Source organism: Rhodococcus sp. HNM0563 (assembly GCF_012726195.1).
Classification (GTDB): Bacteria; Actinomycetota; Actinomycetes; order Mycobacteriales; family Mycobacteriaceae; genus Rhodococcus.
In genome coordinates, this window is record NZ_JAASAF010000006.1 from 57672 (window position 1) to 115342 (window position 57671).

Consider the following 57671-nt stretch of genomic DNA (forward strand, 5'->3'; position numbering starts at 1 on the left):
CATGCAGCTGCTTCGCCAGCTGGAAGTGCCTGCCAACTACGCCTTTTGGTGCGCCCGTCGTGCCCGAAGTGAAGATGACGTACGCATCATCGTCCGGCGCGACGGCGACGGGCACCGAATTGTTGGCCGTCGCCGTGACGGCCTCCGCGATCGGCAGGACGTCCATGACCGACGTCGGGTCGACTAGATCGGGAGTCGAAGCGAGGATCGTCCGAATACCGGACGTAACGACGATGTGGCGGACCCGCTCAATTGGGTTTCGGATGTCAATCGGCACGTACACCAGGCCCGCCGCGAACACGCCCAGCATGGCCGCAGTTGCCTCGATCGAACGATCGACCACAACGCCGACCCGTTCCGGCGAACGCAGCCCACGGTTGCGCAGTGCGGCAGCAATCGCCAAGGACTGGCGCGCCAACTCTCCATATGTAAATGTGCGATCACCGTGTGTGATGGCAGGCATCTGTGGCGAGCGCTCAGCGGCTTGGAAGAAGGCGTCGAAGACCGGTCGGTATTCGAAGTTAACGAGGGGACCGCCGTACGTGCCGGCGGCCGTGATCAACGGCTCTGCGGTCGATGTCACGCGTTGGCACCTTCCGAGAATGATGTATGCATGGTTGCGCTCTTCATGGTCCGGATGGAATCTGCTAGGACTTCCCCCAAGCGTTCACGATCGCCGAGGTGCGCGGCAACCAAGCTTACGATTGCCGAGCCGACGATGACACCGGCGAATCCGGCGTCAACGGCCTGGTTGACCTGTTCGGGACTGGAGATCCCGAACCCGAGAACCGGCGGGGCGGATTCGCGCTCCCGCAGGCCGGGCAGATGCATGCCGATGTGTTCGGACACGGTCGCCGAAGCCCCCGTCACACCGGCCCGGCTGGTGACGTAGACGTAGCCCTCGCTTCGCGAAGCCACCGCATCGATCACTTGCTGGTCCGCATTGGGCGGCAAGATATAGACCCGCCGGATACCATCGGCCTCGGCTGCAGGAAGGTGCTCTTCGAGCGGAGCGTCGGGAACCAGGAGCGAGTCGACGCCGGCGTCGACACAGCGCTGGGCGAATCCAGGGATGTTCTCCACGATGTTGGCGTAAACAAGCAACCCGATCGGCAGGTCGGGATGCGCGCGGCGGACCGCGGACACAAGATCAAGCGAATCCTCGGCAGTGACCCCGGAGGCTAGGACTCGACCCGCTGCCGCCTGGATTGTCGGGCCGTCGGCAAGAGGGTCCGAGAAGGCGATTCCGAGCTCTAATGCATCGGCTCCGCTACGAACTGCGATATCGACGAGCTCGAGGAAGCGCTCGGGCGATGGATCGCCGACGACGAAGTAGGGAATCAGTGCTGCTTCCCGTGCCGTCTCCAGCCTCGAGAACATGGCGCCGTAGCGGTCGGTCACGAGCCCGACACCTCCGATTGATCGTTTTCGGCGAGATAACCCATGACCGTCGAGAGGTCCTTGTCACCGCGCCCCGACAGATTGACGACGATGTTCGCACCGCGATAGGCGGTTTTCGCCAGCTCGAACGCGTGGGCTAGAGCGTGGGACGACTCCAGCGCCGGAATGATGCCCTCGCTCCGCGACAGCTTGACGAACGCATCGACTGCCTGCTGATTGGTCGCAGCCGCGTATCGTACGCGTCCGATGTCTCGCAGATAGGTGTGCTCGGGACCCACCGCGGGGTAGTCGAGACCGGCAGAGATGGAGTGAGACTCCTGGATCTGCCCGTGATCGTCCTGCATCACAAAGGTCTTCGTGCCGTGCAGAATGCCCACGGTTCCCTTCGACAGCGTTGCGCCGTGACGTGGCGTGTCGAGTCCGTCGCCGCCGGCCTCCACGCCGATCAGATCGACGCCCGGCTCATCGATGAATTCCGCGAAGATTCCGATCGCGTTGGAACCACCGCCGACGCAGGCGATGACCACGTCCGGAAGCTTGCCCATTGCCCGCTTCGCTTGTTCCTTCGCCTCGGCACCGATCACGCGGTGGAACTCCTTGACTATGCGCGGGTAAGGGTGGGGTCCGGCCGCCGTGCCGAGCAAGTAGTGGGTGTCCTCATAGCTGCCCGACCACTGGCGGACGGCCTCGTTGCACGCCTCTTTCAGAGTTTGCGCTCCCGCGGTCACCGGGACGACCTCGGCACCGAGCAGGCGCATGCGGTCGACGTTCGGCTTCTGCCGAGCGCAGTCCTCCGCGCCCATATAGACCCGCACGTTCAACCCAAGCAGTGCACCCGCGATCGCGGTGGCGACCCCGTGTTGCCCGGCGCCCGTTTCCGCGATGATGTTGGTCTTGCCCATGCGCTTGGCCAGAAGGGCCTGTCCCAGAACCTGGTTCGTTTTGTGGGCGCCACCGTGGACGAGATCTTCCCGCTTGAGATAGATCTGCGCGCCGTACTCCGCGGACAGGTTCCGGCAGAATGTCAGCGGGGTGGGACGTCCGGCGAACTCATTTAGCAAGCCGTGGAACTCGGACATGAAATCACTGTCGACCAGACACTTCTCGAAAGCATCCTCGAGCTCGTTCAGCGCTGGAATGAGAATCTGCGGGACGAACCTGCCCCCGTACTCCCCGTAGTAACTAGTTGAGGTCATGAGTGTCACTTTCCGATCGTTGTCCCGAGTGCGCTGCCGAGTCTTTCCAATCGAGCAAGCACACTATCCATGAACGCGCGGGTGGTACCGGAGCCGCCCAGATCAGGAGTCGTCAGCGTGGTTTCCATCGACTCCCGCAGGCAGGTTTCGAGCGCCGTGGCTGCATCGGTCCGCCCCATGTGGTCAAGTAACAGCACAAGCGACCTTGCTGCGCCTACCGGGTTTGCGATGCCCAATCCAGCAATGTCCGGCGCGCTGCCATGCACGGGTTCGAACAGTCCGAACCGCGACTCGGGACAGATGCTCGCGCTCGGCGCGGTGCCGAGGCCGCCCATCAGTGCCGCCCCGACGTCGCTGGCGATGTCACCGAACAAATTCGGTGCGAGTACGACTTCAAATGTGCCCGGATCGCGGACCAGCTTGTAACAGAAGGCGTCTACGTACTCCTCATTTGCCTCGATCTGTGGAAACTGTGCCAGTTCCGTTCGGAAGACGTCCTGCCACAACGCCCCCGTATTGGGGACAGCATTCGCCTTGTGGACGAGCGTCACCTTGGTTCGTCCCCTGGCGGTGGCGTCCGCGAGACCGTACCGCACGAACTTCGTCACGATATCGCGGGTGTACACGCATTCGTCGATGGCGACCGTCGCAACTCCCGCGTTCTCGACCCGGCCTCCGATGCCGACATACAGTCCCTGCGTGTTCTCGCGATAGAGGTCGATCGTGTGGCCCGGCAGTAGCAGCGGGCGATAATTGACATACAGCGACAGCCCGCGCCGCAACCCCAGCAGGATCTCCCGGCCGTGGGCTGTCGTCGGGATCCGCGGATCGCCGAGCGCACCGAAGAAGATCGCATCGAAGTCCTTCTGCAACATCGTGATTGCGCCCTCCGGGAGTCCAACTCCGTCGGCGAGCCACCTATCGGCACCCCAGTTGAACGTCGTGAATTCGATGTCGAGTCCGAACAAGTCGTCGAGCACCGGAACCACTTGTATGACGGAATTGACGACTTCGGGTCCAATTCCGTCGCCCGGTATCACTGCGACACGCACGTGGTCTCCACTTCGCCGTTGAATAGCTCCATCGGGGTGCACAGCCGGCCCGCTACGGCGGTCGCAGCAACCACATACGGCGACGCCAGATACACCGAACCAGGACCAGAGCGACCAGGAAAATTGCGGTTCTGTGCGCTGACAGTGATTTCTTCCGTGGACTCGGACACACCTGGCCCAGCATTGATGCAGGCACCGCATGACGGGGGGAGTACATTCACTCCGATCGACTCGAACAAGCTGACGTAGCCGCGCTCGCTCGCGTAGGCGAGAACTGTTGAGCTGCCCATTTGGATGTAGGCGTCTATGTGGTCGGGAACCTTCAGCCCGCGTGCGTGGGCTTCCGAGAGGACCGCTGCATACATGTCCATATCGTGAGCTTTCCCGCCCGTGCAGGAACCGCCGTAAACCTTGTTCACTGCGAAGTCACGTGGGACCGTCGTAATCGGAACCGAGTTCGTTGGGTCGCCGGGGAGGGAAACCATCGGTTCCACACGGTCGAGGTCCAACGTGACAGTAACCGCATAGGTCGCCGCCGGGTCTGAGGGCAAGGTGACGAAAGGCCTATTCGGACAGCGTTGTTCGAGAAAATCGCGCGTGATTTCGTCGGGCTCGAAATAGGCCGTTACCCCGCGCGCTTCCACCGCCATGTTGCACAGAGTCGCCCGCTCGTCGATCCCGATGGTGGCGCATCCCGCTCCGGTGAACGCTAACACCCGACCGCGTGTCTTCCCGGACTGGACGACTGGGTGGGCAAGCAGCGTAAGCATGATGTCCTTCGCGCATGTGCCGGAGCGCAACTGCCCCACCAGGCGTACCTGCACGACCTCGGGGACCTTCGTGAGGATCTCGCGGTTGTACCAGGAGTTGGCGATGTCAGTTGCGCCGACACCGAATGCGAATGCACCGACAGCGCCCGCTGTGCACGTGTGACTATCGGTCCCGATGATGAGCTGAGACGGCGCAGCTACGTTCTCGAGAATGTAGTTGTGGCAGATCGCCTCACTGCCGCCTCCGGGCAACGTGCCTACGAATGTTCCGCCCTTAGCCGCGGCGAATTCACGCTGACGCTCGTGGAGGTTGCGAACCCGGCCCACCAGCGTCGGTCCGTCTGGCCGCCGCTCGAGAACCGCGCCGGCCAGGGACAGGTGGTCTTGGAAGAAGTAGCACGAATCCGGGTCCGCCAACGGTGCCTCGTCACCGAATTGATGACTGAACATTTCCGCCGCCATCGGGGTGACGTATTCGTGTGAGAAGCGGACGTCAGTGTTGACGAAATACGACTCGCCTACGACGATAGATGCGTTCGGCGGACAGGGATTCGTCGCAGACAGATTCCTCTGGATGATCTTCTCGATGCTGTTCAGCGGACGACTCGCGCCGAAGCGCCCTCCCGAGGCCTTGCCGGCGTCGACTGCAGGCCGCTGCCGATTGAAGCCGAACAGACCGCCCGAATCGATGATCGTACGCTCAACGTCGTTGAATCGCCGATTAAAATCGGTCAGCGGGAGTTCCGCGCCCTCTAGAAGGGCGTTGAGTATCCCGAAGTCATCACACGTGATGATCCCCACATTGCGGCAGTTCTGCTCGTAGATCTTCTCGAACGACCTCGCGAACACAATCTCGATACCGGCATATCGTTCCGCGTAGACCGCGTGCTCGCGGGAGGATCCACAGCCCTTCGACATCCCACTGACCACGATCTGGGGGCGGAGTTTACGTACGGCGGTCTCGTCGAAAACGTCGTCGCGCAAACCGAGATAGGCGAAATCGCCGAGTTTTTCGTCGTACCAGTAGCAACACCAGCCCGGGATAATCTCGTCGGTCGAGATGTTGTCGAGCAGCGGCGCGGCAAGATAGTCGGCGTAGCGGGATGGGTCCTGGTCAACCAACTGCCGACGGCGTAGGTCCGGATCTTCGGTGAGGAACAGTGCCGGACCGGTCATCCGAATGGTGCGCGGTGACGCAGTTGTTGGCAAGTCAGTGTTTCTGAGCAACGATCCGTCCGATCTGTTCGTCGGTCAACGGGCGGTCAGCGGCTTTCGCCAACGTCAGAACGTCACGGATGACGTCATCGGAAGCCGAGTAGCCATTGACTGAGAGCCAGTACTGGACGTTGCTGGCGCCTGACGCACGGTCGATCAGCACTTCCTGATGGCGCCCGAGGAGGCTCGCCGGCACGCTTGAGTACACGTTGTCCATCAGCACCCGTTTGCCCTTGTTCGCTGCTTTCAGAATGGCGGAGGCGTGCACGCCGGCGCTGGTCTTGAAGACGTCGTTTCCCAGAGCTGGATAGTTGGCCGGAATCTCGATGCCTAGCATGGTGGCTACGCATTCGCCGTACGTCCGAACGGCCTCCAAATCGAACTGCTCACCGTGCTGTAGGGACCGGTTGACGATCAGTTGATCGATCGCGGTGTTACCGGCGCGTTCTCCGATGCCCAGCGCGGTTCCGTGCACGCGATCGCATCCCGCTTCCAATGCAACCAGCGCGTTGATCAGAGCCAGCCCACGATCATTGTGGCCATGCCAGTCGAATTGCGCTCGGCAAGAACGAGATTCAAAGAATTCGATGGACCAGCGGACCAGCGCCCGGGTGGACGCCGGCGACGCCGCGCCGACCGTGTCGCACACAGTGATGCGGTCGACTCCCAAGTCGGCGGCCGCCGCATAGATTTCGCCGAGCACCTCGGGTGTGCATCGGGTCGTGTCTTCGAGCACCAGGACGAAGGCCACATTGGCCCTTCGGCACTGGAGGGCGGAATCGCGGAGTCGCTCGACGACCGAGTCGACAGACCAATCTTCGACGTGCTGCCGGATCGGGCTGACACCGACGAACGCGTAGGCCTCGACCGCGGCTTGGGCCTCGTGCGCGACGTCGCAGATCGCCGCGATATCGGTTGGGTGGGTACGCCCGGCGAAGGCCGTGATCAGATGGTGTCCACTGTCGCGGACATACCGCATGATCTCGATGCACTCTTGTTTCGCAGCAGGACTCGCGCCGGGGAACCCGAGGTCCGCGGCGCGGATTCCTGATCTCACCATGTGGTCGACGAACTGCATTTTCGCCTCGAGTGGAGGGTTGAGCACATACGGCGCTTGGATCCCGTCCCGCAGCGTTTCGTCGAAGAAGAGATAATCCACCGGAGTTCGATGTTCGGCCGGATCCAGCGAACTCCAGTCGAATAGCTCGTCCGGGTATCGCATCGTTTGAGTCATCGCGGCGTAACTCCATCTCGGCACGACAACTCCGCGTGTGCGTCGAACTGGCGGAACACTTCGTCGGTTCGGCTGTCCATCAAGTAGTGATCGCCCTCATCGAGTTCGAAGCAGCGACCATCGCCCACGTTCGTCGCGACGAAACGCGAGGCATCCGGATGGGTGTTACCGTCCGTTCGCGCTGCGATGGTCAATGTCGGAACTGCCACTCTGGCGATCAGGTCGCCGGTCTGATCGGCGGCGAACGTCGTGATCAACTTCGCGTACCGGTATATGTTCTCGGCCGAGCGGAACGGCAACGACGTGTATTGGATGTAGTCCGGATTGGTGTCGTTGAGGAACGTCCGCACGGCGGCGTCCGTGTCGGCATCCTCCTCATTGCCGTTGTAGATCAAGTCGTAATACAGGGTCGCCAGATCCTGGTCAGCCGCGATTTCGTTCAGCACGTCGGTCAGGTTGATCTCGTACGGGGTCTTGAGTGCGGCATCGCTGATGTTGAAACCGCCACTGAGCAGCGTCAACGACATTACCCGGGACGGTTCGTCGGCTGCGATCTGCAGCGCGATCTTTGCGCCGGTGCACCATCCGATGACGTGCGCACGATCGACGCCGAAATGGTCGAGCACCTCGACCGCATCGCGCGTGTGGCGTGCGACTGTGATATCGGTTTTGTCGAGTGGAGCGGATCCCGGCAGATACCGCGTATCCCAAACAAAGAGGTCATACTTCGCGCTAGCCCGGCGAATGAAGGAGCGCCACAGATCGACCGGGATTCCGAAGGCAGTCGCGATCAGCACCGCTTCGCGCGGTGCATCGGCCGGCGGCGTGCGGTACGCGCTAACAACGATTCCGTCCGATAGCGTTACCTGCTCCTCGGACAGGATCGTCGAGGCGAACTGTTCGTCGAGCTCCCGGATGTACGCTGCCGTATAGCCCTCGAGGTCTGATGCTGTACAGCCATGCTGGAGGGGGATCGACCGGACGAAGTCCTTCTCGTTGAAAACGTAACTCTTGTAGAATTCGGCACGCTTGCCGATGATCTCGTCGAGCGGCGTCCGAACGGGCGAAACCTCGCTGCGGACCTTGAACTTCTCGATCCCGAGCTTCGATTCGACGAGGTTGAAAGCCTCCGCCAGTTGGAACCCGTAGTCGGCTGACAGATGAAAGATCGGCCCGCCCGCAAACTCGTTGGCGATGAGGTACCGGATGTCCTCGATCACTCCGTCGATCGGCTTGAAATTGACAATCATGCTGGGATCTGCAGAGAAAGTCGGCTCGACGTCGACCTTGTCGAGTGTGCGCCCGAGGAGGTATAGGTCGCGGATGAAGGCGTACATGCCAGTCTTGCTTCCCCCGGACCGCTTCGTCGACGACACACCGATGATCACTGATGGGCGCAGGATCGAGAAGGCCATTCCATGCTCGCGGCAGTACTCAGCTACGACGTGCTCGGCCTGGCACTTCGTTTGCTCGTAACTGTTGTTGAACGGCCCGGCGGGATCGTGCAGCTGCTCGGGGACCGAGCCAGTCTGCGGACCGGCGGTATATGCCGTGGAAACGTACACAAACCGCTTCACGCCAAGTTCGCTGGCCAGTTCGAGCGCGCGCCGCACACCCTCGACGTTCACGAGGGATATCTTCTCCGCCTTTCGCTTCTCGAAGTTCAGGTCGGCTGCGAGGTGCCAGAAGATGTCGATTCCGCGACCGCGGAGTGAGTCTCGTTGTTCCGCTTCAAGTCCCAGCCCTGGCGACGCCACGTCGCCGAGAACGATCTCGATGTCTGCGGCGATGCGGCGGGGTTCAGAATAGGCATCGGCGGCAATCTGAAGCTGGCCCTGCAGCCGGGCGGCCGCTTCATCGACCGACGACCCTCGCACCAACGCGACGACGGAATGCTCGCCCGCTTGGTCCAGAACGAAATGTGACCCGATGAAACCGGTTGCACCGGTGACGAAGTACTTCATTGCGACTCCTGCCTATCGACGATCAGCGCAACTGACTCAATGCCATGCGCCTGGAAAAGCGACCGGCCGATGTCGTCTGCTACGACGGTGACTACGTGAGGAATGCTCTGCAGGCCGACCGTCGTGTGCACGATGTCGGCGAGGCTGTAGATGTTGGAGACAAACGCGTTCTCTGGTGAATTCGGTTGTAGCCGGAAGCTCGACGTCAGTTTCGGATACGCCTCGAGGCCGAGAACCAGCTTCCGATCGTCTCCGACCACATCCGCCCACGTCAGGATGTGGTCGCGGATGGCGTCGAACTCGGGGCGGTGTTTCAGCCCGGGCTCCACGCCAGTAGCGAAGATCAACTTGTCGAACTCGTGGATGTTGCCCTTGGAATGTACTGCCACGCGGTTGCTTTCGCTTAGGTACTCGATGCGGTCGACAGGCTCTTCTTCGTAAACGGACATCTTGTCGAGCTGGCGCACCCGGCTGAGATACTCCGAATTCGCCGGGGAGCGCCCGGCCCGAAAGACCGAAGACAGGATTCTGAGCCGCTCGTCATCGGATACGTTCGCGTTGTAAGCGACGAGAGGATCGAGTAGATCGGCTGCGGGTGAGCCCGTCTCATTCGGAAAGGTCGCCGTGTCGTTCCGGCCTCTCCAGAGATCGAAGAAGGTGTCGCCGCGGGGAAATGGGCTGCGGCTGAAGATGGCGACGGATTCGCATCCAGCATCGATCGCGGCTGTGGCATTATCGAATCCGCTTGCGCCGGCGCCGATCACCGCAACGTCCTGACCGACCAAGTCTCCGAACGGGATATCCTCCCAGGCGCCCGTATATGCTGATTCAGGAAGGCCGCGTACGAGCTCCGCCGGGGCGGACCACCGACCGGCGGACGTAATTCCCGTAGCGAGGCAAACCCGCCGGGTGTAGAGCACCTTGGAAGCAGCATCGCCTATGCGTTCGGTCGCGACTTCCAGACAGGACTCCGACGCGTTCCACCGAATCGACGTGACCCGTGTCTCGTTCCGGGTATCTACATCGATCATGCGCCGGAACCAAGCGAGATACTCACGCCAGTGCTCGGTCGCGATGAACGTGATCTGGTCGTATTGCTCCTTGGTATAGGCAGCGCAGAACCATGCCCTGAAAGACAACAGAGGATTGAAGCATTCGGGCCCGGGGACGTTTTTGGGGGTCCGCAGGTGGGTCATTCGCGCGAAGGTCGACCATGGACCGGATTGGTCGGCTTTCTGGGCATCGACGGCGACGATGCGCCGCACCCCACGCAGCTTCAAACTGTAGGTGAGCGCGAGTCCGCTCTGACCGGCACCGACCACGACGACGTCGTGAATCTTCTCTCCGGCGTCCGTCACACCTGGAGGAACCCAGCTCTGTTTCGAATAGAATCGGTATTCATCAAGCCAGTCTCGAATCGCCATCTCGAGTTCGTGAATCGTGTGAAACAAAAGAACTCCTTACCAAGTCGATAAGCACTCGAGGCGGCTAAATGGCAACGCCGAGTTGCAGTTCATCGCGCCAGCGCTGCGACGGAGAATCGTAACGCTCCACAGCCATTACTTCCGCTATGGGGCAATCTATCGTGACCTGACGTGGTAGCGAATTGAAGCCTGAATGCTCTTGCAGAAGTCGCCGATAAAGATCCTGGACTGCGCGGTGTCGTTCGATGGAGCTTTCATACTTGCTACGCAACACCGGATCGATCTCGTTCCAGATGACACCGGCAATTCGTGACCGCTCCGCGGGTTGATGCACGCGGATTTCGTCGATCAACTGGTGTAATTCCGGATAGAATGGGACACGGTTCGCATCAACGAGTTTTTGTGCGATTTCATCACGCCCGAATCGGAAGTTCAACGACATTCCGTTGTCCACGTATTCGATATAGTGCCAGATCGAAGGCGGGAAGTACACCATGTCACCGGGGTTGATAATGGCATCGTAGGCGCCTAAATAGCGGAAGAAATCGAGTTTCTCCTCTGGCGCCATGTTTTGGATCAACACCTTGCTGAAGTTCATCGCCGGCGAGATCTTCTCGGTCGCGGAGAGCGGAACCATGACGACGCGCTTTCGGCCAAACACCTGGTAGAGGAGCACGTTACGGAAGTCGCCGTCGAAGTGGAGATGCGCGTAGTTGCCCTTGTTCGCGACGAACATGAACGACACCAGCGGTTCGCCGGAACCCGATGACCTGCAGTACTCCGGTACTCCGATCATGTCGGCGACCGGCTTCGGTGTGTGGTACTCCACGCAGAGCAGGTCCGTGTCAGGAGTCTTGCGGATATGTGCGAAGTATTCAGCGAGTGGCATTTCGAAAATATCGTTGCGGACTTTCTGACTTAGACCGTTTTGGATCCGGTTGCCGCTTTTGACGCGACTCAGTGGACTGGTGTAGTTCCGCTGCACCTGGATCAAAAGATCGCCGAATGTGTCGATAGCGTCCTGCTCAGTAAGGACATTGGCAATCGGCTCGGAATTTCGGCCGTTTTGGATGATGACCGGCGTTGCCGAATCTACGTATTCCTGAAATACAGCCCTTCCTGGACTATTCAAAACAGGAATGTTTCCAAGCGTTGGTGGGACTGAGTCGACAACCCGCTTAGATATGGAAGCTTGAGACACTAGACCATCCTCCCCAAAGGACATAGTGCAATTCATCAGCTGGTCGAAAGTAGCAGACCTGCCTCCGGAGCCAAGGCCGAAGGGCCGCAATGTGAATGAGATCACTTTGTGCGCGTCACTGCACATCTGTGTCTACGCTAGGCCTCATCCTGCGGCCGATGGCGCCGAGGTGGGGGGCTTCACAGGAGGAATAGAGTATAGTGGGGGGCTACAGTGGCGCGTCCAGGTCAGGGTCGAGGTCGGTCTCGCCGGGCATGCGCGATCTCGCGCACATAGCTCAGTCACCGATTCGCCAGTTGCTTGCGCTGACCGCGAGCCGGTCAGACGTGATCTCCTTGGCCGGCGGATTGCCGGCACCCGAGGCATTCGATGTGCGTGGGATCGGCGAGGCGTTCGCTCATGTGCTTGCCACCGACGGTGCGGCCGCTCTGCAGTACTCGCCCACCGAGGGAAACGAGGTGCTTCGCAGTATCTTCGCGGAGCGATCCAGGGCGCGCGGCCTCGCAGCTTCTGCGGGAACGGTATTGGTGACCTCGGGTGCCCAGCAGGCGCTCACGCTCCTATCGATGGTATTGCTTGAGCCGCGAGACGTCGTCGTGGTCGAAGCGCCGACATACCTTGCTGCACTTCAGTGTTTCCAGATCGCTGGTGCCCACATCATTCCGGTCAGTTCGGATTCTGACGGAATCGATATTGAGTCACTTACCGAGGTCGTCGCCCGTGAGCGGCCCAAGATGCTGTACCTGGTTCCTACGTTTGCCAATCCGACAGGGCGCTCGGTATCCGATGCACGTCGCGCCGCGATCGCCGAACTAGCCGATCGATTCGGTTTCTGGATCGTCGAAGACGATCCGTACAGCGAGCTTCGCTACGCAGGTGGACCGCAGGCGGCAGTGGGGTCTCACGAAGGAGCCGACGGCCGATCGATCTATTGCGGAAGTCTGTCGAAAGTTTGTGCCCCGGGGCTTCGTTTGGGGTGGATGCACGGACCCGCCAAGGTGATCGCCGCCGCGTCACTGGTGAAGCAGGCCATGGATTTGCACACCTCGACGATCGACCAAGCCGCGGCCGCGCACTATCTGCAGCACGCCGACGTCGATCAGCAGATTGGAAATTTGCGATCGATGTATCAGCTGCGCCGCGATGCCATGTCCGCTGCGCTGCATCGCCTGCTGCCCGGCACAGAGTGGACCGAGCCGAGGGGTGGAATGTTTGTTTGGCTGCGCCTCGGCTGGGGAGTGAACACCACCGACCTGTTGCCGCGAGCGATCGACGCCGGTGTCGCTTTCGTACCCGGCGAGAGCTTCTATGCCACGTGCCCGGACACATCGACCCTTCGGTTGTCTTTCACAACCTATCACCCTGACTTGATCGACGAGGGTATCGCCCGCCTCTCCGGAGTCTTGAATGTCGCTGGCTGACAGGGAGTCCCGTTGCGCAAACGAGCACCTGAACTGAGTGGAGTCCTCTGTGTTGACCTATCTCGCTAACCTCGCCCATCGACGGCCCAAACGGATACTCGTCGGGGCGGTCCTATTCCTACTGGTCGCGGGCGCGATCGGTGCACCAGTGAATTCACTGCTGGCCGCAGGTGGTTACAACGACCCGACCTCGCAGTCCCATTTGGCCTCCGACATCCTCCAGAAGCATTTCGATCGCGGGTCCTTGCCTGTGGTCTTCGAAGTGGTCGCTCCCGGTGGCGCGGACTCGCCTGCAGCACGTAGCCGGGCCGTCGAGGTCGAACGCGTCCTTCGTGAGTCGAATCACATACGGCAGGTTGTGTCTTATTGGACCTCACCGCCGGCCATCGCAGCCGGATTGAAGAGCAAGAACGGTCAGATCGGGCTGGTCGCCGCCGAGGTCGAGGGCAGTGACGCTCAAGCGCCCGAATGGGCGCGCGAGATTGCGGACGAAATCCCGACCAGCGCCGATGGTGTGATCGTTCGAGCGGGCGGAACGGCGATTCTGTACGACCAGGTCGACAAGCAGTCGGAGAAGGACCTCCTCCTTGCTGAGGTGATTACCGTACCTCTGACGGGATTGGTGCTGCTGTGGATCTTCGGTTCAATCGCCGCGGCCTTCTTGCCTCTGGCGATCGGGCTCTTCGCCATCGTCGGGACAACCGCGATTCTACGTGGGTTGACCATGGTCACCGATGTGTCGATCTTCGCGATGAACCTGACCACGGCGATGGGGCTTGCCCTCGCCATCGACTACGCGTTGTTCATTCTCAACCGGTATCGCGAGGAAATCGCCAATGAAATTGACCGTGAGCAGGCGTTGGCTCGCACGGTCAACACGGCCGGTCGAACGGTGCTCTATTCGGCGGTCACTGTCGCGTTGTCGCTAGCTGCGATGGCGGTGTTCCCGATGTACTTCCTGCGGTCATTCGCGTATGCGGGTCTCGCGGTTGTCGGTCTCGCGGCGTTCGCCGCGGTCTTCATCGCGCCAGCTCTGATTGCGGTGCTGGGGCCTCGCGTGGAAGCCGGGCGGGGGATGAATCGCACTCGGTTGCAGGCTCCCGTAGAAAAGTCGTTCTGGTACCGCACCGCCCTGCGTGTCATGCGTCGCCCCGTGGCTGTCGGTGCGGCGGTCATCGCGTTGTTTCTGGTGGTCGGCTCACCGTTCCTCAATCTGAACCTGGGCTACCCCGACGACCGGATTCTGCCGCCGTCCCATAGCGCTCGCGTGGTTGGAGACGACATCCGGACAGAGTTCGAGAACAACATCGCCGACGCGGTGACGGTCGTCCTACCAGACCTGTCCGGAGTCACCGACGAGGACTTGAGTGCGTATGCCTCCGACCTATCCCGGGTCGATGGCGTGTCTGCGGTGACGTCACCCACGGGCGTCTTCCTGCGGGGTGAGCGCGTCGGGCCCGCCATTGGCCGAGCCGGGGCCGATGGTGAGCGTGCTTACCTGACTATCGACACTCACGCAGATCCGTTGAGCGACGCCGGCGAAGCGAGCCTGGAGGCGCTGCATCGCGTTCCGGCGCCAGCCGAGACGATGTTCACCGGTTTGGCGCAGTGGAACAGTGACAACGTAAACGGCATCGTTGACCGACTGCCGCTCGCACTTGGAATCATTGCAGTGACCACATTCGTCATGCTGTTCCTGTTCACGGGAAGTGTGATTCTGCCGGTCAAGGCGCTCCTGATGAACCTCCTGTCGCTATCGGCGACCTTCGGTGCGATGGTTTGGATCTTCCAGGAGGGAAATCTCGGTGCACTGGGGACCACGTCGATCGGATCGCTGGTGGCGAACATGCCCGTGCTGATGTTCTGCATCGCGTTCGGTATCTCGATGGACTACGAGGTATTCCTGCTATCGCGAATCCGTGAACAGTGGCTTGCGTCCGGAAAGACCGCCGCCGACAACGAACGTGCCGTCGCCGTCGGCCTCGCTCGGACCGGTCGCCTCGTCACCGCCGCGGCGATGATCATGGCAATCGTCTTCGCGGGGCTCCTAATCTCCGAAGTGTCGACAATGAGGATGTTCGCACTTGGACTGGCATTGGCAGTGCTCGCGGACGCAACGCTTATCCGTGGCCTTCTTGTGCCTGCCTTCATCAAGCTGGCCGGGCGTGCAAACTGGTGGGCCCCAGCCCCGCTGGTCCGTCTGCATACACGATTCGGACTCTCTGAGGAGATCCCACGTCCCAGATTGGATAGCGACGTCGCGCATTCTGAACCGTCCCGAGTCTGATCCCGATTCCTTCCTTGAGGAGGATGCAGGTCATGCCCAAGCCTTACCCAGGCCGAGCAGGCTGAGCGTGTTTCAGGCGATGGCGGCAAGAAGTTGCCGCCATCGCGAGATCTTGAGATTCTCACCTGCGCAAATGCATTGGTTGAGACGGATTCAACCCCGAAACAATGAGACGCACCCGACTAGGCTTACCTTGCCTTGCTGGTGCAGCGTTGACGACAAGTCGGTAGACCAAGCGCTGAGCGCGCTGCGGCCTCGGTCACCGAAGGCCGTGCGCTGCCACGAGATGAGGCCTCTGAGCGAGCAACGTCTCGAGCCTGCCCTCCGGCCAGAGGTCGATATGCGGCGCTACTGCCGACTCATTGAGCCGGTCGACCCATGCAACCGCATCCGACGAGAACCGTCCGCTCGTGACAATCAGTAGACCTCGAACAACGGGTGGCTGCCAGAGCCTCACTGCAGCAACGTTGGCGGTATTCTCCGCCATCCCAACAGATTTCGAGAGCCAGTGCTTCGCCGGGACGATCACCCGTTCATGTCTGACGCCGCCGGTGCCATCACGCAACACCCGGTCCAGTGCAAGGTCTCTGCCACGATCCGGCGCGCGCGTCCTGGTGAGCCATGTGACATTCTCATGTTCGGGAAACTCCCGGAGGAGATCGTAGAGCAAGCGCTCGAATGTTTCGTCGCCGATCTGATCCCAGCGTAGGGCCGTGCTGGCCGCTCCTGTGAGCCGGCCTGCAGCCGCCTGAGCGAGATCGAACTCCGGGACGGGGAAGGGGTCTGTGTCGGGCAGTGATCCGGCTTCGATGCCGGGTTTGATTGTTGGCCAGTCAAACTCGTAAACATCGTGCCAGTCGTGGCCCTCACCAAATCGCAAATGACGGTGAAGGTCCGCCCACCGCCCCCTCGCTGCGCGGTATCACCAATCAGCCTGTCAATCTCGGCAAAGCTGGCGACAAGTCGATCGATCTCGTCACCCTCGACTCGGTTTGTAGAGTCCCGAGGTATCGAAGCCAACACGTGGGGCAGCATCGTGTCCACCAAGGCGGTGAGGTGCTGCAATCGTTCACGAGCTGCTCGGCGACGCGCTCGGTTCAACCGGTATCGGTACTGGGCCAGGTCCTTTCCCGGCCTACTACCGGCATGTGTTCGCGACAAAGGCCGAGTTGCGGGCCGCGGTCGACGCCTGGGTGCGCCGCTACAACGCCCTCCGACGGCCTTCGAGCATCGGCCATATCAGCCCGATCCGGTTTGAGCTAGCCTCATCAATGGCAGCTTCGGCTGCATCACCCCGTCCACTTTTCCTGGGGAACCTCAGGGTACTCGCTAGTCGAGAAAGTAGCCGATGACGGGAATCGAACCCGCGTATTCAGCTTGGGAAGTCGGCCAGAGGCGTGCATAGAGACTGCCCCCGGTTTGGTTGACATCTGATCTGTGAGGACCGCTCCTCGCAGATGAAAGGATGTGCCCCATGCCGAAGCCGTTCCCCGCGGAGTTCCGCCGCGACGTCATCGCTGTCGCACGCAAGGGCGAGGCGCCGTTGCGGCAGATCGCGAAGGACTTCGGAATCTCCGAAGGATGCCTGCATCGCTGGTTGAAGATCGCCAACCGCGAGGACGGCATCGACACCGGAACCAAGGCCACGAGCTCGGACGAGTCGGCGGAACTGCGAGAAGCCCGCAAACGGATCAAGCTGCTCGAGCAAGAAGCCGAGGTCATGCGCCGTGCCGTCGCCTACCTGTCCCGGGACGTCAACCCAAAATGATGTTCCCGCTGGTCCTCGACCTCGCTGCTGACGGAGTGCCCGTCACGGTGACCTGCCGGGTTCTCGAATTCTCCACCCAAGCCTTCTACAAATGGAAGCAGGACCCGGTCACGCAACGTGATTGGGACGACGCACACCTGATCAACGCTGCCCGCGAGATCCATGCCGATGATCCCGCTTTCGGCTATCGCTTCATCGCCGATGAGCTACCGGATCGCGGCATCATCGCTGGCGAAAACAGGGTCGCGCGACTGTGCTCACAAGAGCGCATCTGGTCGGTGTTCTCCAAGAAGCGAGGCCTCAGCAGGAAGGTCGGCCCGCCGGTCCACGACGACCTCGTCGACCGCCAGTTCACCGCACAGCGACCCAACGAGGTCTGGCTGACCGACATCACCGAGCACCGCACCGACGAAGGCAAGTGAACCGCCCCGGCATGTCCGGAGACCTACTGATGTGAGAACTCAGCGACGAGCTGAGTCCCGTGGTGACGGTAGTAGAGGGCTTCGAACTCGGCCGGCGGCAGGTCACCGCAGTGCTCGTACAACCGCCGATGGTTGAACCAGTCGACCCACTCGAGGGTGGCGACTTCTACCTGGTCAACGGTCCGCCACGGCCCCTGCGGCTTGATCAACTCGGTCTTGTAGAGACCGTTGATCGTCTCCGCGAGGGCGTTGTCGTAGCTGTTGCCGGTGGCCCCGATCGACGCGTCGATACCGGCCTCGACGAGCCGGTCGGTGAAGGCCAAAAATGTGTACTGCGACCCGCGGTCGTGGTGATGTATCAGCCCCGACAGGTCGTCGATTCCTTCCCGTTTCCTGGTCCAGATCGCGTGCTCGATCGCGTCGAGAACCAACCCTGACGTCATCGACGTCGAGGTGCGCCAACCGACGATCCGGCGGGCATTCGCGTCGATCACGAACGCCACGTACACCCACCCAGACCACGTCGACACATACGTGAAATCCGCTATCCACAACACATTTGGTGCATCTGGGCAGAACTGACGCTGCACCAGGTCGTCGGGCCGGTCGGCCTGAGGATCAGCGAAGGTGGTCCGCTTCCTCTTGCCGCGACGGGCGCCCTCGAGCCCCAGTTCCCGCATCAGTCGTTCGACCGTGCAGCGGGCCACCTCGATGCCCTCGCGGTGGCATTGCAGCCACACCTTGCGGGCGCCGTAGACCGAGTAGTTCTCTCGGTGGACCCGGGCGATCTCGGGCTTGAGTTCGGTGTCGCGGATCTGACGATTGGAGGGCTGCCGCCGGCGGGTGCAGGCGTCGTAGTAGGTGGACGGCGCGATCTTGCATCCGTGTGCTGTGAGCACCCGGCAGATCGACTCGACGCCGTACTCCTGCTTGTGTTCGTCGATGTAGTCGACGATCACCGATTGCGGCGGTCGAGTTCCGCCGCGAAGAAAGTTGATGCTGATTTCAGGATTTCGTTGGCACGCTTGAGTTCTCGATTCTCGGCACGCAGCTTCCGGAGCTCTTCGGCTGCGTCGGTCGTCATCCCGGGACGCTGGCCCCGGTCGACCTGGTTCTGGTTCACCCAGTTCGCCAACGTCTGTGTGCTCCCGATCCCCAGCTTCTCGGCAACCGACCTGATGGCTGCCCACTGCGAGGAGTGCTCGGGGCGGACCTCGGCGACCATCCGCACAGCCCGCTCACGCAGCTCGGCTGGGTACCTCTTCGAACCTGACATGACTCCATCCTTCCCAAGAGATGAAGTCTCCGGACTCACCGGGGCGGTTCAGCCACTGCTGTCTCATCGGTACGCAAAACCCCAGGTGTTCGTCTCAAAATCTCACCATGCCCGACTTTTGTCTCATTTTCAGGCGATGGCGGCAAAGCGTCAGCCGCGTGCCATGTCCACGAACCGCGAAAGGTGGAGTTGGTGTGCAACTGTGATTGTCGCGGTCGGGCCGTTACGGTGCTTACCGACGATCAGGTCGGCTTCACCGCCACGCGGGTCGTCGCGTTCGAATGCGTCGGGGCGGTGCAGCAGGATGACCATGTCGGCGTCCTGCTCGAGGCTGTTGTGCACCGATACGCCGTCGGCCACGAAATTGTGTGTGCCCGGGACGGTTCCGTCGAAGACGTCCTGCTCACCGAGGCTGGTGAAGGACACGATCTCGTCCCAGTGGACGTTGTTCGTGGCGACCATGTCGATATCGGCTTCGCCCAGTACACCGGCCACCTCGGCCAGGCTGGAACGTGGGGCCCCAGCACCGACGAGCTCGCTCGGCGTGAACCGCTCGACAGCGAGGAGCCGGCCCAGTGACTCTTCGAGTTCGGGGGTGACACCGTCGACGCTGCGACGTGTGAGCGTGGGCCCGAGTTGTGTCAGCACCCACTGCGCTGCCGTGCCGTGGGCGCCGACGTCGTGCAGGAACACCGCCTGTCCGTCCGGGTCGGTCACGCGCAGGTCGTAGCCCGACGCGGTTTCCGTGATCTGCGAGAACACACCGATCCGCAGCAACAGGACGGCCAGATCATCGATGAATCGCCGGTCGGCGGTCGAGTACCGGATCATCGCCTGCTGCGCGTCGACGTCCCAGGCGAGCAGGCCACTGTCCTCCCACACGTGGCAGAGCAGCGCCGCAACCTGATCCTTGGGCAACGCGAACGCACGCGCAGGCACGGCAGCATCCGCGACGGCCTGGAGGGCGAGTTCGACGATCTCGTCTTCGGAGGAGGTCACCATGTCGATCGGCGCAGGCAGTGCACGCGGCACCGCGACACGTCCGCCCGTCGTCAACTCACCGAGGGGCATCCAGCCGTCGACGGTCAGGAACGGGTGATTCGCCGTCGCTTCCACCTGGCGTCCGGATGCGAGCCGCAGCCGGAACACTTCCTTGCGCCCGCTGGGAAAGACCTTCGTCATCGGCCGCGCGACCATGCGCATCCGCTCGTCGAGCGACCACACGAGCGGCTGCTCACCCGTCGCGAGAAGTTCCCCGAGAGTGACCTCCGCGCCGGTATCCGCGCGCAGGATCCGGGTGGACGCAGGCAGGCAACCCGACTCACGGAGGTCGGAGACCTGCGGCTTCTTGTCGGTTCGCTGTTCGGGACCGCGGTTGAGCTGGCAGACCGCGATGACGGGAACTTCGAGTTCCTTCGCGAGAAGCTTGAGGCTTCGCGAGAACTCCGAGACTTCCTGCTGGCGCGACTCGACCTTCTTGCCGGACGTCATGAGCTGCAGGTAGTCGATGACGATGAGACGGATGTCGTGCTTCTGCTTGAGACGCCGCGCTTTCGCACGAATCTCCATCATCGTCAGGTTCGGTGAATCGTCGATGAACAGCGGTGCCTCGCTGATCTCGCTCATGCGACGCGCGAGCCGGGTCCAGTCGTCATCGGTCATGCGACCGGACCGCATGTCGCCGAGTTTGATCTTCGCTTCCGCGGAAAGCAGGCGCATGACGATCTCGGTGCGCCCCATCTCCAGGGAGAAGATGACGGAGCCCATGCCGTGCTTGATCGAGCACGACCGCATGAAATCCATGCTGAGCGTCGAGTTGTGGGTGGGCACCATCGCGCGACCCGCAAGGTACATGTGCTCGCCGTCGACCTCGACGCAGCGCACCGGCACCGGCTCCACCGGCCGCACCGCGACGATGCGACGCTCGACCGGCACCGGGCGGCGGCATTCCTTGTGCAGAAGGGCCTTGCTGGGTAGGACGAAGACGTCGTCGCCGGTCTCGAACGCCACCGCGTCGCCATCGACGGTGCAGGCGTGCCCCAGACCGGAGAGCAGTTCGGCGACGTCCTCGACCAGGCGTGCGCAGTCCGACGCGAATCGGATGGTGCCGTCGCCGTCGACGGTGCCGCCTGCGTCGAGGAGTCCGGCCAGCAGATCGCGGCGCTGTTCCTGTGAGGCACGCAGATACGCAGTGGGGATGTGCGCACCGAGCGCCATCAGGGCCTCGGTGCACCCTCCCTCACCTTCGACGCGCATGTGGACGTGCGGATCGGCCGACGGACCACCGAGCCAGGCGCCGAGCGTGAACGGTGGAACAGGCAGGTCTGCTGCAGGCGTCCGGAGTGGAGCGGCGTTGGTGACGGCGTGGTCGGCATCGACGGTGGCAGCAAGCTCGGCGGTGGTGCGAACGGCGCCGTCGGAGGTACGCCACTGGTGCTGAGCGTCGGCGACGAGCACGGTGCCGTCGGAGAACACGACGTCGAAGCACGGCCGGCCATGCATGATCTCGGTGGCCGCGACGACGCGCGTCGGCTCGCCGTGGGCGTCGAACAGGACGTCGCCGACGGAGACCTCGCCCATGGTGGTCCACCCGTTCGGGGTGGGCAGGACAGTGTCGAGCGCGAGGGCTTTACCGACACCCGGGCGGGCGGCGATGATGATCATCTGCCCGGCGTGCAGGCCGTTGGTGAGTTCGTCGAGCTCGGCGAACCCGGTGGGGACTCCGACCGAGATGCCGCCACGGCTGGCGATGGAATCGATCTCGTCCATCGTGGGCTGCAGCAGTTCTTCGAGTGGAACGAAATCCTCGCTGGTGCGGCGTTCGGAGACGTCGAAGATCTCGGCCTGGGCGCGGTCGACGACCTCGGCGACATCCTGCCCTTCGGAGCCGGCGTATCCGTACTGGACGATGCGTGTGCCCGCTTCGACGAGGCGACGCAGGATGGCCTTCTCGGAGACGATCTCGGCGTAATAACCGGCGTTCGCGGCAGTGGGGACCGTCTGGGTGAGCGTCACGAGGTAGGCGGGCCCACCGATGCGTTTGAGTTCGCCCTTGCGATCGAGTTCGGCCGATACCGTGACGGGGTCCGCCGGCTCGCCCCGGCTGTAGAGATCGAGGATCGAGTCGTAGACGAACTGGTGCGCGGGCTTGTAGAAGTCGCCCGGGTGAAGCACCTCGAGGACATCGGCGATGGCGTCCTTGCTCAGCAGCATGCCGCCGAGCACGGACTGCTCCGCCACGTAGTCGTGGGGAGGCTGACGCCCGAAATCGGTCTCGGGTTCATCGGGCGGTCCGGAATATTCGGAGTGGCCTCGATCGTCCACCACTGCCAACGCGCTTCCACCCTTCCGATTCCCGAACCAAGCACGGTCATGCCCGGCCTACGGGCTTTCCGCAGACGGATCCGGGCCCTTGCGACCCGAACTCACAATCCACGTTCTACCCGTGCCCACCGACATATTTCCGACCCATACCGAACCCATGGGGGAGAGTCGTGCGCACGACGTTAGGGACCGAAAAGCCGCTCACCAAATCGGGTTGTGCACACATCTGTGGATGAACTGTGGAATCCCGTGGACTACGTTGTGCACCCTCTGTGGACAACCTGGGGAGAACACATCTCACATCACGCATTTGTCCAGTTCAGAGCGCAAAAATTGTTCCTCACACCTGTGGAGCAAAAGAATTTCGGCGTGTCGTGGCCATATCGACAGCCGGGCGTGTCCGAAAGTTTCGTTCGAGAAAGATATGTTGTGGATCACATGAGAGCTGAATCCCACAGGGATTATCCACAGGTTGTACACAGACAGCGAGGAGCCCCGCGCGATGTGCGCGGGGCTCCTCGAAAACCGGATCAGGCAGCGACGACGTTCAGCGTGAACTTCGCGGTGACATCCGGATGCAGCTTCACAACGACCTCGTGCTTGCCGGTCGCCTTGATGTGCGCCTTGGGCAGCACAACAATGCGCTTGTCGACAACCGGGCCACCGGCAGCCTTGAGCGCGCCGGCAACGTCGGCAGCGGTGACCGAGCCGAACAGCTTGCCCGAGTCTGCAGCGGTCTTGACTGCCAGCGAGACGCTGTCGAGGCCCTCGATGGCGGCCTTGAGCTCCTGTGCATGCTCGAGGCCGCGCACTGCACGGGCCTCCTGTGCACGGCGGATGCCCGCGACCTGCTTCTCGGCGCCACGGGTGGCAACAATTGCCAGTCCGCGGGGCAGCAGGTAGTTGCGACCGTAACCGTCCTTGACCTCAACGGTGTCGCCAGGCGCACCGAGGTTGTCCACGTCGGCGGTGAGGATGAGCTTCATCGTGTTCCCCTTTCCTTAGCGAGTCGTCGAGACGTAAGGAAGCAGAGCAACCTCACGGGAGTTCTTCACAGCAACAGCGATATCGCGCTGGTGCTGCACGCAGTTGCCGGTGACGCGGCGAGCGCGGATCTTGCCGCGATCGCTGACGTACTTACGCAGCAGCGTGGTGTCCTTGTAGTTGATCTGCACATTCTTTTCCTTGCAGAAGGCGCAGACCTTCTTCTTCAAAACCTTCTCGCGCGCGGGCGACTTAGGCATGGTCTTTCTCCGTACTTAGATGTTCCGATCGAAGGTCGGATCAGAACGGGGGCTCGTCGTCCCCGCCGCCGCCGAAGGAACCACCCGCGGGAGCGTTGCTCCACGGGTCGTCGCCACCGGTATTGGCGTTGGAACTGGGGCGCCCACCGCCCGATCCACCGGAGGAACCACCGAAGCCGCCTCCGCCACCGCCGCGACCGGCCTTGGTGACCTTGGCCGTGGCGTAACGGAGCGAGGGGCCGATCTCGTCGACCTCGAGCTCCACGACAGTGCGCTTCTCGCCTTCACGCGTTTCGTAGCTGCGCTGCTTGAGCCGGCCCTGCACGATCACGCGGGATCCTCGAGTCAAGCTCTCGGCCACGTTCTCGGCTGCCTCGCGCCAGATGTTGCAGCGCAGGAACAGAGCCTCGCCGTCCTTCCATTCATTGGACTGACGGTCGAACATGCGGGGCGTGGACGCGACGGTGAAGTTCGCGACCGCGGCACCCGACGGGGTGAAACGCAGTTCTGGATCGGCGGTCAGATTGCCGACCACGGTGATGACGGTGTCGCCTGCCATGTGGTTCCTCCTGCAGTGTGTGGAGTCCTGATGCGCCAGAGCCTACGGCCAAGCGCCGACAGGCTCACTTTCCGAGGCGCAGAACCTTGGTGCGAAGCACCGACTCGTTCAGGCCGAGCTGACGATCCAGCTCTGCAACCGCAGCAGGCGTCGCGCTGATGTCGACGACCGCGTAGATGCCTTCGGCATTCTTCTCGATCTCGTACGCGAGACGACGCTTACCCCACACGTCGACCTTGTCGACCTTGCCGCCTTCTTGGCGGATCACGTTGAGGAACGTCTCCAGCGAGGGAGCGACAGTGCGCTCATCCAGGCTGGGGTCCAGGATGATCATCAATTCGTAATGACGCATAAGACCTCATCACCTCCCATGGACTGTGAACGGTCACGGACGATCCGTGACAGGAGGGTCGTTGCGTCAGCAACCCAAGAAGGGTACATGACCGCCGCTCGACCAGCGAAACTGACTTAGGGTGAGAACATGCGCACGAGCCGATCCCTTCCCGCGCTCGTCGCCGTCGTCACCTGTGCGCTGACGCTGCTGCTCGGCTACCTCAACAAGGCCCGTTGCGCAGGACCGCCCTTCGATCTGTTCGGTCGCTCGATGCAATTCGACGAACTCAAGGACGCCACCGTCTGCTATTCCGATATCCAGCAATTGTGGCTCGGGCGGGGAATCAACCTCCACCAGTTCCCCTTCGTGGACGGCGGCATCACCACTGCCGGGAACCTCACCGGCGGCACCGTCGAATACCCGGTGCTGGGCGGCGTTCTCATGTGGGTCGGGGCATTGTTCGCGGAGACCGACGCCGATTTCCTGCTGCACTCCGCGCTGCTCCTGACGCCGTTCGGGTTGCTCACCGCGTGGATCCTCGGGCGGATCGCCGGATGGCATGCCCTCTGGTGGTCGGCCACACCACCGCTCGTGATGTATGCGTTCTTGAACTGGGACCTGCCTGTGGTCGCGGTGACCGTCCTCGCCATCGCAGTCGTCGGCACCCGGCGCTGGTCGCTTCGTACCCGCGGGATGATCGCCGCGGCACTTCTCGCCGTCGGGTTCTGCCTCAAGCTCTATCCGGGGCTCTTCGTCCTGCCGCTGATCGCCTACGTCTTCGTCGGCGGCACAGCCGAGCGCGACGACAACGCGCCGATCGGACGCCGCGACTTCCGCGGTGCACTGGCCGTGGCCGGAACGGCCATCGCGACCGTCGTCGCGGTGAACCTGCCGTTCGCGATCCTCGGTTTCGACGGGTGGCGTGCGTCGTTCACGTTCCAGCAGAACCGAGAGGCGGACGCGACCAGCAACTCGATCTGGTACTGGGGTCTGCGTCCACTGATGGGCAACTACCGAGGGCACGAGGTCACCTCCGAGTACAACGACGTGGTCGCCCTCGTTTCACCGGTGCTCATGCTCGCGGTGTTCGCGACCGCGCTGTGGCTCGGATGGCGCCGCTGTCTCCGCGAAGGCGTCTACCCGTGGCTCCCTGTTGCCGCCGCGATCCTGTGCGGGTTCCTCCTTCTGCACAAGGTGCATTCCCCGCAGTACACACTGTGGCTGTTGCCTCTGTTCCTGTTGCTGCGCATCCCGTGGCAGCTCATCGCGACGTATCTGCTGGTCGACCTGTCGATGGGGATCGGGATCTTCCTCTGGTTCGACTCGACCGCGGGGAACAGCGACCAGGCGCTTCCTCTCATGCTCGTCCACATCGGGGTCTGGGGCCGGGCACTACTGTTGGTCGTGTTGTTCTTCGTCTTCCTCAACTCTTCCGAACGACGTTCGACTAAGAGGCGCACGCACGGCCACCACGATCGGTCACTCGAGAGCCCGGCAAACGCGTGATGACGGGCGACGAACCCACCGCACACACGCAACCAGAGGAGCGCGCCGGCGAATGAATGCGTATCGACAGTTCCCACCACCCGGCCCGCAGCCCGGTGCCTACGGTTCACCGTTCCATCCGTATGGTCGGCCGCCGGAGAACAACATGGTCTGGGGCATCGTCGCGACCGTGGTGTTCTGCATGCCGCTCGGGATCGTCTCGCTGGTCAAGGCGGCGCGGGTCAACAATCTGTGGGCACAGGGACGTTTCGACGAAGCGCACCGGGCCGCGCGCTCGGCGAAGACCTGGGCGATCTGGTCAGCGGTGATCTGGGTTGTCGGGCTGATCGCGCTCGTCGTGGCTTATTTCGCGTTCTGGGCCGCTGTCGTGGCCACGACTCACTGAGCGCTGTCGTGGCCACGACTCACTGAGGACCTCATGGAACGCACCCTCGCACGCCTGAAAGCGCCCGCCGCGGTCGCGGCAGGTGCGGTGTGCGCGTGCGCGTTCGTGGCGTGGGCCGACCCGACCACCCCGGGCGGAATCATCCCGCCGTGCCCCACCTACGCGATCTTCGGGATCCTCTGCCCCGGGTGCGGTGCGTCGAGAATGTTGTATTCACTTGTGCACCTTGATATTCCGTCAGCAGTTCGGTTCAATGCATTGGGCGTCGCCGTGACGGTCGGGCTGCTCGCAATGTTCTTGCTGTGGACCGTGAATCGCACTCGCGGCACATCGATGCCCCGATGGGGCGGGTACCGGTGGGCCCCGCACATCGCGCTCGCGGTGATCGCCGTGTGGTTCGTGGTGCGCAACCTCCCGATCGAGCCGTTCACGGCACTTCGAATCTGAGGCAGCTCGCCGCCGACCCCGAGGATCTCAGGCCGCGCGGAGCGACCTCAACGCTATGTGCTGCTCGGCGCGCACCCGCCGCGGACTGATGCCCAATGCGATTGCAGTCAGTTCCAGGTCCAGACCGACGATGGTGCGCAGAATGAGGATCTCCCGTTGCATCCGGGTACCGGCATGGTCTCCCGAACGAGCAAACCGGGCGTCGGCGGCGTCCACGGCGGTCGCATAGGCAAGGCGGACGAACGGTTGCTGGGCGCCCACCACCGACGACACCGCGGCGAGGATCTCGTGGCACACCTCGAGAGCCAGACGATCGGCTTCGGTGAAGGAAACGCCGGTGTCGCGAGCACGCGCCCGGCAGTACGCGGAGACCTGAGGATACAACTGCCGAAGGAGCGCAGGCATCGCAGCCGCGTCACCTGCGGCCACCGACCAGGCGAGTTCGCACATCGTGAAATGTCCGAGTACTCCGCCACCACGCACAGTGCTCATGTCCCCTCCCTTCGCACAAGCCTAGGACGACGTGCGGGCCTTCGCTGTCCTCCGATCGAACGAAACCGAATCGAAAGAAACCGGTCGGGACACCTTCGACGGCGCGCGGCCGTGTGCCGGTTTCAACCATCCCGGTAGCCACCGTGGGTACGCATCGGGCGCCTGGTCCAGAACACCACCGACGGGGTCGTCGATGAATCCGTACCGGACGGGATCGTCGACCGGATGCCGGATCTGCCACAACACCACCGCGCACAGCGCCAGGACGGCGAGGTCCCGGATCGCCACCGTCGCGGTGAACCACTGCTCCGGTACGCCCTTGTTGTCAGGACCGAGGTAATAGAACATGCGCGGAACCCACACGAGGGCATCGACCGTCATCCACGCGAGGAGAGCCCTGCGGTGCGGTATCGCGAGTACCGCGAGCGGGACCAGCCACAGTGAGTACTGCGGACTCCAGACCTTGTTGGTGAACAGGAATGCCGCCACGAGCAGGAAACACAGCTGGGCCAGTCGCGGGCGCCGAGGTGCGGTCAGCGCAAGCCATCCGATCCCGACGCATGCGATCGCGAACAGCAGCAGCGACACGTAGTTCAGCGTCGAGGGGGACCAGTTCGGCCATCCGACGAACGACCGCACCACGTTGTAGATCGAATCAGGGTCGGCGCCGCGATCGGAATTCAAGCGGAAGAATTCGTACCATCCCCGCGGATACAACAGCAGGATCGGCAGATTGACCGCCAGCCACGCACCTGCCGCGGCACCGAAGGTTCGGAAGAACGCGGGCATCTTCCCGGTACGCAGACACAACACCAGCAGTGGGCCGAGCAGCAGCAGCGGGTACAGCTTCGTCGCGGCACCGATCCCCAGCAGCACCCCCGCAAGCACGGGGCGGCGGCGAGCCCACGCGAGCAGACCGCCCGCCGCGAATGCCGCAGCCAAGGCATCGAAGTTCGTGAACGCATGCACCATCACGAGCGGCGACGCAGCGACGAGCGCGGCATCCCACACTCGCCGTCCGGCCGACCTGGCGGTGGCCCACAACGTCGCGAGCCACGCGAACGCGAGCCCCAAGGCAACGACATTGAAATAGATCGCGACCTGGAGTCCACCGGGCAACCACGACACCGAATCCCATGCCTTCGCGACACGCATCGACACGTACTGGTAGAGGCCCGAAACTACGGGGTACTCCATATACCGGGTCTGCGTCTGCCCGTCCGCCCCCGGCTCCTCCCACGACGTCGCGTACGGAAATGCGCCCTCGTTGAGCCGCTCCGCACCGTAGAGCGGAACGATGTCGGAATAACACATCGCCACGTACTGCCGGTTGTCGCTCCAGTCCAACCCGAGTCCACCGTCGGGGCCGACCGGCGCCTGCTGGATGCACGCGGCCTTGCCGAACCATCCCAACGCCAAGAACACCACCGCGAGCAACAGCATCGCCCGCAGCGGCGTGAAGAAGCGGGTGCGGCCCAGCAGTGCGTGCCTGCCGACAGGTCCCCCGACAAGTGCGGAAAGGCGCGACACCATCGGGTCGGTTCGACCCGGGGTGTCGCGCCAGTCCACGGAACGACGATCGTCGGCGAGGGGCTCAGGAGAGACGTGTCCCCTGTGCGCGGCCTCCCCGTCGACGGTCACGCCGAGAGGCTACCCGGCAGGCTGGAGCTCATCGTAATCTCGACCGTTCGCCGCGTCCGGAAACTGGTTGAACTGGGGGACCCGATTGGTGGTGGTGGGTGCCGACGGCACGGTGGGGTCGCTGCCGTCCGAGCCGTCACTTCCGGTTTCCTCCTCTTTGGAGGTCGAAGTGTCGTTCGACGGCCCACGCGGCGGAGTCGTGGTGACCGGCGCCTGCGCCACGCCCGGAATCGGAATCGTCACACCCGGGAAGATCTCCACGTTCTGCGTCGTGATCTCGGGAACCTCCGACAACGTCGGAATCGTTCGGGACGTCGACGGCTTGTCACTGGTCGGTGGGGCCGTCGTCTTCGCGGACCAGCTCGGCACACCGGACTCACCGGCGATCTTGCCCGGCTTGGGGAAGGACTCGACATCGGTGCCCTCCAGGGCTCCGTCCATCGTGTCCTTCCAGATGTCCGACGGCAGGCCGGACCCGTAGATCATGCCGCCCCAGCTGTTCTCGAGTGGCAGTCCCTGCTCGGTACCGACCCACACCGCGGTGGCCAGCGACGGGGTGTAGCCGACCATCCACGCGTCCTTGTTCGACCCGGTGTCGCCGAGCTGGGCGGTTCCGGTCTTCGCAGCCGACGGACGACCGCCCGCGAGGGCATGCCCGTTGGAGTAGGCAGCGATCGGCGTCATGGCCGCGGTGGTGTTGTCGGCCACGGCCTCGTCGACCACCTGTTCACCGCTCGGCGCGCCACGGTCGAGGAGCACCTCCCCGTCGGAGGTGACGACCTTCTGCACGAAGTGCGGGTCGTAGTGCATACCCGACGCCGCGAGCGTCGCATAGGCCGACGCCATGTCGAGGACTCGCGACTGGTACTGACCGAGGACGATGCCGTAGTTCGGTCCCACGCCACCCGGTTCGGTGAGGGTCTCGCCGATACCGGGGAGTTCCTTCGCGACACCGAGCTTGTGAGCCATATCGGCGATGGCCTGCGGGCCGTCCTCCATGTCGAGCATCATCCGATAGAAACTCGTGTTCAGCGAACGCTTGAGCGCCTCGGCGATCGTGCATTCACCGCACTGTTCACCTTCGACATTGCCGATCTTGATGCCGTTGATGGTGAGCGGACCGCTGTCGTACGTCGTCGACAACGGATTGCCCTGATCGAGGTTCGCAGCCAGACCGAACACCTTGAACGACGAGCCTGTCTGCAGCCCTGCCTGCGCGAAGTCGTAACCGACGCCGCTGTCGCCGCCGTAGTACGCCCGCACCGCGCCGCTGTGTGGGTCGACGGACACCACCGCGGTACGCAGGTTCTCGTCCTCTCCCTCGAGGTTCGACTGCGCAGCGTCGACCGCGGCGGCCTGCGCGGTGGTGTCGATCGTCGTGGTGATCTCGAGACCGGCGGTGTTGAGCAGGTTCTCGTCGATCCCTTCGGCGGAGAGTTCTGCCAGAACCTGGTTCTTGATCAGCCCTTCCGGGCCCATCGACTGGTCGCCGAAGTCGAGCTCGGCGAGCGGAACGTACGCCGGGTACTGCTTCGTCGCACGGTCTTGCGCGTTGAGCGTGCCCGCGGACACCATGCCGTCGAGCACATAGTTCCAGCGGGCCTCGGCGCCCTCGGGGTTCTGTTCCGGGTCCAGCAGCGACGGCAGCTGGATCGACGACGCGAGGACCGCGCCTTCCTCGACTGTCAGATCGCTGACGGGTTTACCGAAGTACGCGGTCGCGGCCGCCGAGATGCCGTACGCACCACGGCCGAAGTAGATGGTGTTCAGGTAGGCGGACAGGATCTCGTCCTTCGACCACTGGTTGGCCATCTTCACCGACAGGACCAGCTCCTTGGCCTTACGCGTGAGGCTCCGCTCGTCGCCGACCAGCGCCTTCTTGACGTACTGCTGCGTGATCGTCGAACCACCGCCCGCGCTCTCACGCCCGAGAATGTTGTCGCGGGCGGCACGCGCGAAGCCTGAGATCGAGAACCCGGAGTTGCTGTAGAAATCACGGTCCTCGGCCGCGAGCACGGCGTTGCGGACATGCTCGGGGATCTCCTGGAGATCCACCTCGTTGCGGTTGCCTTCAGGCGGAATGACCTTGGTGATGACGCTCGAGCCGTCGGCGTTGTAGATAGTCGACACCTGGTTGGTGACGAGTTCACCGGGCTTCGGCACGTCCTGCGCAATGTAGGCGAGCATGAACGTGAGGATGGGAACGAGGATGCCCGCAGCAACCACCACGTAACCGATGCGCCGGATCGTGCGCCACGGCATACGCCGCTTCCGGCCATCGCCCCCGGATCCATCGCCGGGGCCACCCGTGGGAGGTGTCCCCGCGGGCGGGCCACCGGCGGAACCGGGAGCGGAGGCAGCTGCCCGCGGCGGGGGCTGCCTGACTGCCGCTTGCTCCTGACTGTTCGGCGCACCGGACTGCATCCGGCGGGTGGGATCGGCAGCGGGGGCACCCCGTCCGGCGGGGCTTCCCTGTGCACGATCGGTAGGCCCGCCGGGGAACTGCTGCGGTGGACGCTGCTGCTGAGGGACGGGACCCGTGCCGGGGCGCATCGGCTGCCCCGGCCCCTGGGGCGGAAGTCTCCGCCCCTGCTGGGGCGGCGGCCCACCGCGGCCGGGCAGCGGACCCTGCGGTCCTTGCTGCTGGGGGCCGGCCGGACGAGGGCCCGGCTGCTGCGGCGGAAGCCCGCCACGCCCGGGCGGTTGCTGCTGCGGACGCCCGTGAGGGGGGAGCGGCGGCCGTGGACCTGGACCCGGAGGTTGCCCCGACCCCTGCTGACGCGGTGGAGGCGGCAGCGGACGCCCCGGAGCGGACGCACCATCCGGTGTCGGCCGCTGCGGCGGGATACCGCCGGGACCGTTCGGCTGGGGCGGAACCGCCCGGTTGTCCTCGGGTTCGTTGTCGGTGGAACTCACGTACGTTTCTCCAAATGTCGGCGCGACGCGTTACGCCCGATCCTCGAATCCGTCCTCGGACAGGGGGTCGACGACTCGGTCGTTCGGTCTTGTGCAGCTGTGTACACCGTCGGGCACGTCGATGTCACGTCGTCCGGCGACCGTTCACTCGCTCGCGGTGCGTCGATTTGCACCCGTCGATCGACGACGGGGCCGCTTCGGCGCGGGTTGCGCACCGAGAACGTACGACTGCACCAGGTGGTTCCAACTGCAGGTTCGGCAAACTTCGACCACGTGGACGGAGAATTCCTCCTGGCTGGAGGCCAGGCGGGTCAACTCTTCGGGAGTGCGCGCGGAACCGGAAACCGCTCCGAGCTTGTCGCCGAAGACCCACGAAACGATGGTCAGCTGCTCCCTGCGGCAGATAGGGCACACGACCTCACTGCCCGTGCCGTGGAACTTTGCGGCTCGCAGCAGGTAAGGGCTTGCATCGCAGACCTCGGCCACGCCGCGTCTCCCCGAGTAGACCTCGGCGAGCAGCGACCGCCGCTGCAACGCGTAGTCCACCACCTGCCGCTGAGTTTGCACGGGCTCCAGAGTACGTGCGGCCCAAGTGCAAGTGGCCGCGGAGTGTGCTCGGTCCTGTACACGGCAGACCCATTCCGGACGAACTACGCTTCTGCCGTGATTCGCCGACGATCGCCTCAGACCCGAGTTCGCGACAGCGACCGTCTTCGCGCACGCACCCGTCTCGATGCTGCCTATGACGAGGGGCAGTTGACGGCAGAACAACGGCGCGACCTCGTCGCACGCACCGAAACAGCGACAACACTGCCGGAACTCGCCGACCTCGTTCGCGACCTGGAACCGCCGGTCGAATCCGAGGGTGACGGGGCCGAAAGGCCGCCGGGGGACTGATCGCCCCGATGATCGCCGGTGTGGCGGTCGTCGCTGTCGCTGTCGTTCTGTGGGGTGCACTTCTCTGAGGGGCGGGTTGGGGACAGGCGTATGGTTCTATATATCGGTGCGATATAGTTTTGCATCGCATCAGTCGGTTAGGTTCGAACGGACGTAGGAGGTGGCCCCCTTTGCTCGAACTGGCAATCCTCGGGCTGCTTCTCGAATCGCCCATGCACGGTTACGAGCTCCGCAAGCGATTGACCGGGCTTCTGGGCGCCTTCCGCGCCTTCTCGTACGGGTCGCTGTATCCGACATTGCGGCGGATGCAGGCCGATGGCCTCATCGCCGAGCAGGATGCCGGAGTCCCCGGGCCGGTGAAGCGGCGCGCTCGTCGCGTCTACCAGCTGACCCCGGTAGGCCGGGAACGGTTCACCGAGCTGGTGGCCGACACGGGTCCACAGAACTACACCGATGACGGATTCGGCGTTCACCTCGCTTTCTTCAGCCGGACTCCCGCGGAAGCGCGGATGCGGATTCTGGAAGGCAGGCGACGCCAGGTCGAGGAACGCCGGGAAGGCCTCCGCGACGCCATCGGGCGGGCGAGCGGCACATTGGATCGCTACACCCGTCAGCTACACCAACTCGGCCTCGAGTCCAGCGAACGCGAAGTCCGCTGGCTCAACGAACTCATCGCCGCCGAGCAGTCGTCAGCAGCAAGCAGAAAAGAAGGAGAACCCGACCATGGGTGAGAACAGCACCTCGGTGCGCGTGGCCATTGTGGGCGTGGGGAACTGTGCCTCGTCTCTGGTTCAGGGCGTCGAGTACTACAAGGACGCCGACGCCACCTCGACCGTCCCCGGTCTGATGCACGTCGCATTCGGCAAGTACCACGTGCGCGACGTCAAGTTCGTCGCCGCGTTCGACGTCGATGCCAAGAAGGTCGGGTTCGATCTCTCCGAGGCGATCAACGCCAGCGAGAACAACACCATCAAGATCACGGACGTGCCGCCGACGGGCGTCTCCGTCCAGCGCGGCCACACCCTCGACGGCATCGGCAAGTACTACTCCGAGACCATCGAACTCTCCGACGCCGAGCCCGTCGACGTCGTCCAGGCACTCAAGGACGCCGAGGTCGACGTTCTCGTGTCGTACCTGCCCGTCGGGTCCGACGAGGCCGACAAGTTCTACGCCCAGTGCTGCATCGACGCCGGCGTGGCGTTCGTCAACGCGCTCCCGGTGTTCATCGCCTCCGACCCGGTGTGGGCCAAGAAGTTCACCGACGCCGGTGTCCCGATCGTCGGCGACGACATCAAGTCGCAGGTCGGCGCTACCATCACCCACCGCGTGATGGCGAAGCTGTTCGAGGATCGCGGTGTCGTGCTCGACCGCACCTACCAGCTCAACGTCGGCGGCAACATGGACTTCAAGAACATGCTCGAGCGTGAGCGTCTCGAGTCCAAGAAGGTTTCCAAGACCCAGGCCGTCACGTCGAACCTCAACGGCCCGCTGGCAGGCAAGGTCCACGACCGCGACGTCCACATCGGCCCGTCCGACTACGTTCAGTGGCTCGACGACCGCAAGTGGGCATACGTCCGCCTCGAGGGCCGTGCCTTCGGCGACGCCCCCCTGAACCTCGAGTACAAGCTCGAGGTGTGGGACTCGCCGAACTCCGCAGGCATCATCATCGACGCGATCCGCGCCGCGAAGATCGCCAAGGACCGCGGCCTCGGTGGCCCGATCCTCCCGGCATCTGCCTACCTGATGAAGTCCCCGCCGGTCCAGATGGCCGACGACAAGGCTCGTACCGAGCTCGAGGCCTTCATCATCGGCGCCGAGGACTGATCCCCCTTCATGACCGAATGTCACCTTCGTACACTTCAACTGTATGAAGGTGACATTCGGCCATTTCGGGGCGGTTATGACATTCGCCGTACCACCGACAACGGCAACACCTTCATTGCGTAGGCCAGCGGGATCCACGGCCACCCCGGCACGTATGCCTTGGCCGGCTCCTTCTCGATCGCCGCAGCCAGTGCACGACAACCGGTTTCGGTGTCGACGATGAACGGGACCTTCTTCACCTTCTCATTGATCTCCGAGCGGATGTAGCCGGGAAAGATGGTGCTGACGTCGATCCCGGTGCCCGCCAGGTCCGATCGCATCCCCTCTCCGAGGGCCGCGACCCCCGCTTTCGACGCGCCGTAGGTCGTCATGTTGCGCGGCATTCCGCGCAGTGCGCTCATCGACGAGATCAGGACGACGTGCCCCGCATTGCGCGGGCGCATGAGCTCGAGCGCTGCCTCGCTCTGGGCGAGCGCCCCGAGGAAATTGGTCTGAGCAGTCTGCGCGTTCGCACGGAAGTAGCCCGTGCCCAACGGCTGCCCTTTGCCGAGACCGGCATTGACGATCACCCGGTCGAGGCCACCGAGTTCCTCGTCGAGCTCCCGGAAGACGGTGAAGACGTCGTCGTGCCGGTCGACGTCCAGCGCCCGCACCGCGACGGTAATATGCGGATGCTCGGCGAGCAGTTCCGACCGCAGTGCGTCGAGGCGATCCACCCTGCGGGCGGCGAGCGCGAGATTGCGTCCCCGCGCGGCGAATTCGCGGGCCATTCCCGCGCCGAGTCCGGAACTCGCTCCGGTGATGAGGATGTTGCGTCGCTGTGGCCGGCTCATCGGCCCTCCTTCTCGAGTTGGTCGATGAGTTCGTTGCACCGGGAGTCGAGGTAGCCGACGACAACCCAGAAGTCCTTGAACGCGGGGTTGGTGGTGTGCCCGTGGTGGTAGCGGTAGTAGATCTGCTGGGCGATCACGGCGAGCCGGAACAGGCCGAAGACCTCGTAGAATCGCCAGTTGTCCACCGGCAGTCCGGATTTCCTGGAGTAGTACTCGACTATCTCACGGCGGGTGAGCATACCGGGCAGATCCGACGGCTGCCGCTTGGTGGCGAGCAGCATCGGGTCGTCGTCGGCCTGCACCCAGTACGCGAGCGACGAGCCCAGATCCATGAGCGGGTCGCCGATCGTCGCAAGTTCCCAGTCGAGCACAGCGACCGGCCGCAGCGGATCGTCCGCGTCGAGCACCACATTGTCGAGCCGGAAATCTCCGTGCACGACAGTCGACGCGACGTCGGCGGGTTGGGTCTCGTCGAGCCAGCGGGTGACGCGTGCGAAATCGGGGACGTTGTCGGTCCGGGCCTTCTCGTAGCGCGCGGTCCAGCCCGCGACCTGCCGCGCGACGTACCCGGTGCCGCGGCTGAATTCGTTCAGCCCGGAGGTCCCGGGGTCGACACCGTGAAGTTCGACGAGCAGGTCGACGATCCGCAGGCACAAGGCACGGGTCTGTTCCGGCGTCAGGTCCAGGGTGGTCTGCGGGTCGGCCCGCAGGATCGTGCCGGGCACGCGTTCCATCACGTAGAAATCGCTGCCGAGCACCCCATGGTCGGTGCACATGCCGACCATGGCAGGCACGTGCGGGTAGACCGGTGCGAGCAGCGACTGGATGCGGTACTCGCGCGCCATGTCGTGTCCGGACGACGGCTTCGCCCCGGCCGGCGGACGACGCAGCACGAGATCTCGATCCGGATAGCGCAGCAGGTAGGTCAGATTGGACGCGCCACCCGAGAATTGACGCACCTCCGGAAGTCCCGGAATGCCTGCGTGTTCGTCGAGCCATGCCGCAACGGCCCGGACGTCGAATGCGTCCTCGTCGCGGACCGCTCGCGCGTTGTCAGGAAGTTCACTCACTCCTGTATCCCCATCTCAGTTGTATTTGCCGAGTTCGAATCGTGCGACGAGGCCTTGATGCACCTCGTCGGGTCCGTCCGCAAGACGCAGTGCCCGCGCTGCCGTCCAGGCACCGGCGAGCGGGAAGTCGTCGGACAGACCTGCGCCACCGTGGATCTGGATCGCGAAATCGATGATCTGTTGCGCGACCCGCGGCGCGGCGACCTTGATCTCGGAAACCGCGGATCGGGCACCCGCCAGACCTTGCGTGTCGAGCAGCCATGCGGCGTGCAGGACGAGTAGTCGAAGCTGGTTGATGGCGATGCGCGCGTCGGCGATGCGTTCGCGGTTACCGCCGAGGTCGACGATCGGTCTGCCGAAGGCCCTCCGGTCGAGTCCGCGGCGGCACGCGAGTTCGAGTGTGTGCTCGGCAAGCCCGACCAGACGCATGCAGTGATGGATTCGCCCCGGGCCGAGACGGCCCTGGGCGATCTCGAAACCGCGGCCAGGACCGGCGATCACCGCATCGAGGGGCAGCCGGACGTCGGTGAACGACACCTCGCCGTGCCCACCGGGTTCGTCGAAGTATCCCATCGTCGGGAGCATGCGCTCGATCGTCACCCCCGGTGTGTCGATCGGGACGAGAACCATCGAATGTTGCTGGTACTTGTGCGCGTTCGGGTCGGTCAGGCCCATGAAGATGAGCACCCTGCAGTCGGGGTGCCCGATACCTGTGCTCCACCACTTTCGTCCGTTCAAGACCACCTCGTCGCCGTCGATGACGGCGGTCGCGGCCATGTTGGTGGCATCCGACGAGGCGACGTCGGGTTCGGTCATGCAGAACGCCGACCGGATCTCACCGTCGAGCAGGGGACGCAGCCAGCGCTCCTTCTGTTCGGCGCTGCCGTAGTGGTAGAGCACCTCCATGTTCCCGGTGTCGGGCGCATCGCAATTGAACACGGCCGACGCGAACATCGACCGGCCCATCTCCTCGGCGAGCGGGGCGTACTCGACGTTGGACAGGCCCGCACCCAGGTCCGGATCGGGGAGGAAGAGATTCCACAGTCCGGCCTCGCGGGCCTTGCGCTGCAGTTCTCGGAATTCCGGCGCGACGGACCAGCTTCCGGTGGCGTCGCGACGCTGGGCGAGCCCCTCGCTCCGCCCGGCACGGACCTGCCGTTCGACAGGTTCGACCTCGGCGGCGATGAAGCTGCGCAGACGCTCGAGATAGTCGAGGCTCCGCGCGGACTGTCCGAAATCCATGAAGGCTCCGTCCTCAATTGAGCAATGCTCAGTTAGGCTAGCGGGGTGAGTACTCCCCGACAAGTCCCGGATGTCAGACGCCGGCTGCCACCCGAAGAGCGTCGACGCCAGCTCGTCGCGGTGGGCCTTCAAGAGTTGTCGAACCGCCCGATCCACGCACTGTCGATCGACCGCGTCGCCGAGATCGCCGGTATCTCACGCGGCCTGCTCTTCCGGTACTTCCCCACGAAGCAGGACTTCTACGTGGCGGTCGTGGGCGCCGCGTCCCGCCGTATGCTGCGCGCGGCCACACCGGACCCGGACGACCCCGACCCGCTTCGGGCGTGCCTGAACGCATTCGTCTCGTTCGTCGACCGACACAGCGACAACTACCAGGCCTTCTTCCACGGCGGATTCGGTGCCGACCCGCAGATCCTCGAGATCCACGACGAGGTCAGGAACACGATGGTCGGACGAATCCTGACCGCAACAAGAGCAACGCCGAATCCGCTCACCACCATGAGACTGCGCGGCTGGTGGTCGATGGTCGAATCACTTGCGGTCGATCGCACCGCCGCCCCGGATACCTCGGTCGACGATGTTGTCGACTACAGCATCATCGTGCTGCGGGCCGTCGTTCTCGACGACCCCGGCGTCACATCCCCGGGATCTGGATCGTGACGCCTGGGAAGACCTCGATCTGCGGCGGTAACTGAACCTCCGGCGGGATCTCGACCGGCGGCGCCGGGATCGTGATCGGCGGCAGGTCGCTCAGATCGGGGAGTTCGAACCCGGGTACCGGACGCCCGGTGGTCGTCGGGGTGCTGATACCCGCGTCGGCGGGCACTCCCGCCTGTCCACCGATCGGGTCGGGCCACGGGAAACTCTCCACATCGGTGCCCGCGAGCGCGGTGTCCATCGTGTCCTTCCAGATGTCGGAAGGAAGACTGGAGCCGTAGATGGAGCCACCCCACAGATTGGTGATCGGCCCCGCATCGGCGGTGCCGATCCACACGGCGGTCGACAGCGACGGGGTGTACCCGACCATCCACGCGTCCTTGTTCATGCCTGTGTCACCGAGCTGGGTGGTGCCGGTCTTCGCAGCCGACGGTCGCCCGCCGGCAAGCGCGTGGCCACGCGAGTACGCCGCGACGGGCAGCAGCGCTTGGCTGACGTTGTCGGCCACGGCCGGGTCGATGCGATCCTCCGCGGGGGACGCAGGCCGGTCGAGGAGCACCTCACCGTCGGACGTGGTGACCTTCTGCACGAAATACGGCTGATGGAAGGTGCCCGACGCCGCGAGCGTGGCATACGCCGACGCCATGTCGATCACGCGGGACTGATATTGGCCGAGCACGATGCCCCCTTCCGGGATGCCGTTCGCCTCGGTGAGCGAAGTACCCTCCACCCCGGGGATCTCCATCGGGATACCGGCGTCGTGCGCCGCGTCGGCGATCTTCTGCGGACCGTTCTCCATGGACATCATCAGCCGATAGAAGCTGGTGTTCAGCGATCGTTTCGTCGCCTCCGCGATCGTGCACTTACCGCACGACTCGCCTTCGACGTTGTTGATCTCGATGCTGCCGACGGTCAGCGGGGTGCTGTCGTAGCGCGCGCCGAGGCCGATGCCCTCACGCAGAGCCGCGACCAGACCGAACACCTTGAACGACGAACCGGTCTGGAGCGGCGCCTGCGCATAGTCGTAACCCGCGCCTTCCTCGCCGCCGTAGTACGCCCGCACCGCGCCCGAGCGCGGGTCGACGGACACCACGGCAGTGCGCAGGTCCTCGGGTTCGCCCTCGAGGTTGCCCCGCGCCGCGTCGACCGCCGCCTGCTGGGCCACCGGATCGATCGTGGTGACGATGCGCAGCCCCTCGGTGTTGAGCACCTGTTCGCTGATCCCCGCTGCAGAAAGCTCACGCAGCACCTGGGTGCGGATCAGTCCTTCGGGGCCGGGCGCCTCGTTGGCGCGCGCCAGCTGATCGGACGGGACGGTCTCCGGGAAGGCGGCTTCGGCGCGGTCACCGGGATCGAGCACGCCCATATCGACCATGCCGTCGAGGACGTAGTTCCAGCGCGCCTCGATCGCGGGACGATTGAACTCGGGATCGAGCGACGACGGTGTCTGGATCACGCCCGCGAGGACCGCGCCCTCGGAAACCGTCAGGTCGCCGACCGCCTTCCCGAAGTACGCCTGCGACGCCGCGGCGATGCCGTAGGCGCCGCGGCCGAAGTAGATGGTGTTCAGGTACGCCTCGAGGATCTCGTCCTTCGACCATTCGCGGGCCATCTTCGACGAGATGACCAGCTCCTTCATCTTGCGCGTGAGGGTGCGGTCGGCGCCGACCAGCACGTTCTTGACGTACTGCTGGGTGATCGTGGAGCCGCCGCCGGCGGTGTCCTTGCCCATGACGTTGTCGCGGGCCGCGCGAGCGAATCCGGAGATCGAGAAACCGGGGTTGCTGTAGAAGTCGCGGTCCTCGGCCGAGAGCACGGCGTTGCGCACGTGCGCGGGGACCTCGTCGATGCCGACTTCGACGCGATTGCCCTCCGGTGGCACCACTCGGCTGATCTCGGTGGTGTCATCGGCAGCATAGATGCGAGCGATCTGGTTGGTCGTCATGTCGGAGGGGCGGGGTACCTCTGCCGAGACGTACGCGCCAGCGAACACTCCGATCGGCACGAGAACCAGCAGCGCAACCACCACGAGTACGACATACCGGACAATTCGCCACCGCCGTGACTTCGAACCAGCGGAAGCGCGTCCGCTGCTGGACGTCGACGGATTCGGGGGACTCACACGTACCACTTTCTCCAGAATGGGCCTCGGCAGATTCTTCCATCCTGCCGACAGCATGGTGCGAAGTCACGCGCATAAGTGACGTACGCAGCACTGTGCCGAATGTGTGCGCAGCACGACGCCGAATGTGTGCGCAGCACTACGCAGATTGTGTGCGCAGCACTACTACGGCTCTGTGCGACGCCACGCACGGTATGTGAACCACCACGCAAGCGCGAACCCTGCCAGCACCAATGACGGCACGATACCCGGCTCCGGTGACAACATTTCCGCGACAGCCCCCACCACCGCCATCACGGCAAAGACCGTGATGACACCGAGCAGCATCTCGAGTCGCTGACGGCGGGGGAGGCGACGACTCACGACTTCACGCCACCCGCCGTCAGGCCCGAGATGATCCGACGCTGGAAGATCAGCACCATCACGACCAGCGGCACCATCACCAACGTGCCACCGGCCATGATCGACGCATACGGCGTCACATAAGGGTCGGTGCCCGTGAACCGCGCCATCGCCACCGTCACCGGGGCCGTCCGTTCACTCGAGAGCTGCGACATGAGCAGATATTCGTTGACCGTCGCGATGAACGCGAGGATCGCAGTGGTGAACAACGCGGGCGCCGCGAGCGGCAGCATGATCAAGCGGAATGCCTGCCCGCGCGTCGCCCCGTCCATGCGCGCGGCCTCCTCGAGTTCCCACGGCAACTCCGAGAAGAACGACGTGAGGGTGTAGACCGTCAGCGGAAGCACGAACGAAATATTCGGGATGATCAGCGCCTGATAGCTGCCGATCCAGCCGATGTCGGTGAACAACTGGAACAACGGGGTCACGAGCGCGACAACGGGGAACATCGAAGCACCGAGGATGATGCCGGTGACGAAGTACTTGCCCCGGAACTCGAAACGCGAAAGCGCGTACGCGGTGAACACACCGATGAGCAGTGCGATCAGCGTGGTTGCCCCGGCGATGATGACGCTGTTCATCAGCGCGCGGGAGAAGTTGACCTTGGCGTCCGGGTCGAGCGCATCGGCGAAGTTCTGCAGGGTCGGATTCGTCGGCCACAGACTCGTACTGAACGTGTCGGCAGGATCGCGCAACGCGGTGACGATCATCCAGTAGCACGGAGCGAGCCCCCAGACGACGATGAGCGCCACCCCGATATAGGTGCCGATCGTTCCCATCCGGAACCTGCCCGCCCGCTTGGGGCCGGGCGGCGGAGTCTCGTCGGCAGACGTCTCGGAGGCAGTGATCGTGCCGGTCATGCCATGTCTCCCTTCCGCTGCTTCTCCTGGGTACTGACCGCATTGGCGCCGAGGAACCGCACCAGGATGAAGGCGACCGCGAAGATGATGAGGAATGTGATCGTCGACAACGCGGACGCCGAGTTGGCGCCCTGGCGCATCTGGTCGACCACCAGCACGGAAATCGTCGAGGTCGCGGGGTTGGAGCCCATCATGATGGCCGGCAGGTCGTACATGCGCAGCGCGTCCATCGTGCGAAACAGGATCGCCACCATGAGCGCGGGCTTGACGAGTGGCAACGTGATCTGAGTGAAGCGCTGCCAGGCGTTCGCGCCGTCGACCTTCGCAGCCTCGTACACATCCGACGGAATCATCTGCAGGCCCGCGAGGATGAGCAACGCCATGAACGGCGCGGTCTTCCACACGTCGGCGACGATGATCGCGAATCGGGCGGGCCACGGATCGGCGGTCCACAGGATGTCTGTGCCGAGCATCTTGTTGGCGATACCGTCGTTGGCGAAGATGAAGAACCACAGCTTGGCGGTCACTGCGGTGGGGATGGCCCACGGCACCAGAACCGACGCACGCAGCAGACCGCGGCCCCGGAACGACTTGGCCATCACGAGCGCCATCGCGAAACCGATCACTGTCTCGATCGACACCGTCACGACAGTGAAGAAGAAGGTGTTGAAGATCGACTGCCAGAACTGAGAACCGAGGGTTCCCGGCGGGCAGGGGATCGAACCGGTGGCAGTACCGCAGGTCTGGGTGATCCAGCGGGTGTAGTTCTCGATACCCACGAACCCGCCCGTGACGAACCGGCCCGTATCGGGGTCGAGCGTCTTCGCGTCGCCGTGCAGCGACATCCAGATCGCTCTGCCGAGCGGGTACAGGATGATCACTGCGAGGACGATCATCGACGGCGCGATGAACATCCACACCGGCACCTTCCGCCGGGCCTTGGCCGGCGGAGCGGTCATCGGCGGCGGCGCGGGCGCACGGTGCCGACCGGCCACACGTCCGCGGCCGGGACCATCGGTCCCGACCGCGGTGTCATGTGGCGGATCCGCCGGCTTTCCGACCTGCGGTTCTGCCATCTACTGCTCCTAGTGGATCAGTTGCCGGCGGTTTCGATGCCGGCCTGCGTGTCGTCCAGGGCCTGCTGGACGGGCTTCTCTCCCCGGATCGCAGCGTAGGCGTTGTCGGAGATCGCCTTCGACACGGCCGAGTAGTACGGCGACGACGGACGCGGCTTCGCGCTCTCGAGCGCTTCCTTCAGCGTCGAGAAGTACGGGTACTGCTCGAGAATCTCCGGGTCGTCGTAGACCTCGGCGAGGACCGGTGCGCCGCCGACCTCGGCGTAGTACTCCTGCGACTGACGGGTCTGCATGAACTCGAGGAAGTCGCGGGCTGTGGCCGGAGCATCCGTGAACGCGCTGATGCCGACGTTGTAGCCACCGAGGGTGGACACACCCGGGCCGTCGACACCCGGGAGAACGGCGATACCGTACTTACCGGCGACCGACGACTGCTCACCGTCGGTGTAGAAGCCGGGCCACGTACGCATGAACATGGCCTCACCGTTGCCGAATGCGGTCTGCGACTCGCCCTCGGTGTAGGTCTGCGCGGCTGCCGGGATGGTGCCGTCCTCGAACGAGTCGACGATGAACTGCAGGCCCTCGGCCGTCTTGTCGTCGATCGCGGGAGTGAGGCCGTCCTCGGCGACGAAGCTGCCGCCGAAGGCGTTGACGATCTCGGTGACGTTGACCGTCAGGCCCTCGTAGTTGCTGAACTGACCGATGTAGCAGGCGATACCCGCTTCCTCTGCCTTCGGGCACTCGGCCTTCAGGTCGTCCCACGTGGCGGGTGCCTGATCGACGAGGTCGGTGCGGTAGTAGAGGAACGCACCGTTGGTGTTCTTCGGAGCCGCGTAGAGCGTGCCGTTGTAGGTGCCCGATTCGACGGTCGCGGGCAGCAGCCCGTCGGTGTCGATCGCGTTGTCGCCCTCGAGCGGCAGCAGCCAGCCGTTGGCGGCGAACTCGGCGGTGTTCGTGACGTCGACGGCGACGAGGTCGTACTCGTCGCTCTGCGCCTGCATGCGCTGCGCGATATCGGCGTACTGGTCGTTGGCCTCGCGTGCGAGCGGCTTGAAGGTGACCTGCTCGTCGGGGTTCTCGGCGTTCCAGTCGGCGATGATGTTCTCGAGCGCCGCGTTCAAGGGGTCCTGGCCCTCGACGATGGTGATCGGACCGCGGCCCTCACCGGATGCGGCGGCGCCCGTGTCGGTCGAGCCGGTGTCGCTGCCACCGTCGTCGGAACCACACGCCGTCAGAACCAGCAGCGCCGCCGAGGAGGCGGCGATGGCAGCTCTGCGCATCGCCTTCTTGTTCAAAGCCATGTACATCTCCCGTGTGAGATCGGAAAAACAACTCGCCGGTAACCCCTGAGGCACCGACACCGGCCACTACTGTGGCACGGGCCACCTCGAAAAGTCGGCATTCCACCCATCCTTGATCGGTTCTGTGTCGGCGATCCCAATGGCCGAATACGCCGGAACCGACCGATTCAGCCGATGCGACAACCGTCCGAGGTCTTGAACACGTGCACGTGGTTGGGGTCGAACCGCAGGTGAACGCGGTCCCCCTTCTGCGGTGGAGTTCGCCAGTCGCTACGAGCCACGATCTCCTGGCGGATCCCACCGATCGTGGCGTTGCCGTACACGTAGGCGTCGGATCCCAATTCCTCGAGGACGTCCACATCGACGGGGAGCCCGTCGGAGGCGATCTCGAGGTGCTCCGGACGGATGCCGATCGTCACCTCGGTCTCGGTCACCTGCCCGAGGATGTCGCGGGGCACCTGGACGTGGACGTCGCCCACCATGACTCCGCGTTCGACGACGGGGAGGGTGAACAGATTCATTGCGGGTGAGCCCATGAAACCGGCGACGAACACGTTGGCCGGCTGGTTGTAGAGCACGCGCGGCGACGCGCACTGCTGGAGGATGCCCTTCTCCAGCACAGCGACGCGGTCGCCCATCGTCATGGCTTCCACCTGGTCGTGTGTGACGTAGACGGTGGTGGTGTTGAGCCTGCGCTGCAGCTGGGCGATCTGGGTGCGGGTCTGGACGCGCAGCTTCGCGTCGAGGTTGGACAACGGCTCGTCCATGAGGAACACCTGCGGTTCCCGCACGATCGCACGCCCCATTGCGACGCGCTGCCGCTGGCCACCGGAGAGGGCCTTCGGTTTGCGGTCGAGGTACTGCTCGAGATCGAGCATCTTGGCGACCTCGGTGACCCGCTCACGGATCTGGGATTTCGGGGTCTTCGCGAGCTTGAGCGCGAATCCCATGTTCTCGGCCACCGACATGTGCGGGTACAGCGCATAGTTCTGGAACACCATCGCGATGTCGCGTTCCTTCGGATCCTGCGCGGTGACGTCGTTGTCTCCGATGAGGATGCGGCCACTGTGCACCTGTTCGAGTCCTGCCAGCATCCGCAGCGACGTCGACTTACCGCAACCGGAGGGCCCGACCAGGACAAGGAACTCGCCGTCCTCGATCTCGAGATCCAGTGCGTCGACCGCAGGTGTACTCGAGCCGGGGAACAGACACGTCGTCTTGTCGAAGGTCACCGAGGCCATCGCAGATCCTTTCCGAAGCGGACACGCTCGTGCGCTACCGGAATCTACCGTGCGTCTTCGCGGTCCACCGCCACCGGCGCGTCGTCGTCGCCCCACACCTGGATCCCACGGACCCCCGGCACATCGCCACGATGGAAGACCGGGTCGCGTCCCTGCTTGCGTTGCGCGCTGTAGTTGTGGAACAGGGCGTACGCGATACCCGACAACGGGATCAGCGCGATGAGGTTGACCGTCGCCATCACGCCCATCGCCAGATCGGCGAGCGCCCACACCAGCGGCACCGACCCGATCGCGCCGAGGAACACGCACACCACCACGGCCGAACGCAGATAGGGCAGGGCCTTCCGCGAACCGGTGAGGAACTCGATGTTCGATTCGCTGTAGTAGTAGTTGCCGATGACGGAGGTGAATGCGAGGAAGAAGATGAGGACGGCGAGGAAGTGCACGGTCCAGTCGCCGAGCTGCAAGGCCATCGCGTTCTGCGTCAGCGCGGCGCCTTCGAGGCCCGACCCGAACTCCGGCTCGGACAGCAGGATGATGAATCCGGTGATCGAACACACCAGCCACGTGTCGAAGTAGACGCCGAGGCTCTGCACGAGGCCCTGCTTGACCGGATGCGACACCGATGCGGTCGCGCCGGCGTTCGGCGCCGAACCCATGCCGGCCTCGTTCGAGAACAGGCCGCGCCGGATGCCGTACATGAACGCGGCACCGAACCCGCCTCCCGCGACCTCGCGGATGCCGAAGGCGTTCTCGAACACCAGCTTGAACATCCCGGGGACCTCATCGAGGTTGAGGACCACCACGATGATTCCGATGATCAGGTAGGCGATGGCCATGAGCGGAACCACCACCTGCGACACACTCGAGATCCGCCGCACCCCACCGAAAATGACCAGAGCGACGAGGATCGCCACCGCGATGCCGATACCGACCTGCAGACCCGTCGTCTTCTCACCCACCGAACTCGACACCGCGTCGACGATCGAGTTGGTCTGCACGGCGTTGAACACGAATCCGTAGGTGATCGTGATGATCACCGCGAAGATCATGCCCATCCACCGTTTACCGAGCCCGTATTGCATGTAGTAGGCCGGTCCGCCCCGGAACGCGCCCTTGTCGCGCACCTTGTACAGCTGCGCGAGAGTCGACTCGACGAATGCGGTGGAGGCGCCGATCAGCGCCATCGCCCACATCCAGAACAGTGCGCCGGGTCCGCCGATACTGATCGCGATCGCGACGCCCGCGATGTTGCCCGTTCCTACCCGCGACGCTGCGGAAATGGAGAATGCCCGGAACGCCGAGATCCCTTTCTCCCCGTCGGGGAGGTCCTCGGCCTTCTCCACGATGGACCGCAGCATGTCGGGAATCAGCCGAATCTGGATGAACCTGGACCGGAACGAGTAATACAGTCCGGATCCGACGAGTAGCGCGATGACCGCATACCAGTACCAGTCGTTGATGTCGGTGACGAATTCGACCGCGGTGTCCATTCCACCGATCTTCGCGGTCGCGGAACGATTCCGTCAGCGTTTTCGGCCCCGCGATTCGCTCTCAGATCCGGTCGGCGAGCCGGGTGCCCTGCTCGATCGCGCGCTTGGCGTCGAGCTCCGCTGCGACGTCGGCGCCGCCGATCACATGCGTCGTGATGCCGGCGAGAGTGAGCCCGTCCACGAGGTCGCGCACCGATTCCTGTCCGGCGCACACGATGATGGTGTCGACGGCGAGCACCCGGCGCTCGCTGCCGTCCTTGCCGAGACTGATGTGCAGGCCGTCGTCGTCGATGCGTTCGTAACCCACTCCCGAGAGCTCGTGGACACCCTTGTGTTTCAGCGCCGCCCGATGCACCCAGCCGCTGGTCTTGCCCAGTTTCGCTCCGATGCGCCCGGGAGTGCGCTGCAGTAGATAGACCTCGCGAGGCGACGGCGAGGGATGCGGGGTGGCCAACGAACCGGGCGCATCCTCATCGTCGCTGACACCCCACTCACGCTTCCACTCGGCGAGATCCGTCGCCGGGGAGGTGTCATGGGTGAGAAATTCGGAAACGTCCACGCCGATTCCGCCCGCGCCGATCACCGCGACGCGCTCACCGATCGGCGCACCGCCGCGCACGGCCTGCGCATAGGTCAGCACGCTGGGATGATCGATGCCGTCGATGGCCGGAACTCGCGGCGTGACACCGGTCGCGACGACAACCTCGTCGAATCCGTCGGTCAGATCGGCGACCGTTGCGCGCGTATTCAACCTGACGTCGACACCGGTGAGCTCGAGTTGCCGCGTGTAGTACCGCAAGGTTTCGGCGAACTCCTCCTTCCCCGGGATGAGCCGCGCGATACCGAATTGACCACCGATCTGCGCATCTGCTTCGAACAGGCTGACGCGATGCCCGCGGCGCGCAAGGTTGACCGCAGCCGACAGGCCCGCGGGGCCTGCTCCGACGACCGCGACCGACTTGCTGCGACGCGTGGGCGAGAGCAGCAGTTCGGTCTCACGGCCCGCCCGCGGGTTGAGCAGGCACGAAACTTGCTTGTTCACGAAGGCGTGGTCGAGACAGGCCTGATTGCAGGCAATACAGGTATTGATCTCGTCGGGTGTGCCTGCTGCGGCCTTCCGCACCCAGTCGGGATCGGCGAGCATGGGCCGTGCGAGCGACACCAGGTGTGCGCGACCGTCGGCGAGGATTTCCTCTGCGGTCTCGGGCATGTTGATACGGTTGGACGCCGCGACCGGGATGCTCACGTGCTTTGCGAGCCTGGCCGTGAAGTCGACGAAGGCGGCGCGGGGCACAGAGGTGACTATCGTCGGTACCCGCGATTCGTGCCAGCCGATGTCGGTGTTCAGCAGGGTTGCACCTACCGACTCGACTTCTTGTGCAAGAGCGACGATTTCGTCCCAGCTCTGGCCGCGGTCGACGAGATCCGCCATCGACAGCCGGAAGGAGATCACGAAGTCGGGGCCTACGGCCTCGCGGACACCGCGAACGATTTCCACCGCAAGGCGGCGACGCTTCTCGGGGCTGCCGCCCCACTCGTCGGTGCGCCGATTGGTCCGCTCCGCGAGGAATTGGTTGATGAAATACCCTTCGCCACCCATGATTTCGACTCCGTCGTAGCCGGCCTGCTGCGCGAGCCTGGCGCACCGGACGAATGCGCGGATCTGTCTGCGCACACCCCACGAGGTGAGTCGCCGCGGCCGGAACGGGTTGATGGGTGCCTTGATCGACGATGCCGACACACTCAGCGGCCAATAGCTGTACCGGCCCGCGTGCAGGATCTGCAACACGATTCGGCCGCCTTCGGCGTGCACGGCGTCGGTGATCGTGCGGTGTCGCCGGGCCTCGATCCGGTTGGTGAGCTTGGCTCCGAACGGCAACAGCCATCCGGTCCGGGTCGGTGCGTAACCGCCGGTCACGATGAGCGAAACACCACCGCGGGCGCGTTCTGCGAAGTAGGCGGCGAGTCGGCCGGTGTTCTTGGCGCGGTCCTCGAGCCCGGTGTGCATCGAGCCCATGATCACACGATTGGGCAGGGTGATCGGCCCGAGGTCGAGCGGCGACAGCAAGGTCGGGTAGGAGTCGGCAGTTGTCACGGTTGTTCCTGTTCAGAAGGGGGCGTGAGGGCGTCGAGCATGTCCTGGCACCAGTCGCGGAAACCTTCCTCGACACGGATGCCACCGCGCAGCACCAGGTACTGGTGCAACGCCGGGCCACTGAGGGAGGCCTGCGCCGGGAAGTCCCGTTTCTCGATGAGTCGATAGACGTCGAGGCGAGCGTCGTGAGCGTCGCGGTGGCGGGTGATCTCCGCAAGCAACTCGGGCAGGGTGCCGGGACGGGCGGCCCGGATCTTGACGGCCAGCTCGCTGCGCAGGTGGTCGGGTTCCGACGGCTGCGCGATCCAGCGATCGAGTTCGGCATGACCGGCTACGGCCACCGTGTAGATCTTCTTGTCGGGGCGGCCGTCCTGCAGCACGGTCTCGCATGTGACCCACCCGCGTTCTTCCATCCGTCGCAGGACCCGGTAGATCTGCTGATGGGTCGCACTGTGGAAGAAACCGATGGATTTGTCGAAGCGACGAGCCAGCTCGTAGCCGGATCCGGCGCGCTCGTCGAGTGAGACGAGCAGCGCGTGTTCGAGTGCCATGGGAAGAGTATGCAACCAGGTGCATATGCAATCAAGTGCAGTGCGTCGCCGGGCTGCTGTCGGCACGACCCTCTACGCTCGACGCGTGAGTTCGGACAAGATGCTGACCCGCATCGGCGGCCTGTTGCGGCAGGCGGAGTCGACCGACAATCCGCACGAGGCCGACGCCTTCCTCGCCGCCGCCCAGCGGCTTGCGACATCCGCCTCGGTCGATCTCGCAGTGGCCCGCGCCCACACGACCGCCAGGCAGCGCCGTGCGGCGCCCGTCCAGCGACTCGTCACCATCGGGGAGGCCGGGAAGAAGGGACTGCGGACGTATGCGCAGCTGTTCCTGGCGATCGCCGCGGCCAACGACGTCCAGTGCGACATCACCGCGACCTCCACGGTGATCTACGCGTACGGTTTCGCCGCCGACATCGACGTCTGCGAGGCCCTCTACTCGTCGCTGCTGGTGCAGATGGTGCGCGCCTCCGACGCATACCTGCGCTCGGGCACCTACAAGGACGAGACGACGGTGCGGACGGCGATCGAACGCCGCGGAGGCCGACAGGTCCGCACAAAGGTGCGCAAACCCGTCGCGGGCGTCACCGCACGCCTGAACTTCCAGTCGGCGTTCGCCGCGCGAATCGGTGCGCGCCTCGCCGAAGCGAAACAGGACACCGAGCGCGAAGCCGAGGAATCGACGCCCGGCACCGCCCTCGTCCTTCGCGGCAAGGAACTCGAGTTGCGCGATTTCTACCGCACGACCTCGCAGGCGCGAGGAAGCTGGCGGGGGAACCGTGTGGCGACACGATCCGCCGACGCGCAACGCGCCGGCGACCGCGCTGGGCGCACGGCGCGACTCGGCGGCTCACCCGAACTACCACCTGCCGCGAGGAGGCTGGAATCGTGACCAAGGTGCGCGATACACAGAGAACGTCTGTGTACGAGGCAGAGTCGCTCGTCCGGCGCATGTTCGATCTCGCGGACGAGCGCGGCCTGCGCGCCGTCGAAGTGGCCGGGTCCCACGTCACCTTGCCGATCGAACGGCGTTTCGCATCGCTCGAGTCCGCGCAGCAGTACGTCGACAAGGTGCTTGCCCTGAACTGGGTGCGTGCGCGTTGGTCGCGCGCAGCACTGCCTGTGCGAGTCCGTGCGCGGTCGGGAAACACCGCGGCGCACTACGAGAGCGACTGCGCAACCATCGCTCTCCCAGTACATCGCGGCAATCAGGCATGGGCGTTCCGCGAACTCGTCGTGTTGCACGAACTCGCACATCACCTCGACCCGCAGGACCCGGATGATCCGACCGAAGCGGCCCACGGGCCCGCGTTCGTCGACCGGTTCCTGACATTGGTCGACGAGATCATCGGGCCCGAGGCCGCATTCGTGTTGCGCGCGTCGGGGATCGCGGTTCGCGAGTGAGCTCGCGTCACATACCGGCGATCTCCACACGCTCGTAGTCGCCGACACCTGCGGCAAGCACCCGCAAGTGGTCGTCCATGGTGCCGAGAGTGTGCTCGATCGCGGTGAGCCGGCTCAGGTAGTGCCCGATGGAGTGTTCTGCGGTGACACCGATACCGCCGTGCATCTGCACCGCCTCCTGCCCGATCTTGCGTGCCGACCGGCCGACCTGCAGTTTCGCACGCGAAGCGATCACCGGGTCGACGATGCCGTCGGCCAGCGCCATGGTCGCGTACAGGCTCATGCTCGCCGCCAGTTCGTACTGCACGTACATGTCGGCGGCGCGGTGTGTCAGGGCCTGGAACGTCGCGAGCGGAACACCGAACTGCTTGCGCTGCTTCAGGTAATCCGCCGTGGCGCGCACTGCTCGATCGATCGCGCCGGTCGCCTCGGCGCACAGCACCGCCTGCGCTCGGACCTGTGCCGCGACGATCGCGGCCGACGCGTCGGTGGCCTCACCGAGCGCGACAGCAGCAACGCCGTCGAGCACGATCTGCGCAGCGCGGCGCTCGTCGTTCGTTCGGTACGACGTGCGGGTGAGCCCGTCGGCGTCGGCGGAAACGATGAACAGACCCACGCCGCCGTCGGGCAGCTGCGCTGAGACGATCAGCGTCTCGGCGCAATCACCGTGGAGCACAGGGTTCTTGCGTCCGGTCAGAGTCCATGAATCGCCGCTACGCACAGCGGTGGTGGTGACGGACATGGACGGCCAGCGGGTTCCGGGTTCGTCGTGCGCGAACGCCATCAACAGCGTTCCTTCGGACAGCCGCGGCAGGAAGTCGCCCCGCTGGTCGTCGCTGCCGACCTCCGCGACGAGCCCGCCGGGCAGGTACACGGCAGCGAGCACCGGTTCGGGAGCGAGGGCCGCGCCGAGTTCGGTCGCGACGGCCATCACCTCGACGGGCCCGGCACCCATTCCGCCGTGCTTCTCGGGAAACGGCAGGCCGAGCACACCGAGTTCGGCGAGCTGTTGCCACAATTCGCGGCTCCAGCCGAGATCGCCTTCTGCCACGCGGTTGCGGGTCTCCACGTCGTACGCATCGGCGAGCAGGTCGCGGACGGTCTTGCGGAGCAGGTCCTGTTCGGTATCGAGATCGAAGTTCATGTCCTTGGCCTCACAGTCCGAGAATCGAGGAAGCAATGATCGAACGCTGCACTTCGCTCGACCCGCCGTAGATGGTCACCTTGCGGTTGTTGAGGTAGGTCCCGGTGGTGAGCTGGGCCCACTCCGGCGAATCGATGTCGTCCGCGCCGGCGGGGAGCGAATCCGGGCCTGCGATGTCGACGAAGAGTTCGGTGGCGGCCTGCTGAAGTTCCGAACCGCGCATCTTGAGCAGCGAGGATGCGGGGTTCGGCTTGCCGTCGGACGAGCTGGCCACGACCCGCAGCTGAGTCAGCTCGAGAGCGATGAGTTCGTTCTCGAGTTCGGCGAGGCGGGCGGCGAACAGTGGGTCCTCGAGGAGCGTGCCCTCGCCGAGCCGGGTTTGCGCAGCGAAACTCTTGGCACGCGCCAGCTTCACCTTGGTGGCTCCGACACGGGTGATGCCGATACGTTCGTTGCCGAGCAGGAACTTCGCGTAGGTCCAGCCTGCATTCTCCTCACCGACGAGGTTCTCGGCCGGCACCCGCACGTCCTCGAAGAAGACCTCGTTGACCTCGTAGCTGCCGTCGATCAATTTGATCGGGCGCACGGTGATACCGGGGGTCTTCATGTCGATCAGCAGCATCGAGATGCCCGCCTGCTTCTTGACATCGGGATTGGTGCGGACCAGGCAGAAGATCCAGTCGGCGTGCTGGCCGAGCGTCGTCCAGGTCTTCTGACCGTTGACGATGTAGTCGGCACCGTCGCGCACCGCGCGGGTCTTGAGCGAGGCGAGGTCGGAGCCGGCCTCGGGCTCGGAGAATCCCTGGCACCACCAGATATCGAGGTTCGCCGTGGCCGGAAGGAAGCGCTCCTTCATCTCCTGCGACGCGAACTGCGCGAGCACCGGGCCGATCATGGAGGCGTTGAAGGGCAGCGGCTCGGGCACCGACGCGAGCTGCATCTCGGTGAGCCAGATGTTCCGCTGCACCGGAGTCCAGTCCTTACCGCCCCACTCGACGGGCCAATTCGGGACCGCCAGGCCGCGTGCATTGAGGATCTGTTGGGCCCGGACGAATTCGTCCTTGCCCAGAGACATACCGGCCGCGACCTTCTCGCGCAGCTCGGCTGGGAATTCGGTGGTGTAGAAGGTGCGCAGTTCGTCGCGGAACGCGAGCTCCTCGGCGGTGAGTTTCAGATTCATGGGTGGCCCTCTGTCGCGGTTGTGCGGTGGGGAGACCAGCGGAAAGGCTGCTGATCTGTACTCCCGAACCGTAACCTGACACTGTAAGGTTGTCCAGTACGACGACAGGAAAGGAGACGCACATGGCGCGGCCACGCACCCCGATACTGAGCCGGGAGCTCATTCGTGAGACGACACTGCGCCTGGTCGACGAACACGGCCTCGATGCCGTGTCGATGCGCAAGATCGCGAACGAACTCGGCGTCCGCGCACCCTCGCTGTACAGCCACTACGCCAACAAGGACGAACTGCTCGACGACATCGCCCGCACCGTCGCCGAGAACGTCGACGTGAGCGGATTCGACGACGACGATTGGCAGAACGCCCTGCGTAGCTGGGCACGCTCGTACCGCAACGCCCTTGCCGCGCATCCCAACATGGTGCCGTTCCTCGCCTACGGCCCGAGCGACCGACCCGTCGCACTCGACCGCGCCGACGCCGTGCACGGCGGACTCACTCGCGCAGGTTGGCCACCACGGACCGCGACGATGATCGGGGCATCGATCAAGTACATCGTCGTCGGCTCCGCGATCACGTCGTTCGCCGGTGGGTTCATCGACGACATCGACACCTACAACGAACGCTATCCGCACCTGTCTCAGGCGCACCGGCTCCGCGAGTACGCCGCCGAGATCGACGAGGACAGTTTCGAGCTGGTCCTCGGCACGTTCTTGTCGGGGCTCGCCGCGCAATACGCGGCGCTCGACAAAAGCTGACGACGGTCAGGTACGCCGCAACCGCACGAACCTGATCCGACTCCCGGCTTCACGGAAGTCACTGTCACTGCCGTCGACCTCGAATCCCATGGTCGCGGACAGCTTGACGGCAAGCTTCCGGTGGCGGCGCGCATAATGCGCGAAAAAGTGCGCACCCTCGTCCGGCTCGAGAAACTCCGCCGTGACCGCGACCCGCTCTCGCCGCGACTCGACGCGTGCGTGCGGATCGGCTCGCAGATTGCGATACCAGTCCGACGTGGCTCCGAAACCGACCGCGACGACGAAACCGTCGTGCGTGTCGTCGTAATTGACGACCTCGAGCACCACATACCGAGGTTTCCCGGTCTTGCGACCTCGGTGCTCGAGGAGAAGGAAGTGGCGCCCCAGCAGGAACCCGAGGTGCCATCGATACAACCGGATCGGCGAGCGGAAGAGCCGACGCCGGATACCGGTCGGCGGTACAGCGGGTTCCGTGACGCGCATGTCTTCCACCATGCACCGCCGCGTCGCTCATGTCGACACGCCGACCCATGTCCTCCGGGTCGAGCGCCATAATCACGCATAACTTCGATAGGTATGCAGCACAACGGCGCGTCTCGTCGGGCTCGCAACCACCCCCGGTGGTGGCTGGCCGTGCTGGGCCTCGCCGCGGCCGTCGCGTTCGTCGCGCACGATCGGCTTCTCGGCTTCGACACCTTCTACGGGCTGTTCGGCAACACCGTCGACGCCGAGGTCTACCGGTACGGCGGCACAACCGTCCGGACGTCCGAGCCGCTGTACGACTTCGTCCTGCACGACGCGCTCCCGTTCACGTATCCGCCGTTCGCGGCCCTGACATTCCTGCCGCTGTCGGTCCTGTCGATCCACGGCACGGAACTCGCGCTCAACCTGGCCAATCTCGTGCTCGTGTATCTCGCGGTGTGGTTGTGCTGGCGGCAACTCGGCTACCGGGATTCTGCGCGCACCAGGCTGATCAGTATCTTTCTCGCGGTTCTGTTCACGTGGATCGAACCCGTCCGCATGACGATCTGGCTCGGACAGGTCAATCTCATCCTGCTGGTTCTGGTGCTGTGGGACCTCGGGAGGCCCGAACACTCCCGGCTACGGGGGATCGGGGTCGGGATCGCGGCGGGCCTCAAGCTCACCCCGCTGTTCTTCATCGCCTATCTCGCCGCGCTGCGACAGTGGCGCGCCGCGGTCGTGGCCACCGCGACGTTCGTCGCGACCGTGCTCCTCGGCTTCGTCGTGATCTTCTCGGACTCCTGGCGATTCTGGACCAGCACCATCATCCGGTCGGAGCGGATCGGGCTGATCTCTTCACCCGCGAACCAGTCGATTCGCGGGATCCTCGCCCGCACCCTGCATACCGAAGATCCCCCCATGTGGTTGTGGCTGCTGTGCGCCGGGGCGGTCGGAGTCCTCGGGTTGTGGGCGGCATACCTCGCGCATCGCAACGGCAAACGTCTCCTGAGCCTGACCGTCGCAGGACTCACTGCCCCGATGGTGGCGCCGTTCTCGTGGGGACACCATTGGGTGTGGGTGATCCCGCTGCTCGTCCTGTGCCTGGATCAGGCACTGCGCTGGCGGCGATGGTGGGGATACCTTCTGCCGTTCGCCGCGGCCGTGCCGCTGCTCGCCTGGTACCGGTCGTATCCCGACGGTGTCGTGGCGATCGGGATATTCATGACGCCCGGCTCACCCGTGGTGCAAAGCATGCTCCAAGCCACGTACCCGATCGTCTACACGGTGCTGCTCGTCGTCGTGCTTGCGACGAACCGTCCCACCGGAATCACGCTGCATCGTGAAGCCGATCCGCCTACCGTGGACGCATGACACGCCCCGTTCGCATCGGTCTCCAACTCCAGCCCCAACACCAACCGGATTACCAAGTCATCCGCGACACCGTGCTCCGAGCTGAGGACGCAGGCGCAGACATCGTTTTCAACTGGGATCACTTCTATCCGCTCACCGGCGATCCCGACGGCGCCCACTTCGAATGCTGGACCATGCTCGGCGCGTGGGCCGAGCAGACCGAACGGGTCGAGATCGGTGCGCTCGTCACAGGAGGCGGATACCGCAACCCCGAGCTACTCGCCGACATGGCCCGCACCGTCGACCACATCAGCGGTGGTCGACTGATCCTCGGCATCGGCTCCGGCTGGTTCGAGAAGGACTACGACGAATACGGCTACGAGTTCGGCACCAAAGGGTCGCGCCTCGACCTACTCGCCGAATACCTGCCGCGCATCACCTCCCGGCTCGGCAAGCTCAACCCACAGCCCACCCGGCACATTCCGCTGCTCATCGGTGGTGGCGGACCGAAGAAGACGCTGCCGCTGGTCGCCAAGTACGCCGATATCTGGCACAGCTTCGGCGAATTCGACACCCACACGGAGAAATCGAAGATCCTCGAAGCCCGATGCGCGGATGTCGGCCGATCGCCTTCGGAGATCGAACGGTCGGCGCCATGGCCAGGCCTCGAGCACGCCGCGGCATACGCAGAGGCGGGCATCACGTTGTTCACCGTGGGTGTCGGGGGCCCCGACTACGACCTGGCCCAGCTGGTCGAAGCAATCGAGTGGCGCGACGAGAATTCACCGCCCCCCGTGACAGGTCTGGCGTAATCGGACGGCGTGGCACTTGCGACAGCTCGCCGAGCCGAGACGCTGAGGCGCGCCGGCGCCGCGCCGCTTCGCAGCATCGCCGATACGTCTCTACGATCGAACGTGCATGCCCGATGTACCGACGCTTCCACCGTGCACCGCCGGCGACTGGGACGACGCCCGCCGGAGGCGGCGCCTGCGTGACAGCCGCACCGGCCACAGTTGGGTTCGATTCGGCAGGCTTCGCCGCTTCGTCGCCCGCACTGCGATCGCGATCGTGCCGTTTGTGGCCCTCTACACGCAGTACTGGCATTTCGACGTTGCGCCGATGCGCGAACAACTCGCCGACACGCAGCCGCGCATCCATCAGGTCTACGAGGCCCGCGATCGGGATGACCGCGACACCGCCGTGGTGGACCTCGTCGGCCTCGGCAATCTCGACGCCACGGACACTGCCTCCCACCTCCCCGCCCTGAGTGGCCTCGGCGAAGTGTGGGCTGTCGAGTACGACAACGGCGGTCTCGACACCGCCGTCGTGAGCCGTCTCGTGGCAGCACGCGCCGAGACCCTCGGAATCGACTCGGTGATCCTCACCGGCCACAGCATGGGTGGCATCATCGCGCTCGAGGTCGCGCAGCACCTGTATCAGGACACACCTCTCGACGTCCTCGGAGTGATCCTCGACTGCACACCGATAGATCTGCACGCCGTACGTGCCGACAGTCGCGATGCGGGGGAGGACCTGCTGCGCTGGATCGGTTGGATCCCCGGAGCCCGCGAGAGCCGAATCATGCGGATGACCGTCGAGATCGCGGCACGCCAGCACCGGTTCGTGCTTCCGTCGGATCGTTGGTACAGGCGCATCGACGGTTCCGAACTCATCGACGTCGTCGAGGAGGTGCTGAACGACAAGATTCTGTCGACCGACGCCGCGAGCAACGGTCTGATCGAATCCCAGTTCCAGGCGATCGTCGCCTCCGGCGCTTCCGACAGCCTGCGTGCACTCGCCGCCGAACAGGACGACAAGGTGCGTCCTGCAATCGTGTTCGTGCGGCCACGGAATGCGTCGAACGATCATGTCGTGGACGTCGAGTACACACAGCAGGCCCTCGTCGACCACTCCGGCGGGGTCGACGGCACACTGCTCGTCGCGAAGCTCGATCACACCGGGCACGCCAATCCGATCCAGGCGCCCGAGGCCTACAACGACGCGATCATCAAGCGAATCGAACCGTTCATCGACCTGCGACCCGGCGAGAACGACGGGGACGACGAGGACGACACCGGGAGCGTGCCGCCATCCGGCCCGTCGGCCGGTCCGTGATCTTCGAAACACTCACCCTGCGTTCACCTTCTCGTTGCCTTCGACACGCTTCCGGCTTCTACGGTCCCTCGGTTGTACCTAGAAGATGAGGGAGACAGCCCCGTGGCCCGCAAAGATT

The 57671-nt window shown here is 64.2% G+C and carries 51 protein-coding genes, 1 pseudogene and 1 other annotated feature (2 of these 53 cut by a window edge); of the genes and pseudogenes, 17 read left to right on the plus strand and 35 right to left on the minus strand.

The window, feature by feature from the left end; genetic code table 11:
* The 9 genes in view from HCA61_RS14950 to HCA61_RS14990 are tightly spaced (at most 37 nt apart) and all read right to left on the minus strand, a layout consistent with a single transcriptional unit that may run on beyond the window.
* Positions 1-583, minus strand: partial view of a non-ribosomal peptide synthetase gene (locus tag HCA61_RS14950; protein WP_169688984.1) — the 5' portion only. Its footprint begins 1268 nt before the window's first position; the window shows 583 of its 1851 coding nt (coding positions 1-583); its start codon is at positions 581-583; the stop codon falls past the left edge of the window.
* Positions 580-1401, minus strand: coding sequence for a tryptophan synthase subunit alpha (gene trpA / locus HCA61_RS14955; protein ID WP_206040145.1), 822 nt, complete (start codon positions 1399-1401; stop codon positions 580-582). Before trpA ends, HCA61_RS14950 begins: the two co-directional genes overlap by 4 nt.
* The gene (gene trpB, locus HCA61_RS14960; protein ID WP_169688985.1) at positions 1398-2597 is read right to left on the minus strand and encodes a tryptophan synthase subunit beta; all 1200 of its coding nucleotides are present in this window, start codon (positions 2595-2597) and stop codon (positions 1398-1400) included. The genes trpA and trpB overlap by 4 nt, the downstream gene beginning before the upstream one ends.
* A 5-nt stretch (positions 2598-2602) precedes the next feature.
* Complete coding sequence (locus HCA61_RS14965) at positions 2603-3649, minus strand: isocitrate/isopropylmalate family dehydrogenase (protein WP_169688986.1); 1047 nt, start codon at positions 3647-3649, stop codon at positions 2603-2605.
* Positions 3634-5628: an aconitase family protein gene (locus HCA61_RS14970; RefSeq protein ID WP_206040146.1), complete on the minus strand. Its 1995-nt coding sequence runs from the start codon at positions 5626-5628 to the stop codon at positions 3634-3636. The genes HCA61_RS14965 and HCA61_RS14970 overlap by 16 nt, the downstream gene beginning before the upstream one ends.
* A 1-nt stretch (position 5629) precedes the next feature.
* Complete coding sequence (locus HCA61_RS14975; protein ID WP_206040147.1) at positions 5630-6856, minus strand: LeuA family protein; 1227 nt, start codon at positions 6854-6856, stop codon at positions 5630-5632.
* 8 nt (positions 6857-6864) lie between these two features.
* Complete coding sequence (locus HCA61_RS14980; RefSeq protein ID WP_169688989.1) at positions 6865-8832, minus strand: alpha/beta fold hydrolase; 1968 nt, start codon at positions 8830-8832, stop codon at positions 6865-6867.
* The gene (locus HCA61_RS14985; RefSeq protein ID WP_169688990.1) at positions 8829-10283 is read right to left on the minus strand and encodes an FAD-dependent oxidoreductase; all 1455 of its coding nucleotides are present in this window, start codon (positions 10281-10283) and stop codon (positions 8829-8831) included. The genes HCA61_RS14980 and HCA61_RS14985 overlap by 4 nt, the downstream gene beginning before the upstream one ends.
* Positions 10284-10320: 37 nt before the next feature.
* The gene (locus HCA61_RS14990) at positions 10321-11457 is read right to left on the minus strand and encodes a cupin-like domain-containing protein (RefSeq protein WP_169688991.1); all 1137 of its coding nucleotides are present in this window, start codon (positions 11455-11457) and stop codon (positions 10321-10323) included.
* Positions 11458-11711: 254 nt separating this feature from the next.
* Here HCA61_RS14990 and HCA61_RS14995 point away from each other — a divergent pair, with 254 nt between their 5' ends.
* Together HCA61_RS14995 and HCA61_RS15000 are read left to right on the plus strand one after the other, a co-directional pair.
* Positions 11712-12878: a PLP-dependent aminotransferase family protein gene (locus HCA61_RS14995; RefSeq protein ID WP_169688992.1), complete on the plus strand. Its 1167-nt coding sequence runs from the start codon at positions 11712-11714 to the stop codon at positions 12876-12878.
* A 49-nt stretch (positions 12879-12927) separates the two neighbouring features.
* Positions 12928-15165, plus strand: a complete 2238-nt coding sequence (locus HCA61_RS15000; RefSeq protein ID WP_169688993.1) for an MMPL family transporter — start codon at positions 12928-12930, stop codon at positions 15163-15165.
* 259 nt (positions 15166-15424) lie between these two features.
* On the opposite strand, the gene HCA61_RS15005 is transcribed toward HCA61_RS15000, so the two are convergent.
* Positions 15425-16045, minus strand: a complete 621-nt coding sequence (locus tag HCA61_RS15005) for a restriction endonuclease (protein WP_169688994.1) — start codon at positions 16043-16045, stop codon at positions 15425-15427.
* Between the two features lie 594 nt (positions 16046-16639).
* On the opposite strand from HCA61_RS15005, the pseudogene HCA61_RS15010 reads away from it, so the two are divergent.
* A pseudogene (locus HCA61_RS15010) lies at positions 16640-17352 on the plus strand (IS3 family transposase); the annotation flags it as partial.
* 26 nt (positions 17353-17378) lie between these two features.
* Here HCA61_RS15010 and HCA61_RS15015 read toward each other — a convergent pair.
* The 6 genes from HCA61_RS15015 to rpsF all read right to left on the minus strand — a co-directional run bounded on the left by HCA61_RS15015 (position 17379) and on the right by rpsF (position 24110).
* Positions 17379-18631 (minus strand): IS3 family transposase gene (locus HCA61_RS15015; RefSeq protein ID WP_240959601.1). Its coding sequence is split into 2 segments (ribosomal slippage): positions 17379-18349 and positions 18349-18631, totalling 1254 coding nucleotides; the frame shifts between segments, so codons are not numbered across the junction.
* Positions 18222-18350: a sequence feature (AL1L pseudoknot), on the minus strand. Its footprint overlaps the gene before it by 129 nt.
* A 150-nt stretch (positions 18632-18781) precedes the next feature.
* The gene (gene dnaB, locus HCA61_RS15020) at positions 18782-21964 is read right to left on the minus strand and encodes a replicative DNA helicase (RefSeq protein WP_206040149.1); all 3183 of its coding nucleotides are present in this window, start codon (positions 21962-21964) and stop codon (positions 18782-18784) included.
* A gap of 521 nt (positions 21965-22485) precedes the next feature.
* Entirely contained in the window at positions 22486-22941 is a 456-nt protein-coding gene (rplI, locus tag HCA61_RS15025; protein ID WP_169688995.1) for a 50S ribosomal protein L9, read from the minus strand.
* A 15-nt stretch (positions 22942-22956) separates the two neighbouring features.
* Positions 22957-23199 carry a 30S ribosomal protein S18 gene (rpsR, locus tag HCA61_RS15030; protein ID WP_054806388.1) on the minus strand — a complete coding sequence of 81 codons (243 nt, stop codon included), beginning with the start codon at positions 23197-23199 and terminating at the stop codon, positions 22957-22959.
* Between the two features lie 40 nt (positions 23200-23239).
* A complete protein-coding gene (locus HCA61_RS15035) occupies positions 23240-23758 on the minus strand; it encodes a single-stranded DNA-binding protein (protein ID WP_169688996.1) in 519 nt (172 codons plus the stop codon).
* 64 nt (positions 23759-23822) lie between these two features.
* Positions 23823-24110: a 30S ribosomal protein S6 gene (gene rpsF, locus HCA61_RS15040; RefSeq protein ID WP_169688997.1), complete on the minus strand. Its 288-nt coding sequence runs from the start codon at positions 24108-24110 to the stop codon at positions 23823-23825.
* 129 nt (positions 24111-24239) lie between these two features.
* On the opposite strand from rpsF, the gene HCA61_RS15045 reads away from it, so the two are divergent.
* From HCA61_RS15045 to HCA61_RS15055, 3 genes are read left to right on the plus strand one after another with little or no spacing between them, the layout of a single operon-like run.
* The gene (locus tag HCA61_RS15045) at positions 24240-25598 is read left to right on the plus strand and encodes a glycosyltransferase 87 family protein (protein ID WP_169688998.1); all 1359 of its coding nucleotides are present in this window, start codon (positions 24240-24242) and stop codon (positions 25596-25598) included.
* 52 nt (positions 25599-25650) lie between these two features.
* Complete coding sequence (locus HCA61_RS15050; protein WP_169688999.1) at positions 25651-25983, plus strand: CD225/dispanin family protein; 333 nt, start codon at positions 25651-25653, stop codon at positions 25981-25983.
* Positions 25984-26016: 33 nt separating this feature from the next.
* Positions 26017-26430, plus strand: a complete 414-nt coding sequence (locus HCA61_RS15055; protein WP_169689000.1) for a DUF2752 domain-containing protein — start codon at positions 26017-26019, stop codon at positions 26428-26430.
* Between the two features lie 27 nt (positions 26431-26457).
* Here HCA61_RS15055 and HCA61_RS15060 read toward each other — a convergent pair whose 3' ends face one another.
* From HCA61_RS15060 to HCA61_RS15075, 4 genes are all read right to left on the minus strand, one after another.
* Positions 26458-26922, minus strand: a complete 465-nt coding sequence (locus tag HCA61_RS15060; RefSeq protein ID WP_169689001.1) for an RNA polymerase subunit sigma-24 — start codon at positions 26920-26922, stop codon at positions 26458-26460.
* A gap of 21 nt (positions 26923-26943) precedes the next feature.
* The gene (locus HCA61_RS15065; RefSeq protein ID WP_169689002.1) at positions 26944-28563 is read right to left on the minus strand and encodes a glycosyltransferase 87 family protein; all 1620 of its coding nucleotides are present in this window, start codon (positions 28561-28563) and stop codon (positions 26944-26946) included.
* Between the two features lie 9 nt (positions 28564-28572).
* Complete coding sequence (locus HCA61_RS15070; protein ID WP_206040150.1) at positions 28573-30825, minus strand: transglycosylase domain-containing protein; 2253 nt, start codon at positions 30823-30825, stop codon at positions 28573-28575.
* 798 nt (positions 30826-31623) lie between these two features.
* Positions 31624-32046 (minus strand): DUF5318 domain-containing protein, encoded by a 423-nt coding sequence (locus tag HCA61_RS15075; protein WP_169689003.1) that lies wholly within the window; start codon positions 32044-32046, stop codon positions 31624-31626.
* 96 nt (positions 32047-32142) lie between these two features.
* On the opposite strand from HCA61_RS15075, the gene HCA61_RS15080 reads away from it, so the two are divergent.
* The 3 genes from HCA61_RS15080 (at position 32143) to HCA61_RS15090 (ending at position 34200) form a co-directional block, all read left to right on the plus strand.
* Positions 32143-32376 carry a DUF1707 domain-containing protein gene (locus tag HCA61_RS15080; protein ID WP_169689004.1) on the plus strand — a complete coding sequence of 78 codons (234 nt, stop codon included), beginning with the start codon at positions 32143-32145 and terminating at the stop codon, positions 32374-32376.
* Between the two features lie 170 nt (positions 32377-32546).
* Positions 32547-33107, plus strand: a complete 561-nt coding sequence (locus tag HCA61_RS15085) for a PadR family transcriptional regulator (RefSeq protein ID WP_169689005.1) — start codon at positions 32547-32549, stop codon at positions 33105-33107.
* Positions 33100-34200 (plus strand): inositol-3-phosphate synthase, encoded by a 1101-nt coding sequence (locus HCA61_RS15090; protein ID WP_169689006.1) that lies wholly within the window; start codon positions 33100-33102, stop codon positions 34198-34200. Before HCA61_RS15085 ends, HCA61_RS15090 begins: the two co-directional genes overlap by 8 nt.
* A 74-nt stretch (positions 34201-34274) precedes the next feature.
* On the opposite strand, the gene HCA61_RS15095 is transcribed toward HCA61_RS15090, so the two are convergent.
* Genes HCA61_RS15095 through HCA61_RS15105 form a run of 3 tightly spaced genes read right to left on the minus strand, consistent with a single transcriptional unit; the run spans position 34275 to position 37345 of the window.
* Entirely contained in the window at positions 34275-35033 is a 759-nt protein-coding gene (locus HCA61_RS15095) for an SDR family oxidoreductase (RefSeq protein WP_169689007.1), read from the minus strand.
* Complete coding sequence (locus HCA61_RS15100) at positions 35030-36103, minus strand: phosphotransferase family protein (protein WP_169689008.1); 1074 nt, start codon at positions 36101-36103, stop codon at positions 35030-35032. Before HCA61_RS15100 ends, HCA61_RS15095 begins: the two co-directional genes overlap by 4 nt.
* Positions 36104-36118: 15 nt before the next feature.
* Positions 36119-37345 (minus strand): acyl-CoA dehydrogenase family protein, encoded by a 1227-nt coding sequence (locus HCA61_RS15105; RefSeq protein ID WP_169689009.1) that lies wholly within the window; start codon positions 37343-37345, stop codon positions 36119-36121.
* A 45-nt stretch (positions 37346-37390) separates the two neighbouring features.
* Here HCA61_RS15105 and HCA61_RS15110 point away from each other — a divergent pair, with 45 nt between their 5' ends.
* Positions 37391-38005, plus strand: coding sequence for a TetR/AcrR family transcriptional regulator (locus tag HCA61_RS15110; protein ID WP_169689010.1), 615 nt, complete (start codon positions 37391-37393; stop codon positions 38003-38005).
* Here the strand turns inward: HCA61_RS15110 and HCA61_RS15115 are convergent.
* From HCA61_RS15115 to HCA61_RS15155, 9 genes are all read right to left on the minus strand, one after another.
* Positions 37980-40124 carry a transglycosylase domain-containing protein gene (locus HCA61_RS15115; RefSeq protein ID WP_169689011.1) on the minus strand — a complete coding sequence of 715 codons (2145 nt, stop codon included), beginning with the start codon at positions 40122-40124 and terminating at the stop codon, positions 37980-37982. The two genes, HCA61_RS15110 and HCA61_RS15115, sit on opposite strands and share 26 nt — an antisense overlap.
* Before the next feature lie 165 nt (positions 40125-40289).
* The gene (locus HCA61_RS15120) at positions 40290-40487 is read right to left on the minus strand and encodes a hypothetical protein (protein WP_169688941.1); all 198 of its coding nucleotides are present in this window, start codon (positions 40485-40487) and stop codon (positions 40290-40292) included.
* Positions 40484-41305: a carbohydrate ABC transporter permease gene (locus tag HCA61_RS15125; protein ID WP_169689331.1), complete on the minus strand. Its 822-nt coding sequence runs from the start codon at positions 41303-41305 to the stop codon at positions 40484-40486. Before HCA61_RS15125 ends, HCA61_RS15120 begins: the two co-directional genes overlap by 4 nt.
* A gap of 77 nt (positions 41306-41382) precedes the next feature.
* Positions 41383-42462 (minus strand): sugar ABC transporter permease, encoded by a 1080-nt coding sequence (locus HCA61_RS15130; RefSeq protein ID WP_169689012.1) that lies wholly within the window; start codon positions 42460-42462, stop codon positions 41383-41385.
* 17 nt (positions 42463-42479) lie between these two features.
* Positions 42480-43763, minus strand: a complete 1284-nt coding sequence (locus HCA61_RS15135; RefSeq protein ID WP_169689013.1) for an ABC transporter substrate-binding protein — start codon at positions 43761-43763, stop codon at positions 42480-42482.
* A 167-nt stretch (positions 43764-43930) separates the two neighbouring features.
* The gene (ugpC, locus tag HCA61_RS15140; RefSeq protein ID WP_169689014.1) at positions 43931-45004 is read right to left on the minus strand and encodes a sn-glycerol-3-phosphate ABC transporter ATP-binding protein UgpC; all 1074 of its coding nucleotides are present in this window, start codon (positions 45002-45004) and stop codon (positions 43931-43933) included.
* Between the two features lie 44 nt (positions 45005-45048).
* Entirely contained in the window at positions 45049-46497 is a 1449-nt protein-coding gene (locus HCA61_RS15145) for an alanine/glycine:cation symporter family protein (RefSeq protein ID WP_169689015.1), read from the minus strand.
* Between the two features lie 61 nt (positions 46498-46558).
* A complete protein-coding gene (locus tag HCA61_RS15150) occupies positions 46559-48592 on the minus strand; it encodes an NADPH-dependent 2,4-dienoyl-CoA reductase (RefSeq protein WP_169689016.1) in 2034 nt (677 codons plus the stop codon).
* Positions 48589-49143 (minus strand): PadR family transcriptional regulator, encoded by a 555-nt coding sequence (locus tag HCA61_RS15155; protein WP_169689017.1) that lies wholly within the window; start codon positions 49141-49143, stop codon positions 48589-48591. The genes HCA61_RS15150 and HCA61_RS15155 overlap by 4 nt, the downstream gene beginning before the upstream one ends.
* 85 nt (positions 49144-49228) lie before the next feature.
* Between HCA61_RS15155 and HCA61_RS15160 the strand changes: the two genes are divergently transcribed.
* Together HCA61_RS15160 and HCA61_RS15165 are read left to right on the plus strand one after the other, a co-directional pair.
* Entirely contained in the window at positions 49229-50035 is an 807-nt protein-coding gene (locus tag HCA61_RS15160) for a DUF2786 domain-containing protein (RefSeq protein ID WP_169689018.1), read from the plus strand.
* The gene (locus tag HCA61_RS15165; RefSeq protein ID WP_169689019.1) at positions 50032-50547 is read left to right on the plus strand and encodes a TIGR04338 family metallohydrolase; all 516 of its coding nucleotides are present in this window, start codon (positions 50032-50034) and stop codon (positions 50545-50547) included. Before HCA61_RS15160 ends, HCA61_RS15165 begins: the two co-directional genes overlap by 4 nt.
* A gap of 7 nt (positions 50548-50554) precedes the next feature.
* Here HCA61_RS15165 and HCA61_RS15170 read toward each other — a convergent pair whose 3' ends face one another.
* Both HCA61_RS15170 and HCA61_RS15175 read right to left on the minus strand, forming a co-directional pair.
* A complete protein-coding gene (locus HCA61_RS15170; protein WP_169689020.1) occupies positions 50555-51691 on the minus strand; it encodes an acyl-CoA dehydrogenase family protein in 1137 nt (378 codons plus the stop codon).
* Between the two features lie 10 nt (positions 51692-51701).
* Positions 51702-52871 (minus strand): acyl-CoA dehydrogenase family protein, encoded by a 1170-nt coding sequence (locus tag HCA61_RS15175; protein WP_169689021.1) that lies wholly within the window; start codon positions 52869-52871, stop codon positions 51702-51704.
* 122 nt (positions 52872-52993) lie between these two features.
* Here HCA61_RS15175 and HCA61_RS15180 point away from each other — a divergent pair, with 122 nt between their 5' ends.
* Positions 52994-53626, plus strand: a complete 633-nt coding sequence (locus tag HCA61_RS15180) for a TetR/AcrR family transcriptional regulator C-terminal domain-containing protein (protein WP_169689022.1) — start codon at positions 52994-52996, stop codon at positions 53624-53626.
* A gap of 6 nt (positions 53627-53632) precedes the next feature.
* Here HCA61_RS15180 and HCA61_RS15185 read toward each other — a convergent pair whose 3' ends face one another.
* Positions 53633-54109, minus strand: a complete 477-nt coding sequence (locus tag HCA61_RS15185; RefSeq protein ID WP_169689023.1) for a nitroreductase family deazaflavin-dependent oxidoreductase — start codon at positions 54107-54109, stop codon at positions 53633-53635.
* A gap of 93 nt (positions 54110-54202) precedes the next feature.
* Between HCA61_RS15185 and HCA61_RS15190 the strand changes: the two genes are divergently transcribed.
* The 4 genes from HCA61_RS15190 to HCA61_RS15205 all read left to right on the plus strand — a co-directional run.
* Positions 54203-55459, plus strand: a complete 1257-nt coding sequence (locus HCA61_RS15190) for a glycosyltransferase 87 family protein (RefSeq protein ID WP_169689024.1) — start codon at positions 54203-54205, stop codon at positions 55457-55459.
* Entirely contained in the window at positions 55456-56250 is a 795-nt protein-coding gene (locus tag HCA61_RS15195; RefSeq protein WP_169689025.1) for an LLM class F420-dependent oxidoreductase, read from the plus strand. The genes HCA61_RS15190 and HCA61_RS15195 overlap by 4 nt, the downstream gene beginning before the upstream one ends.
* A gap of 106 nt (positions 56251-56356) precedes the next feature.
* Positions 56357-57553: an alpha/beta hydrolase gene (locus HCA61_RS15200; RefSeq protein WP_169689026.1), complete on the plus strand. Its 1197-nt coding sequence runs from the start codon at positions 56357-56359 to the stop codon at positions 57551-57553.
* A 102-nt stretch (positions 57554-57655) separates the two neighbouring features.
* Positions 57656-57671: the start of a PhoX family phosphatase gene (locus HCA61_RS15205; protein ID WP_169689027.1), read on the plus strand. 2066 nt of this gene lie beyond the right edge of the window; 16 of the gene's 2082 nt are visible here — the first part of the coding sequence; it begins with the start codon at positions 57656-57658; the stop codon falls past the right edge of the window.

What these genes read in the sequence shown, in the direction of transcription:
- trpB (WP_169688985.1), bottom strand. Translation starts at nt 2,597, where the DNA reads ATGACCTCAACTAGTTACTACGGGGAGTACGGGGGCAGGTTCGTCCCG.
- HCA61_RS14975 (WP_206040147.1), bottom strand. Translation starts at nt 6,856, where the DNA reads ATGCGATACCCGGACGAGCTATTCGACTGGAGTTCGCTGGATCCGGCC.
- HCA61_RS14980 (WP_169688989.1), bottom strand. Translation starts at nt 8,832, where the DNA reads ATGAAGTACTTCGTCACCGGTGCAACCGGTTTCATCGGGTCACATTTC.
- HCA61_RS14995 (WP_169688992.1), top strand. Translation starts at nt 11,712, where the DNA reads ATGCGCGATCTCGCGCACATAGCTCAGTCACCGATTCGCCAGTTGCTT.
- rplI (WP_169688995.1), bottom strand. Translation starts at nt 22,941, where the DNA reads ATGAAGCTCATCCTCACCGCCGACGTGGACAACCTCGGTGCGCCTGGC.
- rpsR (WP_054806388.1), bottom strand. Translation starts at nt 23,199, where the DNA reads ATGCCTAAGTCGCCCGCGCGCGAGAAGGTTTTGAAGAAGAAGGTCTGC.
- HCA61_RS15035 (WP_169688996.1), bottom strand. Translation starts at nt 23,758, where the DNA reads ATGGCAGGCGACACCGTCATCACCGTGGTCGGCAATCTGACCGCCGAT.
- rpsF (WP_169688997.1), bottom strand. Translation starts at nt 24,110, where the DNA reads ATGCGTCATTACGAATTGATGATCATCCTGGACCCCAGCCTGGATGAG.
- HCA61_RS15045 (WP_169688998.1), top strand. Translation starts at nt 24,240, where the DNA reads ATGCGCACGAGCCGATCCCTTCCCGCGCTCGTCGCCGTCGTCACCTGT.
- HCA61_RS15050 (WP_169688999.1), top strand. Translation starts at nt 25,651, where the DNA reads ATGAATGCGTATCGACAGTTCCCACCACCCGGCCCGCAGCCCGGTGCC.
- HCA61_RS15055 (WP_169689000.1), top strand. Translation starts at nt 26,017, where the DNA reads ATGGAACGCACCCTCGCACGCCTGAAAGCGCCCGCCGCGGTCGCGGCA.
- HCA61_RS15060 (WP_169689001.1), bottom strand. Translation starts at nt 26,922, where the DNA reads ATGAGCACTGTGCGTGGTGGCGGAGTACTCGGACATTTCACGATGTGC.
- HCA61_RS15070 (WP_206040150.1), bottom strand. Translation starts at nt 30,825, where the DNA reads ATGCCGTGGCGCACGATCCGGCGCATCGGTTACGTGGTGGTTGCTGCG.
- HCA61_RS15090 (WP_169689006.1), top strand. Translation starts at nt 33,100, where the DNA reads ATGGGTGAGAACAGCACCTCGGTGCGCGTGGCCATTGTGGGCGTGGGG.
- HCA61_RS15095 (WP_169689007.1), bottom strand. Translation starts at nt 35,033, where the DNA reads ATGAGCCGGCCACAGCGACGCAACATCCTCATCACCGGAGCGAGTTCC.
- HCA61_RS15105 (WP_169689009.1), bottom strand. Translation starts at nt 37,345, where the DNA reads ATGGATTTCGGACAGTCCGCGCGGAGCCTCGACTATCTCGAGCGTCTG.
- HCA61_RS15125 (WP_169689331.1), bottom strand. Translation starts at nt 41,305, where the DNA reads ATGGGAACGATCGGCACCTATATCGGGGTGGCGCTCATCGTCGTCTGG.
- HCA61_RS15130 (WP_169689012.1), bottom strand. Translation starts at nt 42,462, where the DNA reads ATGGCAGAACCGCAGGTCGGAAAGCCGGCGGATCCGCCACATGACACC.
- HCA61_RS15135 (WP_169689013.1), bottom strand. Translation starts at nt 43,763, where the DNA reads ATGGCTTTGAACAAGAAGGCGATGCGCAGAGCTGCCATCGCCGCCTCC.
- ugpC (WP_169689014.1), bottom strand. Translation starts at nt 45,004, where the DNA reads ATGGCCTCGGTGACCTTCGACAAGACGACGTGTCTGTTCCCCGGCTCG.
- HCA61_RS15145 (WP_169689015.1), bottom strand. Translation starts at nt 46,497, where the DNA reads ATGGACACCGCGGTCGAATTCGTCACCGACATCAACGACTGGTACTGG.
- HCA61_RS15155 (WP_169689017.1), bottom strand. Translation starts at nt 49,143, where the DNA reads ATGGCACTCGAACACGCGCTGCTCGTCTCACTCGACGAGCGCGCCGGA.
- HCA61_RS15170 (WP_169689020.1), bottom strand. Translation starts at nt 51,691, where the DNA reads ATGAACTTCGATCTCGATACCGAACAGGACCTGCTCCGCAAGACCGTC.
- HCA61_RS15175 (WP_169689021.1), bottom strand. Translation starts at nt 52,871, where the DNA reads ATGAATCTGAAACTCACCGCCGAGGAGCTCGCGTTCCGCGACGAACTG.
- HCA61_RS15180 (WP_169689022.1), top strand. Translation starts at nt 52,994, where the DNA reads ATGGCGCGGCCACGCACCCCGATACTGAGCCGGGAGCTCATTCGTGAG.
- HCA61_RS15185 (WP_169689023.1), bottom strand. Translation starts at nt 54,109, where the DNA reads ATGCGCGTCACGGAACCCGCTGTACCGCCGACCGGTATCCGGCGTCGG.
- HCA61_RS15190 (WP_169689024.1), top strand. Translation starts at nt 54,203, where the DNA reads ATGCAGCACAACGGCGCGTCTCGTCGGGCTCGCAACCACCCCCGGTGG.
- HCA61_RS15195 (WP_169689025.1), top strand. Translation starts at nt 55,456, where the DNA reads ATGACACGCCCCGTTCGCATCGGTCTCCAACTCCAGCCCCAACACCAA.
- HCA61_RS15200 (WP_169689026.1), top strand. Translation starts at nt 56,357, where the DNA reads ATGCCCGATGTACCGACGCTTCCACCGTGCACCGCCGGCGACTGGGAC.